Consider the following 57,671-nt stretch of genomic DNA (forward strand, 5'->3'; position numbering starts at 1 on the left):
TCAACTGGATGTTTGATGTGGATGGAGCCCGGCGAAAATTGAACCGGGCGTATGGCAATTTAATCAGTCAGAATTAAGTGGAAAGAGCACTAGTAGTTACTTTTGGTAAAAAAGCCTCCATTTGGTTCGCTAAGCTTTTTGTCGTATGTAAAAGAGGATGATTGCAACCACGGATTGGGTTCTCTGACAAGTTGCATACAAGTTTTTCTAGCCCAGGAATCTTTCTAAACTTGTACTGGATATCTTCTGTGCTATTTGACCAAAATAACTTTTCAAATCGATGGGTTATTCTTTGCTCAAATTCTGGCACAACTCGAGAGAACTGGATTGGTTGAATTTCTGAGAGAAGGTTTTCATTTTGGTAAATTCGAACATTTTCACCATCACAATGAATGTGCGTAGGAACAACTCCTCGGTAATCAAGCTGATCGATTACAAATGCTAAAGCTTCCATTTTTGATTTGGCGGCAAAATAACGATCTTCGTCATACCCTTCCAGATCTGTCACCGCAGCAACATCGACAAGGTACCACTCTGGTTCCTTAGTTGACCCGTTGAGTTTAGATGCCCACAGTTCACCATCATCAAGATAATACTCTAATGCCAAAGAGTAAAATGGTGTGCGCTTAAACGTAGGCTCATCTTCAAAGGCTAATGAGCGAGCGCTAGGTTTTAGCAACTTTGCTGATACAGGATGTCCTAATTCATTTAAAGACTTTGCCAAATTGGCACATTTAACGTGAAATGCCTGAGTCATAGATAATTCTCCAATCTTTCATCGGCCATATTGGATCAAGGTGTGTGCATTGCCTTCCAAAGCCGACTGAAGGTGGAAAATTAAGTTTGAAGAGATCTGATTCGCCAAGTTGCACACAGCAGGTATCAGATGACCTTTATGAAATAGAGTCTGAGAAACCACCCTATTTGTCAAATATTTTTTTAAAGCTTTGACCAAACAGCTAATATACGCGTTCATTAGCTATTCAACGTTAGATATGCCTTGAATTATCGCAACTTTTATGTCAGCTTTGATTAATATTTGCTCTGATAAACATGGATGTGGTAGTGGCAAAAGTGAAATGGACACCAGCATTAGAAGAAAAGCTGTATCTAATTACAGTCGATTATTTCGAAAAGCTTCAAGTACACGATTCATACACTCAGCAAAGCCACTGTATACAAAAGATATGTGAAGAACTGAAAACAGATTGGATAACTCCATCTTCGGTTTTATACCGACTCGCTGAGCACAAATTTCTAAAGACGGAAAAACATAGTCTCCAAGATCAAATATTCTACAAACAAACCAGCGCTTATAGTATCCAGAACTTCAAAATCTGCCCAAAGTTGCCACATGTTGATGCAGAAACTGTTGGTAATATAATATCCGCTTTCCTCGATCTGTTAGCTGAATATTCGTTTAATGCAACCGAGGTATGTAATGTCTTGGGTAAACAGTTTGATAAAACGTCTTTAAATATCCAAAAAATTGTGTTTGATAATGGGCTCATTGAAATTGACTTCCCACCTAGGAAACTGCGAGTCAAACAGGAATATGTAGACAAAGTTTCAAGTGGTAAAGGATGCTGGAAGAGCAAGTCTGCTCCACCTGATTTGAAGATAAAAATAAATAACTCTCGGTCAAAGCTAGGAGAATACTACAACCCAACTACACACAAGCTTCCCGCGGTTATTCGATCATCTGATGGAACGGGATTTGGTAAGAGCTATTCAGTTTTCAACGCGTTCATCAACAACTCAGTGTATGAACCAGGAATCAGCCACAGATGCTTTGTTTTTATCACTCCGCAAAAGTCACAAATAGATATTACCGAAAACCTGATCCGCGATGCAGTAAATACCAACTTGCCTATATTGCCGGTAATGGCGCATCAAGATATGCGCAATTTAGATTTCATAGACTGGGTAGACGGAATATCGAACGAAAAACGTTTCTTAGACTGGATCAGTAAGGGGAAAAAATGCCCTTACATGAAGAATATGCTGTTAAAACTGGAACAAATAATCTATCAAATACGGAAAATTCAGCAGATTATAAAAAACTCCCAGTCCCTGCAAGAGGGCAAATTGTACGAGCAACAATTGCAATATCTCATGTATGATATTGATAAAACTCTAGTTTTATTGGCTCTGTGTGTTTTGAATCAATTTGACCAACCAAGAGCTTTTGAAGACTTATTAGATAAAGCAAAAAACTCTGAGCTAGAGCAGTTGCGTTTAGACATTGTGTCAAGAGTCTTCCCATTTCAAAGAGCATTATTTGAACGCTGTGTGCTGGTACTAACGACTGATAAATTTGAGAAATCAACCTATATTCTAAATTTAGGGAAAGATGGCTTATACAGACAAAAATTATATCAGTTCGACGAACTGATAGGTGGCAGCCGAAGACCTAAGTTAGGTCTTGCAGAGGAAACCACTGTTTCTCGAGATCACAATGAGCAAGTTGACTACTTACGAGAGCATTACTTTTCAGAAGACAAGGGCAACCCATTTGTAAAAAAAGGGGTTGCATTTACCTTAATAATTGATGAGGAACACGAATCTTACGAGCGAATGAGAAAAGGCGGAACTGTTGAGTTAGTCAATTCCGAAACAAATCTACCACATGTTATTTCTGGATTACATCGAGCTTACAAAGCTATTCAGTCCACAACATCCGAATCGGCAGAAAAACCACCATTATACGATGACATCAAAAGTTTCTTTAACAACATTGAACGAGCCTTGGCTTTATGTGAGTTGCCAAAAAATCAATCAATGTTAAGACTTTTTGAATTATTTCAGTCTAATATTGGTCACGTGCAAATAGATCGAACACAGGCAGAACAAATACTGAATATTACTAGAAACTTATTCAATTTTTCTCCAAAACATTTCTTCAATGAGAATACACTTAAAAATATAAAAATAGCGTCCTTACAGAATAACACATTTTGTAAATTGTATTATTCGACTACAGATCAAAATGCAGCTAACTTATATGATTTGTATCTGTTAGTCATGTCTATTCTCGATGCGGCATCCAAAATCTCCAACAGAGACGTTGATGCAATGTTGGGGAACGAGTTTCAATGGAGCCAGAATTCTCCACTGAGCAGATTCATTGACAAGGCAAGAGAGAACAGAGACAGCATACAGTATTTATTTGAACGAGCTAAGGACGAAAATCTATTAGTAAATCATTTCTTCACGTATTTCCAACCCAAAACAATTTTTTCATTGGAGCCAAAGCAAAAAACTGAATTCAGAGACCCAAAGCTGAAAGATTTTATCTATGTTGACTTAACATTATCATTATTAACCGAGCTTCCTGAGACAACATTAATGCGCGTTGTCAGCCGTTCTCACAATGCAGTTTATCTACTAAGTGCAACAACGGGTTTTCATAAAATATACAATGGTAACTTCAACTATGGAATGTTACGCCTATATGGTGAGCAGGGTAGCACCAACCTTGCATATAGTACGAAAGAACGTAGTAAAAGTGATATGCCGTTATTGCAAAGCTTAAGGGATGCTAGGCAGCAATTAAGGACTGTAAATATACATAACTTTGATACTGCATCAAGATGGGTTACGTCTGAACAACCAGAACAAGACTTTGCTCGTGTAGTGAAAGCTTGGGAAGAAAGATTACAGCCTGGCAAATATATAATGATATCTAAGTATCGACGAAGAGAATTTCAGCGGACATTGCATGCTGTTCTTCTTGCCGCTTATGACAAAAAAAGCTCTTTAGTTCTCACTCTCAGCAAACGCTTCTTTGATATCTTACGCAATTACGTTGATCTATCCGATAATTCATCCAAAAGACTAACTTATTATCGAAGTCGTGAACATTCAGTTTATACATTTAAACCTTTTGATAATGGCAACACGCTGCGCTTGATCTGTTTTGATGCGAAGCTGGCAAACACTACTGCTGATGTCAGCGAATATACCTATCTGTCACCAAACGAAACCTTAGTCATGGTTGCGGCCTATAAAAGTGCAGGTACCGGGTTAAACTTCTTCGTAAGGTATGTAGGTACAAAATTTAAGGAAGATTTTACTCGCCTAATCTTAGTCAACTCTCCCTACTACAGTGAGGTTAGAGATCAGAAAGAAGGGCTAAATACCCTAGACAATTGGTTAACACTACTTAAGTTTTACGCAGATGGGGATGCCCGTAAATACTTAGCTGATTTTGATGTTAACTTAGTAAACGGTGAAAACTACCATGTATTAGAGCGAGAGCATCAGATGTCTATTTTCAAGAAAATGATGCAGGCGATTGGTAGGGTCGAGCGAGAAGATACCCTCATCGATACGGAAATCCATATACCATCAGATCTAATGGATTGGGCCATACTTCATTTCTCTCGTCTAAACAATGATAAAGGTAGTGAAATAATTTTAGGGTCTATGTCACTGCTTAATACAGCGCTAATGCACAAATGCTTAACATTAGCTGAGCAACATTCTTTTTCAAGTGATACTGAGAGAAAACAATTTGAGTCCGTTATATTTAGAAACAATAGACTAATTAATAGTTTCTTTGAAAACACCGTTATAGATAACATAAAAGCCTGCCGACACAGTAATGTTGAGCCAAAACTCAATGAAGCTTTACGATCAATAGACTGTGTTTTTCAACCCAGCAAATGGATCAATGATCTAAAGAACCTTGAGGAGATAAAAACCAATGGTTTCCTTTCCAGCATTGTGAATGGATTTTTTATAGATAAAATCCAGAATAATAAACGCATTATATTCTGTAGAAGCGACATGGAAGAAGTCATATTGACAGATTTATCAAATGCATCATTATTGTACTCACCAGCTGATATTGTTCTCCCTCCAGAAATCCAAGAGTTCGATTCAGGAAATGAATTTTTCTGGAAAAAATACCATGAGTTAAGCTCACTACGTGATACAGCTTTTGATAAACAAGTCCCTCACCCCGCGATTATTCCTCTTATAAAAGGAAACATTGGCGAATATCTTCTTGATGCAGCGCTTGAGCAGATTGGTGTGCAAGCTCTTTCTATAAAAGAGGTTATAGATAAACTACCTAATGAAATTTACGAAAGCTTTGATCGATATATTGAACTGCATGGTGAACTTTTTTGCATTGATGCAAAAAATTGGTCGTCCACTTTTGATCAGAAAGGTAAAGCAACTGAGACAGTTATAAACGCAGAAGCCAAGGCAAACCACATAAATAAAGTATTAGGACGGATTTATCATAAAATTCACTTTATATATGTTAACGCTCGATTGGACCAAAACCCACTGAATCTTATGGCCGAATACAACGGAAGCAATACTTATTTTTTCAATTTATTAAAAAGACAGCATTATTATGACGACCCACGTTCAGCGAAAGCAGGAATGTCGAAAATGGAGAAAATAACATTGAACCCTTCACTATGGAGTTTATTTGACGTAGCAGGAGTCGAAGATAATCATGTCAAATAAAATAATTACAAAATTTCCAGCAGCAAAGACTAACTCATTTAAGTTACCATCTGAGCCGGCCGTGATAATCAAAGCATTGCTAAATGATATTGAAAAACCTTTATCAATAGATTTCTTTACCCGATCGTTCCAAAAAGATAAATCCGAGAATCTGGAAAATTTTTATAAAAGAATACATAGAGAAGCCCAAAAATTAATTTCGGATGAAACAGGAGTCGTAGAAGTTAAAAATAGGTATTCTTGGCTTAAACGAGGGAATAGTCACTATTTTTTTTACATAACTGACACTCCAAAACCTAGAGCGGATCTATTTGAAGACATAATATCGCTTCCACTAGAACCTCAGCAAGTGATTCAAAGCCTGCTGACACTTAGGTTTAGCTGCTTTTTATTCTCAAAAATTAGTGAAGAATTTATACTTTCAATGACAGACGCTCAGTCAGAACTCCTGCTATTTGCCGACGTCATGCCTACCAAAAATCAAGGAACGGTTTATATTGAGGCCCTGCAGCTTGATTTATTCTTCTCTAAGTACAACGAGCTTTTCTTCAATCTAAGTGTTAAATCTTTTTTATCTAATGTTGGAAAACAGAAATTAACTAGCACAGATGATGGTGGTTTTCTATTTCTACGCGGTTCAAATAAGTATTTTGGAACTAGAGCATTAGACGCCAGAAAGAGCAGAAATAAAAAGTTTGTTGTATTTCAGAGGAAATATAAAGGCTGCATAAACTATGCCCAACAACATATTCATAAATATCTTGTAGAGCTATTTAATAAACTGAAAATTGTTTATCAAGCAACACACCTGTCAGCATCCGACTCTGTTTGTAACTTTCTTACTTTACAAAGAAACATTAACAAATACGACTTAAACATAATAAACAATTGTCCAGGCCTTACTGATTCCGAGATTTATGAACATTTCGCACTGACGCTTGGTGAGTGTTTTCATTTAAAGGTGCTAACTAGTAATACACCAGCTTCGGTTCGTGATATGGATGAAGATGCAGTATACCTATTTTTGAACAAAGAATTGGGTGATGGTAAAGATGGTGGAAGCATCATTAATGTCGAAACAGGAGAAAAATTCCAGACTTTCTGGCAAGCATATCGCTTTATTCGCTCGAATACTGGATCTAATGGTCTAGATCTGTATACCAAAATAAAAATAGAAAACTTCTCTCTAAACAAAAAAATTGTTTGCCAAGGCCTAAACTTGGTACCACTAGAATCAGGAAATATAAAGTCAATCAGCAAGCATGTAATCAACAGAATTATCACAGAGATAGCTTTAAAGAAAAAAGTTTTTAATGAACGCTTAATTGAATGCAACGAACCTTTACGAAATGGTGACTACGAAGCTATTTACATAAGACGCCCTGAAGGTATGTTTTACGCAAGCATTACAAGCTTCAAAATTAAAGAAACCCAAATAACGATTACTGAGCAGAGAGTCATAGCTGACGAAGACGAGTTAAAATTTAACTGCGGGTATTTGGACGTTGTTGGTTATTTAAGAAATGACTCTTTTTATCTATATGACAAAGTTTCGCAAAGCTTGCTGACAGCATATACCTCTCCTGCAATTCCGCAGATAATTGGAAATGCGCTGTTTGACAATGCTGAAAGATACCGAGAGGCAGATGACAACTTAAGAAAATTGACTGCCGAACAAGAAAACCCGCTGCCTTATTATATCAACCCAAGCAAATCGGGAGTGTACCATCAAACATTTATATTCGATGATGCTCCAAATTACTTTTATTTTGTGGCCCCAAAAGGGAATCCGCAATCATCATTTGATCGACAGCTAAGGGTTTACAACATTCTGGTATGGAATCATGAGGGTCATCTAGTGAGGCAAGCTAACGATCCGATAACTAAGCTTTATTTGGAAAGCTTGACTGACGACATATTGAAAAATAATCAGGTGAGTAAAACATCTCTCTTTTCAAAAATCGCAAGGTTACCTATCGAAAACTAGCTCAAATATTAACCAGAAGGTTGATTTCTTGGTTATCCAAAGCTAATATACATGTATATTAGCTTTGGATTTGTTAATAATGAAAATGTCTTCAAGAGCGGTTGTCTCACATGTACCATATTCAGTGAGTCAGTGCGCTTTAGATATTGTCGCCACTGAAGAAATGGAGCCTCATTCGAAAGGAGCTTTAGTTTCTGCGGCGAAAAAACGATTAAAAGCGCATATAGCGTTAAACTGGCTGATTTATATTGCCTATAAGCAAGACCTAGATATGACTCCAGGATTGGCAAACCATATTGTTAAAGGTTGGATTGGTCGCAGTATATCTAGAAGCTTGCTAAAAAAACTATTCTCTGTGTCTAGCCGCTCAGCAGGGGACAAAAGTATTGATGCTCAAAAGGTTGATGAGGTAGTGGTATCCTATAGAGATAATGTACTTAGAGATATGAATAACTCTCTTATCGAGGTTGAGAGTGAAGCCGCATTACTGTTACATCGATAATACCTTAAATTCAATTAAATTAAGTTCTGTAAAAATCTCAGCGCCCAACTTTCCAGTGATTCCCGGGGAATATTCCCAGCCTCAGCGCCCTGATGTTTTGGGTGATTAATCCCTTTGTGCCCATATTCGCCGTAAAGTGTGTCGAGTAACTCGTTTGGCCAGGACAAGGACTTAGACACAACTCCTTTCCGAATCTGCAGGTACTGTTCATCCCATTTGGCGGGGTCGACACCAAATAGTATTTTGGTTGATAGCATTTTGACGCCATCAGAGGTATCAATCTCCAGTAACACAACTTGCTGACCACCATGTCTAAGCCACACCGACTTAATCACCCGCGGTGTTCCGTTCTCCAACATTTGTTGCTGGCTACGACCAACTTTCGGCAACGCAAAGGTGTCTTGGTGAAAAATAGTACAGCCATGTACGAATTTTAAAATTTTAAGCATATGGTCGAAGCTGATAAAACGGCCTGCATAGTAACGCTCTCTATCTGTGAGATCCTGCTTTCCACCTACATCAGCCGAAGGAAGTTTACCTGCCTGATTTGGCTCATCAGTACTGACCTGTTTTCCGCCTTCCCGCTCAGATTCCTCATCAATAATCAGCTTATGACTTGGCGTAAATCGTTCTTGCTTAACAACAGAACAAGGACTTTTAAAACGAACAAAAGATGCACCACTCTCAATAACTGTGGTTTGATTCTGATCGGATGCTGATTCTTCATCGTCAATTTCATACTCTTCTTCCTGGTCCCGCCAGTCAACAGACCCAGAACCATGACGGACGGAGCCATCTTTATTGTCCTTTTTGACAAAATCAGGATGAATAAAAGCAACCAGTACAGGCATTTCGGCATCGATATCAATACCTATGATTTCCTCAACCAGGTAGCTCGATTTGTCGTCGCTAAAACGTCCACGGACATGGAGGGTCCAATTGTCCATTGGAGGGGGATCAAAGCTGAAGCACCACAACTCCCATATTCCTTTGAATTGTCGATCCCGCATATAGTGCGAATAAATGCTCTGAAAAGAGTTCATGGCATCGATGTTGGTCAGCAGCCAAGCCAGAATCATGGTGGTACCACTTTGATCAAATGCACTGAGGGGAAAGGTACTGGTCTTTAAAACATGAATGTCGACGTGCTTGTGGAAGTAAGGACGTTGAACGTCAAATTCGAGCTGTAATGTTGTGCTGGATAAACAAGCGCGGCATAGATAAGAGTTGATTAAAAAGATGGCTCTGGCCAGTTCAAGCTGCGGCACAACGTACTTAACAGTTCTTCCGTGCTTTTGCTCAGTGTAGGTGAAAGCATTCTGCCGGCTTTCTGCTTTTCTGACTGAATCGAAATTACTTAAGTCAGGAAAATCGGCCAGTTTTGCCGGAAACAATTGATACCCCGAAGGAAGTTGGATCACCCTTTCAGCAGAGTTTTCTCCACGCTTACTACTGTTGATGCGCTTGCTACGACTCAATAAAGCTAGGTTTGATATCCGGGTCGACTTTTTATCCTGTAAAGGGCGACACCAGACATTGATATACCAGTCTCGCTTGCTACGAGCTCTGAACAATTCACCTATATGTACAATTTGAACATCGTCATCAAAACCGGCAATCCTTGGCATCCCATCTCCTTTACAACATCCGCAGTATTGCAGCAGCCTGTGGAGTAATACGTTCTTTACTCAAACCTGACATACGAAGAACGAGCCACTTTTTAGGAGGTATATGTTCATCCTTTAATCGCGTATAGATGCAACAAATACGACGCAGCTGGTACTCCGTGATTGACTCAGCATATCTTTGTAGCACTTTGTTAACCAGAGGTAATTTGCGAATATTCTTTGAAATGGATGCTTTGTTGGGTAACTGCTGAAGTAACCAGTTAGCGGATAACCTGGGCAGATCTAGCCGTAAGTCGGACTGATAAATCAGCTGTAATAGATGACGACTCGCTGTCATATCACGCTTATGCCAGTCGACTTTAAGTCCCGGCAAATCTCTTGGCAGTTTGTGTTGCTTGTTAAATTCCATAAGCCAGGCTTTGTCATTTCGGTATAACCAAGCGTATAGAGCGCCCCCAAGACCTACCTTTCTGGCAGCTTTAGTGCCACGTTCCAGAGCCAATCTCTGCCAGGTTTCGCGTTTTTGCGTATCGACCACTGCTAGAGTCTCAGGAGTACAAGTCAGGTCCAATGCCGGCCAAATCTTGCCACCCGATTTCCGAACCTGGTTAAGAATTTCAGCAGGACTCGTTCCTGGTAGCAGGGCTGCCCATACAATTAAATGCTCCAGATAACTAAAGGACTTACGGTGCTTCCGAAACATAGATCTCAGCCAAAAGCTTTCACTAATAGGTCCCTGCAGATGAAACTCAGATAAGGTGTGAACAGAGAATTGTTGCCGGATACGGTCATAGACTCGGTCGTGCAGAACTTGTTTCCCTCTGGAGAAACCGAAATCAACAGCCAGACCATGATAAAACGCTGTCCACTGTTCAAATGATGACGATATCCCCTGGGATAATTGCATTAACTCGCGAGCTAGACATGCAAGTGCCATCTGCTCAGAATCTACGTCTGCACAGCTTTGTGTTTTACCGATAGCTTGCTGCAAGGGCAAAAATAAATGCCGATGCTCGCTTATGTTTTCTGATAGTAAAGTTACTGGACCATGATCAGGACAAACGCCAAGACCAGGAAAATACCACTCCCGCAACCAGAAGCACTCCCCATGGGCTTTTATTTGCTGTTGCACACAAGCAGCACAATAGCGGAACCCATGTACTGATTTAACTCGGGAAGCAGCAACACCAAGCATTAAGTGAACAGCACCCTGAGAGCTTGCAGCCATCATCTTCAGAGCCCTAAGCCTGTGTTCTTCAGAAACAAAGGGGGCATAAAGCGGGAATAGAGTGTGCTTATAAACCAACTCATCAACAGAATACCGGCCTGTTCTTTTCAGCTGGTTAGAAATAGCCTGCAGATGACAAGGAAGATCCATGGTGGCAATCACCTTGCGATCACCATACACCTCATCCAGTAGCCGCTTGGGGCTGGATATACCCAGATAAGTGCCTGATCGGGCTACTATGCTGTAAATGAGTTCACTTGGATAAGGGACTGGGAAGTTGAGCATGTGCCATTACATTCGCGAAACGCACTTGAGCAGCAAAGTATAGCCTGAATCGCGTCAATGCACGTTAACAGCCACTGCGTTCCGAACCTAATGAAGCGTCGGAAAAAAGCTGAGCTGAGTAAACTTATCCAATCAGATGCAAAACGTCACCCGAATTTACCACTACAATCACAGGCTGCTTACCACCCTTAGCACCTTCAAATAACTATCAGTTTCAGCAATCATCCAGTTACTTTCAGATCAGCAAGGAGCGAATTGCTGAAATAACGCGGTCTTAAGCGGTGAGTAATAGTTGGCTAAAATGTGCAGCAAAGCGGAACAGACTATTACGAATCCGACTTCAAGGCTTTGTTATGTTTGCTTTTGAACTGCTTCAACAGAGATCTGAAAATTTTGAAGACTAAGCTCTTCTTTGAACAAACATCCATCCCGCATTTTCATCTGATAAAGGTCACATTGATAATCACTGTTTTCTAAAATATCAACTATCTTTTGTATGTCTTTTGACATACATCTAACCCCAAAAATTATAGATTTGAGCGACTTCTTCGAAAAATTTACATCAGTAAACAGCTGATCGGACTGTTTGTTGACAATAATATCCTTCGTATTATTTTGCATATCAATTTTTGTCGTAATTTCGCCAAAAGTTTCGCTAAACATGAACCTATATTCTTGTTCATAGCTCCAAAATGTCCGTTTAGAGAAAGCTACATCTCGTATCATCAAGTCTCTTACTTCATCTGTCTCTCCGTATAAAAGCATATCAAGGGGATTAGAGCGCGGTTCCACATTTTCGTGGTATCGAACATAGCCTTTTCTTAGCAGTCTGGGTTCTTTATCATAGAGATCTTCCAATTCAAAAACACAACCGTAATGTTGGTCAGCATAGTGTGCCCACATTAAGCTATTATCATATTTTTCAGTGACACATAAGACTCTAAAACATCTAATAAGTGCAGTGTTCATGAAATCTCGATAATCAGACTCAGGGTTACCCGAAATATTAGCCAAAACATTTGCATAATCCTTTCTGTCATAGGTACCTTTCTCCATAGAAAGCGCTATGACATGAATCAGCCGCATTGTTATCTCGCTGAATTTATTGATGTTGTATACTAAACAACCCCTAGCGCATCCTTCTAATACTTGAATATAAGTTTCATGTGACTTCAAGTGTTGTTCTTTAGTAAATGGAGTAAACTGGCACTCTTCCAAATCATTAAAGAGCAAAGGGCTAGACCATCTTAGAGAACTATTTTGAAGCACCAAGACTGCAGTATTAATATTTGTGTATTTATAAAAACTCATCGCTTCTCATCAAATGTTGATTGAAAAATCAACCTACTAAAAACATAACTTTTTAATAGAATGCAAAACGCCCGTAAGTCGGAAATTTTTATGCTTTCTATCCCCATTTTTATTTATCCCACACTAAGACTTAAATACCTATTTTGCAAACATTTTTTCTGATTGATGAAAGGCATGCCTCACAAAATTCGGGCTTTTTACGCAAGTTGTCCGAAATTTAACTCATGATTACTTATTGGATGTTTCATAAGTAGTTTTTGCAGCTTTATTTAGAAGATTTAAAGCACGACCGTTCGGCATTAGCCTGCTTTTGCACAAACCTGCCCTTAGCTAGAAATGTAAAATGTCTGCAATAAGTGATAAGAACCAGCCGCAATTAGGTGGTAGGTTAAATGCCATTTATCAATAAGATAAACATCAGTAACTACCTATATAAAGTCGAGTAACGTGTATACCCTGATGTGCATGGTTGATGTTGAAGCAGAGAGGCTGAGGATGGTAAAAAAACAACATTGAAATGATCTAATGGTTGCTGATTTTGAGGCATTGATAAACCATGTAGGCTAAGTTGATTTTGCATTGAAGAAATAAAGCCAGAGCTCTGATATTGGTTAAAAACATATGCCGCTTCGGCATCGGTCATCCGTCTACATTGCCTGACCTCAATCACAGACGTTCGACTTAGTCCTGGACCAAGGAGGTAAAGAGTTACATCATCAATAAAATTCGGCATTTGCTTTTTATAGGCTTGAATAAACCCCGCCCGAAATCCGTTTAAGTGCCCACCATTAATTGTTGGAGCACCCAATAACCATTCATCAAATCCAAATCCATGTATACCAGGGAACGAGTTTGGCTTGCCTTTTGAGCCACCAGACGGCTGGCACCAACTTAATGTATTAGGACAGATCCTTGCATATCTCATGATTACCTCCGTAAACAGTTAATATATTTATATGCCCTTCCGTACCTCCTAACAAGCAGAATTACCTGAAAAAAGTCTTATCAAATTACCCATGATCTCAAGTTGAACAACATACCCTTAGCGTCCAATGCCGAGTGCAAGGCGTTTGCTGATTTTTGCTGAGAACTGATGTATCGCAGATCGTCCTTAGCCAGAGTATCCCACTGATCAGGTTTGGTATTCTTAGCACGTATTTTCGGTTGTTCTGGTTCAACTGAATTGTTGGCATCTGACAGCCAATTCAAAATCACAGGTAACAATTGAGGGCGAGTCAGCTTAGGATTCTCATCAAATGCTTTGCGAACCGTTGCCACAAGCAGGCTTGAGTCATAATCGTCTTTGAGCATCAGGTAGATTCTGCGTTCATCGTCGGTTGCCAGCTGTTTTAGCGCTAATTCCTCTGGGGTTTCGACTTTCATGCCAGCAATATCCCTCTGCAGCTGAATAAGTCTCTTGTCCATTTCCGGCAGCATCAAATCAGAATACTGCGCAATTTTTTCCGGAACGCCAGATCGAAGGGCCTCCAGCATAGGATGAACGGGTTTTAGCTCGTCTTTATATACCTGTTTCATTAGGCCTGGAGTGAGTCGCTCCTTACCCAAAGCCAAGGCTCTTAACTGAGATAACACAAAGAGCTTAACAACGATATCCATAACGCCCTGGCTCAGGTCATACCAAAGGTCCCGTAAATCGTCGGTCAACACCAAATCCTTGCTCTGCAACAACTGCAGCTTCCAAAGGTTATCGGTAAAGGCAACCCACTCAGGGTTACGCTTACCGTTGGGTCCTTGTTTCATCGGTTCCCAAAAAATCGCACCTAAACCTGAGCCGCGTCGGGCTGATCTGAGATCAATTTCAAAAATTTCCCTGGCTTTAGGTGTTCCAATCAGCATGACTGGCACACCAATGGTGTTCACCATGGTCACGAAAAAATTCAGCATCGCTTCCGGGCCACCAGATTTCACCCGGCTTAAATGCTGGATCTCATCAATAACGAGCAAACCTACCGCATGGGCGTTGGCTATCTGAGCCATCAGTGCCAGCATAGTCTCAATACCATTACGTTTGAGGCCATATTTTTTCTCATAATTTGAGCCCAACGCTTTATCCAGCGCCCGGAAAAAGTTCAGACAGATTTCTTTAAGCGAACCATTGTGTGAACAGTCAACTTTCAGATAAACCACTTGCTCAAAATTCATAGTCGGGTGATAAATGACTTGAGGATAGGTGTCCAGGATGCGCGCTAAAGACGTTGTTTTTCCGCTACCTGAGCAACCAATCAGCAGCATACTCTGAGCAGTTGATTTCGCCTCTTCAAATCTAAAGCTAGACAAATCTCCACTTTGAACTCTTTCGTAGCCATTTTGTAAGTGGCGCTGCAGGTCGCCTGTTTTAGGATTGCGGCCAACATAGCCACCACGAATCATCAGCGAAACACGCTCACTCAGGAGCAGGTGCGAGCCCAGCGGCTGGAAAAAGTCATTGGTGATACGGCAAATACTGTGGGCGCGAACAACTCTTGGTTTCTGCAGATCTGACGCATCAAAAAGTGACGTCGAACGAAGAGCTGCAGCACTATTTACAGATTCCTGCAGTGGTGGCAAAGCCTCAATAAACGGATTGCCTTTATAAGCTGTGACATCGGCGTCCCGATAGACGGCATCAATTTTTGTTGCGCTCATTCAGGTTCTCCATCTTGGTCGCCAAACAAGTCCGGAACATAGCTTGGAAGACTGTAATCCTCTTCGGCTTCGCGCAGAGGAATGACTGGTGCAAGCACTTTGTCTTTAACTTCATTTGCAGGACTGACTCGCTGTAACTGTTCAGCTTCACGAGCCTCTTTTTTATTACCCCTGATCTGTGTGATACGCTTTTGGCCTGATTCTTTAGTGGCTGGAGTTGCGCGGATAGCACTGGTAGTTTTTTCTTTTATAAAAGCATCCAGTTCCCGCCGTTTCGCATCTTCATCCAGCCTGGCATTTGCCATGTTATGTTTCTGCTGGGCCTGAAGCTCCCAAGCTTGCCAGAATGTCAGTCCTCTAAATTGGCGACTGCGGTCAGTAAGAGTACAAGTCCAGTAGGTCCGGCTACCTGGTTGTGGAAACAGATAAATGGTATCTGCAGAGCCCGGGTTGTAAGCAGCCTCAAGTTTCTGAGAACGCTGAATATCCGGGCTTCGCAGTAGCCATCCTTCTCGCAGAAATTCTGGACAGCTGTAGTAGATACCCCACATATTTGCGCCATATTGAGAAATACTGACCTTTTGCCGTGGCAACAAAGCAATTCTTAACTGCTCAGAATCAACCTGCCTTAAACTACCAACCCTATGCTGCATGCCCCAGTTCCATAAATGAATTGGAATTGAAGGGATATCAGCAGGCAAGTCTGCATCACGATCGTACTTATCCATCACATGGTAGTTGTTTCGGAAAAGAATAGTTTTCAGCATTATTTGGGCAAAATCGGTGATCGTCATCACGGCATCAAGACGATAATCCCGCTCTCCGTGTTTTTTCACTCTGTTACCAGTAACAACACCGGGCACATAGGGTTTAAATTCGGCTTGAAGAGTACGGAAACAACTTTCAACAATACCCTTGGCGTCACCACGTCTCGGAGGTGCGCTTTCAACCCGCAGATTAAACCCCTTAATCAGCGCGTCCACCTGATGGCTCATCATCTCACCGCGATCTGCCAGAATGACATCAGGCAAACCAACACATGGCCATTCGTCCGGAGTGATATCTATACCAAGAGACTTACAGGAGGTTACCTTCTCAGTGCAGGCGATTGCTACAGCCTGCATAGCCACCACATAGGAAGGGTTGTCAAAACCGATGTAAAAGCCTGCTATCATTCGGCTGAACACATCAATCACGATGTAAAGGGTAGGCCTGCCGATAATTTTGCTACGATCGTCATCTGCAACCAGATAAATATCAGCAATAGTTGCATCAATCTCATATCGGCTGCCAGGGCCCAGCACATGGGCAGTTGCAGTGCTGGTTAAAGGGCGAATATCCTTTTTGTAGATGCCAGGATTCGTACTTTCAAGTAATCGCTGTGGTTTTTTGTACTCACGGTTATAGAAATACCGGAACTGCCGTAACGTGGGGAAATCTTCAGGCAAGACTTCAGGGTGATACTGTGCAAACAAATCCCTGAAACGACGATACGCGACCGTTGTTTGAAGTTTTTTCTGAGTTAATAAGTGCTTTTCTATACTGACCCGAAATATTCGTTCAACATCGACGGTGACTTTAATCCCTGAACCATCGCCGTATAAACGGCTACGGCCAACTTTTGTTGTGCCTGATGCCGCTCTGGATTTCCCCGGGGCTCCACTGTTTTTGAAGTCAGGCAATAAAGCATTGGGCTTCTGGCCTCGCTGCCAAAACCTGCGAAGTAGCTTATAAATAGTCGCTTTGGTTGCTACACCAGCCATCTCAACCTCAGTCACCCGTCGCGCTCTGGCTTTAGTTTCAAAACACAGCTCGTCAACAATAATGGGCTGAATAATAGTCAGTGCTTTTTCACGTCGATTAAATGCAACAGACCCAACTTCTGGCTCTTCATCATGCAGAAATGCGTAAGGGTCTGTGCTTCTGAGCAACCGGCCTTCATCCAGGTAGGAAATAAGCTTCAGTTCCAGGATAAATTCAGGGAACCCCTTATCGCTGTCGATTTGGATCCAGACGAGCTCGCCCGGATGCACAGCTAATATACGATAGGGCTGTTCGTCAAATCTCAGAACCTCATTGATTTGCCACATGCAGCAAGGCCTCCATATCTTCAAACTGACAGAACCTGAGCTCTGATGCCTTCACAGAACGAAACGCCTTATTGATATTAAATTTAATAAAGCCATTGGCTACCAAAGTCCGAACATCTCGTAAGCTGTGGCCGAGCTCCAGCTCGTATGCGGTATCCAGATGTTTGCAAATATCAATGACCTTTGAGTCCTGAGCTTTGCTAAATGCCTTAGATAAAAATGGCAGCTGAGATAACAAAGCAGGATCCACTGCAGCATCATTTTTTGTTGGATATAACCATTCGATGTTCTGTTTTATCACCAGATCAATTTCTTCTTCGGTGACAAGAAACCATGGGATTTGCTTTAACTGCCAGTAGCGCCTTTCCAGCTCAAGCTTCTCGATAGTCCCGGGCTTGGCTAACTCACTCACTGGTTTCACCTGAATAGCGAACTGCCTGTCAGGACCCGTCGTAGCGTCGACAAGGAAATCTGACGACATCACCTGGTCAACACCACGGACAGAAGGATGCCTCAGTTGATGCTCTGCTGCGAGAGCCCGGGTTTCATCTCTCTTTAAAGGGAATTGCTCCCTGATATCTGTAATGTCTGACGACCATTCAAGCACAAGAAAAACTGCTAATTCCAGATCGGAAAGCAGATGATGAACCCGCCGCGTTTTATGAGAGTAAATACGGTGAGAACGCCCATCTGAAGGGACATCCTGAACATGAAACCAGGGTTTATAATGCTGTCCATGACCCTGGCCGCGCCCGTTCTTGATGCGACGGGCAATTTCAGTTTCTGAAAGCGATTGCTGCGCTCTAGCCATAAAAAAAGTCCAGTATGCTTTTTAAACAGCATAACCGGACTTTAATGGTTTACAACTATTTTGTTCTGTTTAGTTCTTTGCTGTCACGCTTTAAGACTATTTTGTCTTGTTTAGAACTATTATGTCAGACCACAATACCATTGTCTGATAAAAATAGAATTACTCTACAGTCACCGACTTAGCTAAGTTACGTGGCTGGTCTACGTCTGTGCCTTTAATAATGGCGACGTAGTAGCTTAATAACTGCAGCGGGATGGTGTAGATAATAGGTGCGATTAGCGGGTGCACGTGTGGCACGCTGATCACTCGCTGCGTAGCGTCTGATTTAAAGTGAGCATCCACGTCGGCGAATACATACAGGATACCGCCACGGGCGCGCACTTCTTCCACGTTTGACTGCAGTTTTTCCAGCAGTTCGTTGTTTGGTGCTACCACAATAATTGGCATATCAGCGTCAATCAGCGCTAAGGGGCCGTGTTTCAGCTCGCCTGCGGCATAAGCTTCAGCGTGAATGTAAGAAATCTCTTTTAACTTCAGCGCGCCTTCCATAGCTATTGGATACTGGTCGCCACGGCCTAAGAACAAAGAGTTGTGCTTGTCGGCAAATTCTGTGGCCAAAGCTTCGATTTTTGGCGCCAGAGTTAAAGTTTCTTCCAGTTTGGCTGGCAGAGTTTTTAATGCCTGCACCATGTCCAGTTGCTGCTCTGTAGTTAAACCATTGTATTTACCAATGGCCAGCGTCAGCATAGACAAACCCACTAACTGAGTGGTGAAAGCTTTAGTGGACGCCACACCAATTTCAGCACCAGCACGGGTCATAAAGGCCAGATCAGATTCACGCACCAGCGAAGAACCCGCTACGTTACAAATAGTTAAGCTGCCGATATAACCTGCTTCTTTGGCTAAACGTAAGGCTGCTAAAGTATCTGCAGTTTCACCTGACTGGGAAATACTGACCAGCAAGCTGCCTGGCTGCACAAAAGATTTGCGGTAACGAAATTCAGAGGCAATTTCTACGTTACAGGAAATGCCAGCTAAAGATTCCAGCCAGTAACGGGCCACCATGCCTGAGTGGTACGAGGTACCGCAGGCAACGATTTGCACGTGACGTACTTTTTTGAACAGTTCAGCTGCGCCGTTACCAAAGGTTTCATCCAGCACTGAATCTGAACCTAAACGGCCCTCTAAAGTGTTGGTGATGGCATGTGGCTGTTCGTAGATTTCTTTCAGCATAAAGTGACGGTACTGACCTTTGTCACCTGCATCGTAGCTGGCAGTAGATTCAGTAATAGCACGTTCAACCTGCTCGCCGTTTTTACCATACACAGTCACGCTGGTGCGGGTAATTTCGGCCACGTCGCCTTCTTCTAAGAACATAAAACGACGGGTCACAGGTAACAGAGCTAACTGATCAGAAGCGATAAAGTTTTCGCCAATACCAAAACCTATCACCAGCGGGCTGCCTGAACGGGCCACTACTAAATGACTTGGGTCGTTTTGGTCCATCAGTACAGTGCCGTAAGCGCCGTTAAATTGTTTAACAGCAGTTTGTACTGCAGCTAACAAAGAACCAGAAGTTTTCATTTCTTCAGCCACTAAATGCGCTATTACTTCAGTGTCAGTGTCTGAATTAAACACATAACCTTTGGCTTTTAACATCTCACGCAGTGGGCCGTGGTTTTCGATAATGCCGTTGTGCACCACAGAAATATTGCCTGAAACGTGTGGGTGAGCGTTACGCTCTGAAGGTTCGCCGTGTGTAGCCCAGCGGGTGTGTGCAATACCAGTGCCGCCAGCAACAGGTGTTAATTTCACCGCGTCAGACAGTTCTTTTACTTTACCTAAACGGCGGATACGTTGTACTTCGCCTGCCGGGCTGATGATGGCCACACCGGCTGAGTCATAACCACGGTATTCCAGACGGCGTAAGCCTTCCACCAGAATGTCTACTACGTCACGTTGTGCTACAGCACCTACTATTCCACACATAAAGTCTTACTCCACTGATCCAAGGGGGGCGCAAATCACCTTCACGCCTTGTTGTTCTATTTGTTGTTTTGCGCTGGCGGGTAACTTGTCGTCTGTTACCAGTATTTTGATAGACGACCAGGGCAATTCTAAGTTGTGGATCTTCCGGCCTATTTTGTCGGATTCCACCATCACCACCACTTCACGCGCCACTTCGGCCATCACCCGGCTTAAGCTGGTCAGCTCATTAAAAGTAGTAGTACCACGCTGCAGATCAATGCCATCGGCACCAATAAACAGCTGGTCAAAATCGTATGCACGTAATACCTGTTCCGCCAGCTGGCCCTGAAAAGCCTCAGACTGCGGATCCCAACTGCCACCTGTCATCAACAGCGTAGGTTCGTTTTCCAGTTCACGTAAAGCATTGGCAATAGACAAGGAATTGGTCATCACCACTAAACCTTGTTTATGCGACAGTTCAGGTAACAAAGCTGCTGTGGTGCTGCCGCTATCGAGAATAATGCGGTTGTGATCACGAATAAGCTCTGCCGCTGCTTTAGCCAGAATTTGCTTTCGTTCCGAAACCTTTTCGACTGCAGCTTCCTGAATGAGTTCATGCGGCACCTGTACTGCACCACCATAACGACGCAATAACAGACCGTTGTCTTCCAGCGCAGATAAGTCTTTACGAATAGTCACTTCAGAAGTTTCAAAGTGATGAGCCAACTGGTCCACACTGACTTCGCCCTGCTGATTCAGCAGCTCAAGAATAACGCGGCGACGTTGTTGGGTGTTTCGTTTGTTCATCTGCCAACCACTTAAGTTTCGTTTCGAAAGGCATTTTACAGAAACGAAACTTAAAGGCAAGAGTGAACCTTAAATTCAGCTATTGTGGGTTAGATTGTTGGTGAAGGGGGTATAGGGGCATATTAAATAAAAAATGTAGGGGCGGGTCTTGTACCCGCCCGCCTAATGGGTGACTCAAAAACGAATGCGCGCAGCCCTCAAGTACGACGGCTATAGCCTAAGTAATTGATGTTGCGGCGAGGCGACAAGTGAACGAGACCCCAGGAGCATAGTTTTCCTATGTGACTGGGGCAAGGAGCGACGTCAACAAAGCAGCGGCTTCAAGTACGACGGCTATTTAGTGGTGATGTGAAGCTTCAGGCCCCAGCAGCAATAACATGAACAACACACCCAGGCCCATCATCAGGGCATGTAACCAAAGCGGTTGTTCGACATTTTTACGCAGCAATGGCATTAAGTCGGCGCTGGCCAGATAAATAAAAGCACCAGCAGTAATAGCCAGCAGAATATTCAGGTTAGGGGTTAACCAATGGCTGATGGCTAAAGTGGCCACTGCACCTAAAACACAAGCGCTGGCCGACAACAGGTTATATAGCAAAGCTTTTTTGCGGCTGAACCCCGCATGCAGCAATACGGCGACATCGGCAATTTCCTGCGGAATTTCATGGATCAGAATAGCGACTGTAGTAGTGACGCCCAATAAAGGGTCAACCAGAAAACTGCCCGCTATCAACACACCGTCAATAAAGTTATGAATGCCATCGGCCACCAGATTCACTTTGCCATAACTGGCGGTATTGATGCTTTGATCCGGCAGTTGTGGATGGCCATGCTGCAGCGCACGTTCCAGAAAATAAAAGCCCAATAAACCTGCTAACACCCAGCCAAAAAGTTCGCGCGGCGAGTCCTGATGATGCAAAGCATCCGGCAATAAATGCAAAAAGGCATTTGCCAGTAAAACCCCTACAGCCAAACTTAAAATAAGCGGTAAAAAGCGTTGTAACCTGGCTTGCGGCAGCAAAAATAAAATAGCCCCGGACAGGGACACCAGCATCACCAGAAAGGCAGCCAACAGGATAAACAAAGTTAACATATACAATCCTGTCCTATGGGGAAAACAGCGGATAAAGATGATCAGGTTCAGGCAACAAAAGCCAGGTAAAAAACCTGTGACATTATAACGTTTTTTCTCCTATGTGGCCTTTGTTTTTTAAAGAAAAAATCGTCAGGAACGATTTTTAACAATGCGAAGCATTGGCCCGAAGGGCGAAGCCGGAAGGGCGAAGCCGGAAGGGCGAAGCCGGAAGGGCGAAGCCGGAAATAGCATTGCCAACAGTTTGGCAATGCCCGGATGAGCGCCAGTGGACTGAGCCACTGGCCGGAATGCGCCAGGGATGGTGGCGACATAGTCGCAACAATCATCCGGCCTTCGCCAGAGGCGAAGGCGTGATAACGGCGAAATGCCAAACTGTTGGCATTTCGAAAGACCGTTATCACCCAGACAGTTGCGACATACCGTCCTTCCCTGGACATAAAAAAACCACCTGTCTTCCCAGCAGGTGGTTGAGCATTCTCTCAAAAGACCAGGGTAAAGCAGAAAGCAGGGTAATACAGGGCGCAGTTTATCCGCGCCCGCCTTAGGTTTAATCCAAATAAAAACCTTTAAAAACTATAACTCACACTTAATTTGGCATAACGGCCCGGTTCGCTGTAACGCTGAATACCGTCGGCGCTGATGTTGTTACGGCTGCTGGCGGCATAACGAATACGCTCCCAGCGGTAGTATTCTTTATCCAACAGGTTATACACCCCCAGATTCAGCAACCAGTTGTCACCAAATTCCATATTGCTGACTAAATCCACCACAGTGGCGCTTTTGGGCAGGTAGGTGACTAATTGAGTTTGAGTGCCGTCTTCTTCCGTTTCGTACGCATCTTTAGCTTTAACGTCTGAGCTGTAACTTAAGTTAGCAGCCAGACTCCACCAGTCGGTAGCGCGATAGCTGACACCAGCCACCAGTTTGTCCGGGCTTATGGTGATCAAAGGGTCGCCATTGTCTTTTTCACCTTCATGGTGGCTGTAAGAGAATTGAGCACTCCAGCTTTGGTTAAAGCGCCAGGCCCCTTGCAGCTCGACACCTGTCACATCCACATCACCGACGTTTTCGTTCACAGTGTACGGATTACCCTGTGTGGTATTACAACCAAAGCTGGAGCAGTCTTCGTACACTGTGCCCGGATTTTGTACTTTGGTGACATTGGTGATCATGTCGCGGTAATTGTCTTTAAATACCGCCACTTTGAATCTGCTGTTATCCCCTTGCCATTGATAGGCCAGTTCCAGATTAGTGCTGTATTCAGCGTCCAGATTTGGGTTAGATAAGGAGCTGTATAAACCCCGTACTATCGCACCTGTAGCTTTTTCAGTGCGGCTGGTTAAAGCGGTTTGAAAATACATTTCTTCTGTACTTGGCGCGCGGAAACCACGACCCAGTTGCAGCGCTATACTTTGCTGCTCTGTCAGTTGATAACCCCCCACTAACTGACCTGTCACTGCGCTGAAGCTGCTGTCCTGCACTGTGCCAGTGACGTCGGTAAAACCTTCATTTAACTGGGGTTTGTACGACAGATGATCATAACGCAGGCCACTGGTTAAGCTAAAAGCACTGTTGTTAAACTTTATATTGTCGCGTACGTACAAATGCCATAAATCAGCGTCTGTTGCAGGCACAAAATCCGGGTCTATATCCTGTCTGGCAATTTCCATGGTCTGACTGACATAGCTGGTATCTATGGCGGAGAAATCAACAGATTTTTGCTCCAAAGCACCACCGTACACCAGTTGATGACTGCTGCCCTGAGTTTGGACTTCTTTATCCAAAGCAAAGGCCCATTTCAGCAAGTCCTGCTGGTATTCACGGTCTTCACTGCGGTAACAAGGACCAGTGGTACATAAACGGGCTGCACTTGCAGGAGCTAACATTAAGGTAAAAGCGTCATTTTTGGTTTGCTGATAATCCAGGCTGGTTGAGAAAGCATCAAACCAGTTGTAGCCGGCCAGCCAATCGTATTTCAGGCCAATACGGCTGCGTTCCTGTTGGTCATCACTGCTACGGGTCAGATAACTACGGCTGATCCACGACAGGTTATTGGTTTCAATATCGGCCTTAAATAACTCTGCCGTCAGGCCAATATCCTGAGTATCTGTCAGTTGGTACTTTAATTTGGTCAACAGATTGTGGCTGCTGTTGTCCTGTGGATCAGCAACAGGGCGGCCAGAACCTGTAATAGCCTGGCGTTCTGCTGAGTCTCTGTAGTTTTCCATTTCGTGACCTTCACGTTTGGTCACTACAGCCAGAGCTTCCAGTTTGCCAGTGCGGTTTGCGACTGTCACAGTGCCTTGTGTTTCATCATTAGCCCCACTGTACGCCGCTTTTAACCGGACCAAAGTATCGTTACCTTCGGCCTCTAAATAGTCGGCAGCATCTTTGGTAACAAAAAGTACGGCGCCACCTAAAGAACCGCTGCCTGCGGCTATGGCATCTGCACCTTTGACTATCTCAATTTGTTTCACCGCATCAGGGTCAATACCACCACGACCTGCAGCAAAAAAGTCGTAAAACGCAAAAGTGGGCGGGTTTAAAGTTTCACCTACAGCTAAACCGTCCACCGTAATAGCAACCTGATTGCCTTCTAAGCCACGGATATTAAAACCAGCTGAACCAAAACGGCCCTGGTCCGTTAAGCTGACACCCGGGATATAACGCACCATGTCTTCTAAACGCTGCACCTGTTGTTGTTCCAGCTGTTTGGCTTTGATCACTGTGCTATTGGCTGTGGTGGACTTTTTATCTTCAAGTGCTGTTGCAGTAACAGTCACAGCTTCCAGTTGCGACAGATCTTTTGTGGCCTCTTCGGCTGCAACTTCTGCCAACAGGGAGGTGGAAAATAGGCTGCTAATAGCAACAGCAATTAAGGTTTTAGAACAGGGCATAACGCTCTCCTTGACGAGCTATACAGTTGTGGTGAGTCCACAAGATGGCGTTATGCTAGATCAAATGAGAACCATTCTCAACAATAAAATTCAACTTATTTTTATATATTTCAATAGCTTAAATTTAAAAAACGCAAAAAGCTCCCTATCCAGAGAATAGGGAGAACAACAGGAGTTGGGAGGCAACTCAACAGGAATTTGATACTAAATACTTAGCCGTCTTTGCTCTGCAGCTGCAGGCGCACCAGCCCCAGTTCAGCTTCACCTTGTAGCTCTACCGGCTTCAGATCAGCTTGCCAGTTCAACGGCAGAGTTAAATGTTCATGGCCACCATGTTCACGAGCCACTTCCAGGTGCAACTGATACTGACCCCAGGGCATTACAGCACCCTGCTGATCACGACCATCCCACTTCAACTGATAAGTACCGGGTTTTTGGGTAGCACCGGCAATCTGATCAATTTGTTCAGGATTTTTCCGACCCAGACGCCGCCACCAGTGACTCAGCTCCTGATACCAGCGGCTTTGCTGGCCGACCAGACTCAATTGGCGCACAGGTTTTTTCTGCTGATCGGTCAGCCATACCGAAACATAAGGTCTTTTGTAATTCCCATCGCTGAATTTAGGCAACTGATAACTAATCTGTAGCTGCTGTGAACTTTGGCTTTTATCGGCCAGATAGTTGTACCAGGACTCAGTCGCATACCAGTCGGCCGAATCCGTTTTGAGTAAAGCCGCTGCACCTTGTTGCTCCGTAAGCTGTTGGCCTTGCTTCAGATCCAAAACCGCCAGACTTTGCGCCAGCACATAAGCAGTGACTGCATCTTTAGCAATAACTGTAGCCGTTGGCCCATATTCTACAGGCCAGCCTTCCGATGGCTTTAACAAAGGGCTAAAGGTCCGGTACGACACTTTATAGCCCTGACGAGCATCAGCTGTTTCGGTCTGAGCTAAAGCGACTGAACTCAGTTCCAGCTGCTGCAGTAAAGCTTGTTCCACTCCCAAACTTAACACAGCGCTGCCCCTGTCAGACCAAAACAAGCGACTGACACCGGATTGCAGTTCCAGCCGCTTCAGCCCTGAAAACCAGCTTTTGAGTAGCACAGCTGCCTCGTCTAACAAGCGGGCATTGGCCACACCTTCGAGTTGCCAGACCACAGCCTTGTCATTAGTTTCAGACACAACCAGTTGCTCTATAGCTCTGGTTTGACGACGTAGCTCTACTCTGTCTGGCAACACTTGCTTCTCAACAGCTTGTTGCCATTGCTGCGCTATAGCACCTAAACGGCAGCTATAACTCTGCTGGCTTTGAGCGCGCCATAATTCACACAGCTTAATCAACTCTGGATCTTTAGCTTTAGCCGCAGATAACCAGTGTTGAAATTCAGGGAGTCTGGCCTGCCAGTCCTTTTGGCTGACACCTTCCAGTTGCAGTTTCAGCTGCTGCCCTGCAATAGTCTGCTGATAGCTGACAGTGTCAGCCAGCACCAGCGCAGGACAAAGCGATAACAGCGTCAATGGCCAGACAAAACTTTTCATTACTCAGCCGTACCTTTGTTTTTGTCGGTATGAACAACAGGCAATGCTTCGGCCATAGTCACTTGCTGGTTTTGATCTGTGTCCCAGCGTTTGAACATACGCTCGCCTGAGGCATGAAACTCAGCGGCACTGATGTACTGGTTATTGTCTTTGTCCAAAGCTTTAAAACGCACTGCGGCTTGTTTTAACTGGGCGCTGCGGGTTTTGGCAATCTGACGGTCCAGACGGTCAACAAATTCGTTCAGGTACTCATCGCTACTCAGCTCGCCATTTTTATCCAGATCGGTACGGGCAAAAGCGGCATCACGTTGCTGTTGGTATTCAGCTTTGTCGACCTTGCCGTCGCCGTTCTGATCGTACATATCCAGCATACCTGCCACACTGTGGGTCGTTGGCATCACTAAAGCCGGACGGGCACGCACTGGTTGTTTGGCATCGGGTTTACGCTCGCGCTCTGGCAGCGGATCGGCTTTGCTTATTACTCCATCTTTATTCGTATCGATATAAGCAAAAGCTTTGTCACCAGAGGCCTGGTATTCATCTTTACCTATGCTTTTACTTTTGTTTGTATCCAAAGCTTCGATACGCACCAGGGTTTGTTTAATCTGACCAGTGCGTTCTGCGTCCAGCTTTTTATCTAAACGACCCGCGTACTCATTGACGTATTCGTCCACAGACACCTGGCCATCCTGATTTTCATCCATAGCGCTGTAACGTTGCTGGCGTACCTGCTCAAATTCGGCCTGACTGACAATGCCATCTTTATTCTGATCATAGTCCTGAATAAAACTGGCTTTGCCTTGAGCTGTTGGCTGATGCGCTGGTTTTTTTGGCGCTTTTTCATCCGCAGCTAAATAACAGCTGGAGATGGCTAAAAATAAAGTTAGGGCTGTGCTTCTGCGTTGCATCATAAACTCCTGTTATTCAGTGACTTCAACTACAGCGCTATAGCTGTAACTGTAGGTTGGGGCTTTGGCACCAGCTGGGGCATCAGTACGAAAACGGGTCAGCAGCAAATAAGTGCCGGTTTTATCCAGCTCAAAATTCAGCTGGCCTTGTTGATCCGTAGTGAGTTCTTTTGATGCTTTGGTTTCGGCTTCGGCAGAGTTAGCCGAATACACCTGCACTTTTTGTTCAGCCAAAGCTTTGCCGTTATAAAGCACTGTGGCTTTGATCGGGCTTTGGATATACAAATCGTTGGGATGGCTTTGGAACACCAATTCCAGCCCCTGATTGGTTGGCTTTAATGCGGTTTGGCTTGGCGCGCCTTTACTGACATAAGTTTCAGCCAGAGTAACGGACTGAAAATGCGCCATTAACTTAGCACCAGCAGGAATTTGTTCTTTTGGATCTCTGCTGTTATGGGTTTTACCGTCCTGCTGCCAGCTACGAAATACAGCGCCATAACGCTGACCAGTGCTGAATTTGTAGGTGCCGTCTTGCTCAAGTTGATGAGCCACTGCAGTACGGGTTTTGCCTAAAAACAGCTCTTTGGGCTCAACAGCTTTGCCGTCTGGTTGCAGCACTTTAAATTCGCTTTGATCAAAACGAACTTCAGGCACAAAAAACTTATCCGCAAACGCAGCATCCAGCGTCACCCAGCCTCCTAAAGGTTCAAAACTAGCAGGAGCCAGATAAGGAGTATGAGCAGAAGCAGTAAAAGCCAGTACTAAAGAGGCAGAACAAAGCAGGGGTTTGAGTTTACACATAAAGCGCTCCAATGAATGAGAATAGATCTCATTTAAATAATGGGCGCCACTTTAGATCAAATGAGAATCGTTTGCAACTAGATCATTTCATCTTTACATTAAACAAGCTAAAAGGCCCTTCAATTCGGGGCCTTGCTGGCAAAATAGTAATTACCGGGCTGAATAATTAGGCTTTAACAGCAACTCACCCGGCTGCAACACTAAAGTTAAAGGCATACCGCATAAGACTTTTTCTGTCACTTTGTTACAATCGAGCTTATAGATAGGCTGACGGTTCAGCACTTGCGTCAGGATAGCTTTGGCTTCGTTACTCAAAGGGGCCAGTTTTAGCTGAGAGCTACCGCTGCCGACACTGGAATCCAGAATAGTCAGGTTTTTCAGATAAATTGCATTTCGTTCGTCGTCAAAATAAGGCAAAGCCGACAAGTGTAATTTCAGATCCGTATGCAGAGGTTTAAATAACGCATCCACTTCAGCCCCTAAAGCCAGCTTTAATTCGATCTGTTGTTTATTGTCTGGTGCCAGTTGCAGCTCAAGCTGCTGCACTGTCAGAGTCAAAGGTAAACCTAACATTTTACCTTTGCCTTGCTGTTGCTCTAATTGGCTTAGCAATAAGCGCTGTAATTCCTGCTGTTTCAGGCTAAACATATCCAGATGATTCAGTTGAGTGCAAGAAGCTAACAGCAACAGTGAAAGCGCCAGTATTGGGTGTTTATTCAAGGTAATGTTGTCCGTTTTACGCTGGTGTGGCGCGAACTTTAGCAAGAACGGCTGAACCTTTGCTGATTTATTTCGTATTGCTTCCAACTATTTCACCATTGCATACGACTTAGTATCAGAACTTCAGGAGACGGAGACCCATGATGAATACACCGGAACAAATTCAGTTACCCGGCCTGCGCCAGTTGCTCAGCGCTTTTGTTGTGCTGGTGCTGATCCTGCTGGCTTTTGATTCAGCATTGCAGTGGCTAAGTTTTAGTTTGCAGCAGCAACCTTTTGTAGCTCCGGAGTTATTGCTGCCAATGAGCTGGCTGGCGATATTGTTTTAACTTTTTATTAATGAAGTGGCTTGACCTGCATTTGTGCTGTTTTTATTATCCTTATGACCGGATGAGAGAGACGAGAGCAAAGGATGACATTTAAAGAAATCATGGCCGATAAAAAGGCGAAACACTGGGCCTGTTTAAGTTGGGGTGGAAGCCTACTGCTGTTGGTGTATTTTCTTTACGCTGAGCAAGATCTACTCTTGTTTACACCGCTGATTTATTCACTCTTGCTTGCCGTCCTGCCTTTCACGCAAAAAAACCAAACTTATCAGCTATTCCCGGAATATTTCGACGATCCGTTAAGCCAGTTGCGGTTGGAAGGCGAAATGCTTCACGTGAAACAACATCAGCTGACGCTGGCTAATGTTAATAAGGTGGCCATTGATCAACTGGATGAAACAAAAGCCTTTATTGATTTCCCTTACACTATGTACGGCAAACTAAAATTCAGTTTTCCGGCCAAAGAGCTGCCAACAGTAAAAGCCTTTTTTCAGCAGCATTGCCCTGATATTCAAATCATCCGCTGAGCCCTGAAAGGGAAAGTATTAAAAGCAAAAAACCCGCCAACAAGGACGGGTTTTGTTTGTATTCAGCCAGTCATTATTTCTTAATCTTCACCGGTCTTTTCCAGCCGCTGATATGGCGTTGTTTAGAGCGGGCCACTACCAGTTCATCGGCAGCAACACTGCTTGTTACCACAGAACCAGCACCTACAGTGGAGTTCTGACCTAAAGTCACAGGAGCCACTAAAGAGCTGTTGGATCCAACAAAAACACCGTCTTCTATGGTGGTGACAAACTTATTGGCGCCATCGTAGTTACAAGTGATAGTACCTGCACCTACGTTTACTTTGCTGCCAATCACCGCATCGCCTAAATAAGTTAAATGGTTAGCTTTGGAGCCAACTCCTAAAGTGGTTTTTTTCAGTTCAACAAAGTTACCTACATGGCTGTCATCGGCTAATACTGAATCCGGACGGATACGGGCATAAGGGCCGACAGAGCAGCCAACTCCAACAGTGGATTTTTCAATCATGCTGTTGGCTTTAATTTCGGTGTTATTGCCTATCACTGCATCTTTAATCACACAGTTAGGGCCAATCACTACGCCGTTACCCAGCACCACTTTGCCTTCAAAAATCACGTTGATGTCGATCATCACGTCACAGCCCACTGTGACATCACCACGAATATCAATACGGGCAGGGTCACGCAGGTTAGCGCCGTTTAACATCAGTTCTTCCGCTTTACGCGCCTGATAAGCACGCTCTAACTGAGCCAGTTGCACGCGGTTATTAGCGCCTTCGGTTTCAATAGCTGTCGCAGGATGAGCTGTGGTGATATCCACCCCTTCTTTATGCGCCATAGCGATAATATCGGTCAGGTAAAACTCGCCTTGTGCATTGTTATTTTGCAACTGGCTCAGCCATTTTTTCAGCTGTTTGCCAGGCACAGCCATAATGCCGCTGTTTATTTCGGTAATTTTCAGCTGTTCGGCGTTGGCATCTTTTTGTTCAATAATACCCACCACTTTGCCGTTTTCACGCACCATACGGCCATAACCCATAGGGTTTGCCAGATGCACAGTCAGCACAGCTAAACCATCGGCAGATTTCGCTGCCAGCAGTTGCTCTAAAGTTTCTTTGCGGGTTAAAGGTACATCACCGTACAGCACCAGCACAGTGTCATTATCGGCGATGTGAGGCACAGCCTGCTGTACAGCATGGCCAGTCCCTAATTGTTCGGCTTGTAATACCCAGTGTAAATCCTGTTCACCCAAGGCAGATTTCAGTTGTTCAGCACCATAGCCATACACCAGATTAACAGACTCTGCGCCTAAAGAACGCGCCGTGTCGATCACATGCTGCACCATAGGGCGCTCTGCGACTTTGTGCAATACTTTAGGTAAATCTGATTTCATCCGGGTGCCTTTGCCGGCAGCCAGGATCACAACGTTTAAAGCCATATCAGCCAATCCTTTTATTACAATGCAGCGATTTTAACGGAAAACAGCTGAAATTACAGTGAATGGACGAATAAAAAAAGCCACCCGAAGGTGGCTTTTTGGCATGCAGTAATCCGCTTATTTTTTGCGAAGTTTCTGAATTAAACGTAACTGGGCAATAGCTTCAGCCAATTGAGCTGCAGCTTCTGCGTAGTTGAAGTCAGCGCCTGCGTGTTGCATCGCTTCTTCCGCACGTTTCTGAGAGGCTAATGCAGCCTGCTCGTCCAGATCTTCAGCCCGTACCGCAATGTCGGCAAGCACTGTGATGCTGTGAGGCTGAACTTCCAGCACGCCACCAGCAACATAAATCAGATGCTCTTCGCCAAACTGTTTGACGATACGAACCATACCAGGCTTGATTCCAGTAAGAAGCGGAATGTGGCCAGGTAAAATACCCAGCTCACCTTCACTGCCTGTTACCTGAATGGATTCCACCAGACCAGAAAAAATCCGTTCTTCGGCGCTTACCACATCCAGTTGTACTGTCATTGCCATTTCGCTCTCCTAAAGCTGCAGTTGATTACAGCTTCTTCGCTTTTTCGATGGCTTCGTCGATAGAACCAACCATGTAGAAGGCTTGTTCTGGCATGTGATCGAACTCACCGTCCAGAATACCTTTGAAACCACGGATAGTTTCTTTCAACGGAACGTATTTACCTGGTGAACCAGTGAATACTTCAGCAACGAAGAATGGCTGAGACAGGAAACGCTGGATTTTACGTGCACGGTAAACCACAGTTCTGTCTTCATCAGACAACTCGTCCATACCTAAGATGGCGATGATGTCTTTTAATTCTTTGTAACGTTGCAGCACTGACTGTACGCCACGGGCTGTATCGTAGTGTTCTTTGCCGATCACTAACGGGTCCAGCTGACGTGAAGTAGAGTCCAGTGGATCGATTGCCGGGTAAATACCCAGAGAAGCGATGTTACGAGACAATACCACTGTCGCATCTAAGTGAGAGAACGTAGTAGCTGGTGACGGGTCAGTTAAGTCGTCCGCTGGTACGTAAACCGCTTGTACAGATGTGATAGAACCAGTTTTGGTTGAAGTAATACGCTCTTGCAGTACACCCATCTCTTCGGCCAGCGTTGGCTGGTAACCTACTGCAGATGGCATACGGCCTAACAGAGCTGATACTTCAGTACCGGCCAGTGTGTAACGGTAGATGTTGTCCACGAAGAACAGAACGTCACGGCCTTCGTCACGGAACTTCTCGGCCATAGTCAGACCTGTTAAAGCTACACGTAAACGGTTGCCTGGCGGCTCGTTCATCTGGCCATACACCAGTGATACTTTGTCCAGTACGTTTGAATCGTTCATTTCGTGATAGAAGTCGTTACCTTCACGAGTACGCTCACCTACACCGGCGAATACAGAGTAACCACTGTGCTCGATTGCGATGTTACGGATCAGTTCCATCATGTTTACAGTTTTACCAACACCGGCACCACCGAACAGACCTACTTTACCGCCTTTAGCAAACGGACATACCAGGTCGATAACCTTGATGCCTGTTTCTAACAGAGCGTTTGAAGCGGCTTGATCTTCGTAGCTTGGCGCTGCACGGTGGATAGGCATACGCTCTTCTTCACCGATTGGGCCTGCTTCGTCGATTGGCTCGCCTAACACGTTCATGATACGACCTAAAGTCGCTTTACCTACTGGTACGTGGATGGCTTTGCCAGTGTTAGCCACTTCAGCGCCACGACGTAAACCGTCGGTTGAACCTAACGCGATAGTACGTACAGTACCGCCGCCCAATTGCTGTTGTACTTCAAGTACTAAACCAGCCAGGTCGCCGCTTGTTACGTTTAACGCGTCATAGATACCAGGTACCGATTCTTGTGGAAAGTCGATATCCACAACGGCGCCAATGATTTGGACTACCTTACCTTGACTCATGTTTAATCCTCTAATTTCTGTAACCTTAGCCTTAAACAGCAGCGGCCCCACCAACGATTTCGCTCAGTTCCTGGGTAATAGCTGCTTGACGTGCTTTGTTGTAAACCAACTTCAGGTCATCCATTAAGCTACCAGCATTGTCTGTTGCGGCTTTCATCGCAACCATACGGGCAGCTTGTTCGCTGGCGCCGTTTTCAACTACACCCTGGTACACCTGAGACTCTACGTAACGGTCCAGTAATTTATCTAAAATCACCTTTGGATCCGGTTCGTAAATGTAATCCCAGCTATGGCTTTTCGCTGCTACGTCTGCTTTTGGCAAAGGTAAGAGTTGTTCGATCACTGGCTCTTGTTTCATGGTATTTACAAACTTGTTGTACACCAGGAACAAGCGGTCGATACGGCCTTCCTCGTATGCGTTCAGCATTACGCGGACCGAACCAATCACATCAGCCAAACGTGGGGTGTCACCAGCTCCAGCTTGTTGTGCCAGCACTTTACCGCCAAAACGTTTAAAAAACGCTGTAGCTTTGTTGCCGATCACTGCAATCTGAGCCTGGGCTCCCTGCTCTTTCCAGCTTTTCATGTCCAGAGCAATACGTTTGAACTCATTGGTATTTAAGCCGCCGCAAAGGCCACGGTCTGTCGATATCACAATGTAGCCAACATTTTTTACCGGACGTTCCGTTAAGTACGGATGACGGTATTCAATGCTGCCGTTTGCGATATTGCCGATCACTTTGCGCATACCTTCAGCGTATGGACGGCTATGTGCAACCCGCTCTTGCGCTCTGCGCATTTTGCTGACTGCTACCTTTTCCATTGCGCTGGTGATCTTACGAGTATTATTAATACTCCCGATCTTACTTTTTATCTCTTTTGCGCCGGCCATGACTAATCTCCGAAAGTTTCAACGACCGGGTGCGGTTGCCCACACCCGATATGTTTACCAAGTCTGAGTTGCTTTAAACTTCTCAATAGCGCCTTTTAATGTCGCTTCGATTTGGTCGTTGTAGTTACCGGTTTTGTTCAGATCAGCCATAAAGTCAGCGTGCTCTGAGTGCATGTAAGCAGTTAAAGCGGCTTCAAAATCAAGGATTTTGGCAACTTCAATGTCTTTCATGTAGCCTTTTTCGATAGCGAAAATAGACACACCCATGTCAGCAACGCCCATTGGCGCGTATTGTAACTGTTTCATCAGTTCAGTAACTTTCTGGCCGTGGTCTAACTGCGCACGAGTCGCGTCATCCAGGTCAGATGCGAACTGAGCGAATGCCGCCAGTTCTGAGTACTGAGCTAAGGCTAAACGGATACCGCCACCCAGCTTTTTGATGATTTTTGTTTGAGCAGCACCACCAACACGGGATACCGAGATACCAGCGTTTACAGCTGGACGGATACCGGCGTTGAATAAACCAGATTCTAAGAAGATCTGACCGTCAGTGATCGAAATTACGTTGGTTGGAACGAACGCAGAAACGTCGCCAGCCTGAGTTTCGATAATTGGCAGTGCAGTTAAAGAACCAGTTTTGCCTTTCACTTCACCGTTAGTTAAACGCTCAACATAATGCTCGTTTACACGAGATGCGCGCTCTAACAGACGGCTGTGGAGATAGAATACGTCACCCGGGTAAGCTTCACGGCCTGGTGGACGACGTAACAACAGAGAGATTTGACGGTAAGCAACGGCTTGTTTAGACAAGTCATCGTATACGATCAGTGCATCTTCACCGCGGTCACGGAAGTATTCACCCATAGTACAACCAGAGTATGGCGCCAGGAACTGCAGTGCAGCGGCTTCAGAAGCTGAAGCTACAACAACGATAGTGTGGGCCAGAGCGTTATGCTCTTCCAGTTTACGTACTACGTTAGCGATAGTAGAAGCTTTTTGGCCTATAGCTACATAGATACATTTCACGCCAGAAGTTTTCTGGTTGATGATGGCATCAATAGCTAAAGCCGTTTTACCTGTCTGACGGTCACCGATTAACAATTCACGCTGACCACGACCGATTGGGATCATGGAGTCAACTGACTTGTAACCAGTTTGCAGAGGTTGGTCTACTGAACGACGATCGATAACACCCGGAGCGATTTTTTCTACTGGTGCAAAACCAGCAGCATCGATTGGGCCTTTACCGTCGATTGGCTCACCTAAAGTGTTCACCACACGGCCTAATAAGCCTGGGCCAACTGGTACTTCAAGGATACGGCCAGTAGATTTAACTTTTGTACCTTCACGCAGGTCCGCATAGGGACCCATAACTACAGCACCTACTGAGTCGCGCTCAAGGTTTAATGCGATAGCGTAACGGTTGCCTGGAAGCTCAATCATCTCACCCTGCATACAATCAGCAAGGCCATTGATACGAATAATACCGTCTGTAACAGCGACTATAGTACCTTCGTTGCGAGCTTCACTGACAACCTCAAACTGCTCAATACGTTTTTTGATCAGTTCAGAAATTTCAGTGGAATTCAGTTGCATGCTCTAATCCCCAATTATGACTGCAGTGCAGTAGCTAAACGATGTAATTTGCCACGAACCGAGCCATCAATAACCATATCACCGGATTTGATAACCATACCGCCAACGACGGCCGGATCTACACTGCAGTTCAATTTTACTTTACGTGCTAAACGTTGCGATAAAGCTTCAACCAGTTTGGCTTGCTGAGCTGCGTCTAATTCGGTCGCGGAAACCACTTCTACAGTGGCTTCTTTTTCATATTCAGCTTTTAACTGAATAAAGGCGTCGAAGACTTCAGGCAAAGCTAACAAACGGTGGTTTTCAGCCATGATCCGGATCAGGTTTTGGCCCGAACTATTCAGCTGTTCTGCGCATACTTTGATAAAAAAGTCAGCTTGCTTTTCTGAAGAACCTAAAGCGTGTAAGCGTGAAGCTACTTCAGTGGTTTTTGCAACTTCAGCTGCGAAAAACAACATGGTAGCCCACGAATCCAATGCTTTTTGTTCTACAGCAACGTCAAAGGCTGCTTTAGCATAAGGACGAGCAACGATAGTCAGTTTAGACATGGCTCACCCTCATTAAAGTTCTGCGACCAGTTTTTCCAGGATGTCGCTGTGTGCAGCTGCATCAATAGAACGCTGAAGAATTCGTTCAGCACCAGCTACAGCTAACACTGCAACCTGCTTGCGCAATTCTTCTCTGGCTTTAATACGTTCAGCGTCAATTTCGGCTTTAGCCTGAGCAAGGATTTTCTCGCGCTCAGACTGAGCTTTCACAGAAGCTTCATCAATAATTTGTTGTTCACGCTTTTTAGCTTGATCAATTAACGCAGAAGCCTGTGTTTTGGCTTCAGCTAATTGCTGCTTAACCTTGTCCTGAACCAGACGTAAGTCTTGTTCAGCGCGGTCAGAGGCTGCTAAACCGTCAGCAATTTTTTGCTGACGAGTTTCTATGGCACCAATCAATGGTGGCCATACAAACTTCATGCAGAACAGCACGAACACTGCGAAGGCTATTAATTCCCCGAGTAGAGTGGCATTAAGATCCATGACCCCTCCTCCTATTAAAGTTGTTGTTCATTAAAAAACGTGTGTTTTGAATTACAGAACGAACAACAACACCATCGCAATACCAACACCGATCATCGCTACCGCATCGATCAGACCTGCAAGGATAAACATTTTAACTTGCAGTGAAGGAGCTAACTCTGGCTGACGGGCACAAGCTTCTAAGAACTTACCACCCATGTTACCGAAACCAATTGCAGTGCCGATAGCACCGAAACCGATTAACAGAGCAACAGCGATATATTTTAAACCTAATACTAGTTCCATTTTTTTCTCCAAAGTTTCAATTGTTAAAGTTAAAGCGAAATCTTCTAGTGATTGTCAGCGCTGGCCATGCTCAGATAAACAATGGTCAGCATCATAAATACAAAAGCTTGTAACACGATAACCAGGATGTGGAATACAGCCCAGATAAAGTGCAGTGGTAACTGCATCAGACCCACAGCGCCGATCAGGATAAAGATCAGCTCGCCGGCATACAGGTTACCGAACAGACGCAGTGCCAGCGAGAATGGCTTGGCCACTAATGCAATCAGTTCTAATAACAGGTTGAACGGTACCAATAAGGCTTGCACGAACACATTTGAAGCGTGGAAAGGGTGCAGAGTTAATTCTTTAATAAAACCTGTCACACCTTTAATTCTGATCGAGTAACCAATCATCAGTAAAAATACGCCAATAGCCAGAGCTGCTGTCAGATTGATATCAGTGGTTGGTACTATTTTCATGTACACATCATGTGAGTTGACGCCAAAACCAGCTTCGCCGACATAACCGGCAAATGCAGGAAGGAAATCAACAGGGATTAAGTCCATCAGGTTCATTAAGAACACCCAAACGAAAATCGTCAGGGCCAAAGGAGCAATAAGTTTGCTTTTGCCGTGGTAAGTGTCTTTCACGTTGTTGGCTACAAATTCAACAACCATTTCGATAAAACACTGGAATTTACCTGGTACGCCCACAGTGGCTTTGTTCGCTGCTCTTTTGAATAAAAACAAAAAAAGCAAACCTAAACCAATAGACCATGCCAAGGTATCAATGTGCCATGTCCAGAAGCCAGCCTCACTACATGCTTTGTTAAACGCGACACTGCCATCGACAGTACACATTTTTGCATTAGTAAGGTGGTGCTGAATATGACCGGTGAGAGTAATCTCTTCGCCTGCTGCCATTTTTAGTCCCAATAGTTAATGTTTAAAAAAGAAACCTGTACAAAACTGCAGCATCACTACGATAGAGTAGGTCAACAAAAAAGGTGCGGCTTCAATGGCCGAACCGCTTAAAACAGCTGCAAATAATAAAATACTGATCATCGTTTTCAGAGATACGGCCTTTTGCATCATCTGCCTGGCCAATTCTTGATTTTGTGATGCATCCACTTTAAACGATAAAAAAACAAATACTACATTAGCAATAACAGCAATAAGTCCGCCTTTTAAGGCTGATTTCGCTTCAAGCTCGCCAAAATAAAAGAAACAGGCGGCGATCAAAAACGTCAGAGCCAGCTGAAAAATAACAAATTTATAGGCTTGCTTCTTGTTCTGTTCGTGTGAAGCCACTGTAATTTGTTCAGTCTGAACCATCTGTAAACCACGGTTAAAATGCCGTCGCAAGTATACTTATCTGCCTTTTTTTTGCAAGAAAAAGCGGGCTTACTCTAGTTTTTGTCTGAGATAGTGAAAAATTACAACCTAGGATTCAGAATCCTGAGTCTGCAATTTGCTCAATATGCCTTCCAGCTCATCTAAACTGCTGTATGAAATCACCAGATTGCCTTTGCCTTTTTTGTTGTAATTAATCTCAACAGCGGCAGCAAAACGTTCACTTAAGCGTTGCTCCAGCGAACTAACATCCGGATCTTTTACTTTAGGAGCCGCTTCAGGAGCAGGTTCCAGCAGTCGACGCACCAGATTTTCAGTGTCCCGCACAGTCATTTGTTTTGCAGCCACTATACGGGCAGCATCCGATTGTGCAACACCATCTAAAGCTAATAAAGCACGGGCATGGCCCATTTCGATATCACCATGCTCGAGCAATAACTTCACATCGTCATTCAGCTGGTTCAAACGTAATAAGTTAGTGACACTGGCGCGGGATTTACCCACTGCATCAGCCACCTGCTGATGGGTCAGTTCAAATTCAGACAACAAACGCTGCAAAGCAATAGCTTCTTCCATCGCATTCAGATCTTCACGCTGAATGTTTTCAATCAGGGCAATAGCAACGGCGGCTTCGTCTGGTACATCTTTGATAATGCAAGGAATAACATCCAGCTGCGCCAGTTGGCTTGCACGCCAGCGTCGCTCACCAGCGATGATTTCATATGACTCTTCACCCACCTGACGAACTACTATGGGCTGAATAATGCCTTGAGAACGGATGGAACTGGCTAAGTCTTCCAGCGCATCCTGTGACATATCTTTACGCGGTTGGTATTTACCAGGTTTGAGCCATTCAATCGGCAGTTTTTGTAATTCGCTGCGTTGGGCTGAAGAAAAGTTGGCGTCATTCTGTTGATCAGACACAGGTTTAGTAGTGAGTAAAGCGTCTAAGCCCCGGCCTAAGCCACGTTTTTTTACCGACATCTTCAGTTGTATTCCTTGTCAATTAGGCGGGAGTGGATGTTTTTACCGTTTTTTTATCAGCGCGACGTAAAATTTCGCCCGCTAATGCCAGATAGGCTTTGGCCCCTGTTGAACCTTTGTCGTAATACATCACCGGGGTGCCAAAACTTGGCGCTTCTGCCAGTCGCACGTTACGTGGGATCACAGCACGGTATACTTTATCGCCAAAATGTTGTTTCAGCTGTTCAGACACATCATTGGCCAGGCGATTTCGCGGGTCGTACATAGTACGCAGAATACCTTCAATTTTCAGATCGGCATTCACCACGGACGTCAGCTGGTTGATGGTGTCCATCAGGGCAGTTAAGCCTTCCAGCGCATAGTATTCACATTGCATAGGCACCAGCACAGAATCGGCGGCGGCCATTGCATTGACCGTCAGCATGTTCAGCGCTGGCGGACAATCAATAAAAATAAAATCATAATGCTGGCGGGCATCTTTTAACGCATTACGTAACCGCAGTTCACGGGCAAATACGTTGAGTAAACGTACTTCGGCTGCAGTCACATCAGAATTTGCTGCGATCAGGTGGTAACCACCAGCAGTTTCTTTTACCACGACTTCGGCAAAAGGTTTTTCTTCTACCAGCAATTCATAGGCACTGGCATGCACGGCGTATTTGTCGACGCCACTGCCCATGGTGGCGTTGCCTTGCGGGTCTAAATCTATCAGCAGCACCTTGCGTTTGGTTGCGGCCATAGAGGCAGCCAGATTGACCGCTGTGGTTGTTTTGCCCACACCACCTTTCTGGTTTGCAATAGCTATGACTTTTCCCACAAGGACCCCAATAAGAATTTAATTAAATTAGACTTTCTCCAACACCACCAGATAACGTTCGGCGTTCAGTGTTGGCACCTGTAACGGATGACTGCCGACAACTTTAACAAAATTCGGCAAAGCTGCAATTTCTTCTTGAACCAAAGCGCCTTTCATGGCTAAAAACTGGCCATCAGCAGCTGGTAAATGCTTACACCAGTTCACCATATCTGTCATTGAAGCAAAAGCACGACTTAGCACCGCATCATACCCTGTTTCCGGTTGATGATCTTCAACCCGACTCTGAATAGCTTCAAAGTTCTGTAGTTTCAGCTGCAATTTGACATGATTTAAAAAGCGAATGCGTTTGCCAAGACTGTCCAGCAGGTAAAATTGCTTGTCTGGCAGAGCTATGGCCAGTGGAATACCAGGTAAACCAGGGCCAGTGCCTACGTCAATAATACGTTTTCCGCTGACAAAAGGAGCCACAGCTAAGCTGTCCATAATGTGTTTCACCAGCATTTCTTCCGGATCACGCACTGAGGTCAGGTTGTAAGCGCTATTCCATTTATCCAGCAGCTGAACATAAGCCACCAGTTGCTGCAGTTGGTGTTCAGATAAAACTAAGCTGGTCTGAGCGACCAGCTTTTTTAATTTTTCCAGCATGATGATCCCAATGCTTAAGCAGATTTGCGCAGTAAACCCTGTTTTTTCAGGTAGACCAGCAATAACGAAATAGCGGCAGGCGTGATGCCTGAAATACGCGAAGCCTGACCCATAGTTTCAGGTTGTACCTGATTCAGTTTCAGTATCACTTCGTTGGATAAACCTTTCACCGCTTTGTAATCAAAGCCTGCAGGCAAACGGGTATTTTCGTTACGTTCCTGCCTGGAAATCTCATCCTGCTGGCGATTGATATAACCTTCGTATTTGATTTGAATTTCAACCTGTTCTGCAGCAGCAGGATCGGCTAAGCCCGGGCCTACCAGATCAATTTTCATCAGATCCTGATAATTCACTTCGGGGCGACGGATCAACTCTTCCAGACTGGCTTCTTTGCTCAGTGGAGTTTTCACCAACAGGTTCACTTGTGCCAAAGCTGCGTGTTGTGGGTGGATCCATTGCTGTTTTAAGCGCTGACGTTCCAGTTCAATTTGTTCTATTTTCAGGTTAAACGCAGCCCAGCGATCATCGTCAACCAAACCTAACTCACGGCCTTTGGCAGTTAAACGAATATCGGCATTGTCTTCACGTAACATCAGACGATATTCAGCGCGGCTGGTGAACATGCGGTACGGCTCTTTGGTACCCATAGTGGTCAGATCGTCAATCAGAACACCGACATAGGCCTGATCACGGCTTGGTGTCCAGGAGTCTTTGCCCTGAGCAGAAAGCGCTGCGTTCATGCCTGCCATTAAGCCCTGAGCACCTGCTTCTTCGTAGCCTGTGGTGCCATTAATTTGGCCTGCAAAAAACAAACCTTTGATAAATTTGGTTTCCAGTGACGTTTTTAAGTCCCGTGGATCAAAAAAGTCATATTCAATGGCATAACCAGGCCGGGTGATATGGGCATTTTCCAGACCTTTAATCGAACGCACCAGGTTTAACTGCACGTCAAAAGGCAAGCTGGTAGATATCCCGTTTGGATAGAGCTCGTGTGTGGTTAAACCTTCTGGTTCAATAAAGATCTGATGTTTATCTTTGTCCGCAAAACGAGTGATCTTGTCTTCAATCGAAGGGCAATAACGTGGGCCTATGCCTTCAATCACGCCAGTGTACATGGGGGATCTGTCTAAACCATTACGAATAATATCGTGTGTTTGTTCATTGGTGTAGGTGATATGACAAGGGATCTGAGTCGGTTGATCCTTGTGCGATCCCATAAACGAAAATACCGGAGTAGGGTTATCACCTGGCTGTGCCTGCATCACTGAAAAATCAACAGTTCTGGCATCAATACGAGGTGGAGTACCTGTTTTTAAACGGCCGACACGGAAAGGTAATTCACGTAAACGTCGTGCCAGAGCTATGGATGGCGGATCACCAGCACGACCACCACTGTAATTTTCTAAACCAATATGGATCTGGCCACCAAGGAAAGTTCCTACTGTCAGCACCACTGATTTGGCTTTAAATTTCAAACCCATTTGGGTCACTACACCACAGACCTGATCGTTTTCAACGATCAAATCATCACAGGCTTGCTGAAAGATCTTCAGATTTGGCTGGTTTTCAAGGACTAAACGCACAGCTGCACGATAGAGCTGACGGTCAGCCTGAGCACGGGTTGCACGTACGGCAGGGCCTTTAGAACTGTTTAAAGTTCTGAATTGGATCCCGGCACGATCCGTCGCTTTCGCCATGACACCACCGAGGGCATCAATTTCTTTTACCAGATGGCCTTTACCAATGCCACCAATGGCCGGATTACAGGACATCTGACCCAAAGTCTCAACGTTGTGAGTCAGCAATAAAGTTTGCATTCCCATGCGGGCCGCAGCAAGCGCAGCCTCAGTGCCGGCGTGACCACCACCAACAACGATGACATCAAATGTTTCCTGATAAAGCATATAGGCCTCGAACTCAAAACCAGTTCTGTAAAAAGGGCGCGTATTGTAACTGGATCTGAGGCATAGGGAAACGATTAAAACTCGATCACGATCCTCGAAGGATCACTAATAATATATAAGGATCTTTAAAGAGATCTTTTTATTATGTTTACTACTATAGAGCCACTTTTCTGTGGGTAACCCTTGATCTGTTTTGAAGATCAATCAGTTAAGAAGGATCGGATCCTGTGATCAACACAAGATCCTGGGTCGAACAAGCGGTGTTTAACTAGCTCTTTTATACACAGGGCATAAAACCTGATTTGTTACGCAGAGGATAACTTCAGCTTTTACATAAGTTATAACTACACTTATACACATTCAGTATTAAATTTAACTAAAACTGTGGATAACCATGTTTAACTGGATCATAAGTATGATCCTCTATATATAGCAGTGGATCATGATCGGCTTATAAAGAGCAAAGGCCCTTTCTTGACGGGCCTTTGAGTGAATAACAGTAAAAGATCCTGTCCTGTATAACTAAGACAGCTTTAAGGCAGGCTTTTAATAAATTCAGGCAGCCAGACTAAAGCTTGATCTTCAGGCAGTTCAGCCGTCAAAACATCGATATCCAATCCTGGTAATAATAATCTGCCGCCTAAAGACGCAAATAAGTCGGAGATTTTTTTACCAGCCAGACAAAAAGTATCGTAACTGGAATCACCTAAAGTGATCACTGCGTAGGAAACTGTGGTAAGATCTGTTCGATCTTGTGCTAATTGATCCACAAAAGGTTGGATATTATCGGGCAGATCCCCTGCGCCATACGTCGAAGTGACGACTAACCAGATACTATGTCTGGTTATCAGTGTTAAATCAGGGGTGAGATGAAGTTTTACTTCATAACCCGCTTTTTCCAAAGTTTCAGCTACTTGTTCTGCTGCATATTCCGCAGCGCCCATTTGGCTGCCCACAAGGATCTCAATCATACTGCATCCTATTGTCAGTGAAATGATTGGCTATACTACTGGAATTAAAACGTGCAAAGCGAATGCTTCTTGCACCTTTTTGGGTATTTTTACTGCAAAGCAGGCTCAGTAAATCTACGATAGCACAAACCGTTCGCCTGCGTGTTATTGAGGTTTATACAATATATGTCCGAGTCCATGTCTTTTTCCCAGCTAGCGCTGCCGGAACCTATTCTTCGTGCAGTTTTAGAACTTGGTTATGAACATCCGTCTCCAATTCAGGAAGCGGCTATTCCTAAGTTATTAGCTGGTGAAGACTTGCTAGGCCAAGCCCAAACAGGTACAGGTAAAACAGCTGCATTTGCACTGCCTTTATTAGCCCGTTTAGATCCGGCCCAAAATGATCCACAAATTTTAGTGTTGGCACCAACCCGCGAACTGGCTATCCAGGTTGCTGAAGCGTTCCAGGCTTATGCCCGCTATATGCCGGCTTTCCATGTTCTGCCTTTATATGGCGGTCAAAATTACACTACTCAGTTAAAAGCACTGAAACGTGGTTCTCAGGTTATTGTTGGTACGCCAGGCCGTATCATGGATCACCTGGACCGTGGCACTTTAGTGCTGGATAAACTGCGTGCCATAGTACTGGACGAAGCCGACGAAATGTTGCGTATGGGTTTTATCGATGATGTGCAAACTATCATGGATGCTACTCCGCCAGGCCGTCAGGTCGCTATGTTCTCTGCGACTATGCCAAACCAGATCCGCGCTATTGCTCAGAAGCATTTGAAAAATGCTCATGAAGTGAAAATCGAATCAAAAACTTCGACTGTTGAACGTATTCAACAGCGTTATGTGATGCTGGACAATAATCAGAAGCTGGATGCGTTGACCCGTATTCTGGAAGGCGAAGAATATGATGCAAGCATCATTTTCGTCCGTACCAAAAGTGCGACTGAAGAAATTGCTGAAAAACTGGGTGCCCGTGGTTATGCAGTTGCCTGCTTAAACGGCGATATGAACCAGGCTCACCGCGAACTGACTATCCGTCGTTTAAAATCGGATCAGTTGGACGTGATAGTAGCAACAGACGTTGCTGCCCGTGGTTTGGACGTAGAACGTATCAGTCTGGTTATTAACTATGACATTCCATACGATAGTGAAGCTTATGTACACCGTATAGGTCGTACTGGCCGTGCTGGTCGTGATGGTAAAGCTATCCTGTTTGTATCACCACGTGAGCGTCGTTTACTGCGCACTATCGAACATGCGACCCGTCAGCCGATTGAAAAAATGTCGCTGCCAACAGGTCAGGTGATCGAACAACGTCGTATAGAGTCTTTCCGTGCTCAGTTAGCTCAGACCATTGAAGCGAAAAACTTAAGCTTCTTCCAGGATCTGGTAAACGACTGGCGTGAAAAGTTAGAAACTACTGATACTGATATGGCCGCTGCCTTATTGTATCTGGCGCAGAAAGATTCTCCGTTAAACGTAGCGAACCAGTTCCCGGAAATCCGTGAGCCACATAGCCGTGACCGTGATGATCGTGCTCCGTCTTCAGGCCGTGACAAGTTTGCCCGTGGCGACAGACCAGAACGTTCAGGAGACCGCCCTGAACGTGGCGGCGATCGTCCACCACGTCAACGTCGTGAATTAAAAGGTGATTACACCAATTATCGCATTGAAGTGGGTAAAGAGCATGGCGTACGCGCTGGTGACATAGTTGGTGCTATAGCCAACGAAGCCAACATCGACAGCCAGTTCATCGGTAACATCAAGCTGTTTGATCATTTCAGTACTGTAGAATTACCAGCCAATATCCCGGCTGAAACTATGCAGCACCTGAAAAAGGTTTATGTGCGTAAGCAAAAACTGAACATCAGTGTGGATACTGGCTCAACAGCTGGTAGTTCAACCTCAGGTTCAGCTCCAGGCTCAGCACCACGTCGTGAACGCACTGAATCAGGTTCAGGCCCGCGTCCAGGTGCAGCTCCACGTGCACCACGTAAGCCAAGAGATTAATCTCTGACTTATTAAATTAAGGACCCGACGAAAGTCGGGTTTCTTGTTTTTGCCCCTATAAAAACCTCTCCAGTGCCCATATTTAGCTTCAATAGCCAACTCTGGAGCCAGTTATGATTATTGCCTGTCCTCACTGTTCAACCTTAAACCGGGTGTTGCCGGAAAAGTTTGCCGATCATCCCAAATGTGGTCAGTGCAAAGACTCGCTTTTTGCCGGAAAACCCATAGAGTTAACCCAGCAGAACTTTGTTAATCAGATCCAAAAGTCAGAATTGCCTGTAGTAGTGGATTTTTGGGCCAGTTGGTGTGGACCTTGTCTGAACTTTGCGCCGGTATTTAATCAGGCTGCTGCAGAATTAGAGCTGCAATTTCGGTTTGCCAAAGTAAATACTGAACAGCAACAACAGCTGGCGGCACAGTTTCAAATTCGTTCCATTCCTACTTTAATGCTGTTTAAAGCAGGCAAACTGATTGCCCAGCAATCTGGTGCTATGCCAAAACAAATGTTTTATCAGTGGTTACAGCAACATAGCTAAACATAGTATGGCTGCAGAGTTATAACCTGAGTTGGTCGCAAAAGTCTGGATTTGCCTGGCAGCAAAGTTCAGACTGATGCTCTATTTCCCGCTTTGTATTGAGCCAAATCTAAGGAAACACCATGACATCCAGTGTATTTCAACTGACCAGTCCGGATATCCGTGAAGGCCATTTTATGGCAAAGACTTTTGAATTTAATGGTTTTGGTTGTGACGGCCCTAATTTATCACCAGCGTTAAACTGGCAGAATGCGCCAGATGGTACTCAAAGTTTTGCTATTACCGTCTTTGATCCTGATGCGCCTACAGGTTCAGGCTTCTGGCACTGGCTGGTTCTGGATATCCCGGCCACTGTCACTTCGTTGGCTCAGGGCGCTGGTAATGGTCAGTTACCAGCAGGCAGTCGTTCTTTTAATAATGACTATGGCAGCAAAGAATTTGGTGGCGCTTGCCCGCCTGAAGGCCATGGTATGCATCGTTATCAGTTTACGGTCTGGGCTTTACCGGAAACCACTTTAGCTGTGCCTGATGGTGCCAGCGCTGCTGTGGTCGGTTTTATGCTGAATGCAACTGCTATTGGTAAAGCCACTTTAACTGCTACTTATGCTCGTTAATCAGAGTTTTGATCTAAGCCTGCGAGCGAAAATACTATGGATCTGTGGGTACTGACGTTATTTATTTTTGCAGGTGTGGCAGGCGGATTATTGTTGGGCCTGATCGGTGTAGGCATGGCTTTGGTGACTGTGCCTTTTTTAACTTTTATGCTGCCATCTTTAGGTTTTAGTGCTGAAGTTGCCCCTGTCATAGCCCTTGGCAGTTCGATGCTGATTGCCGCTATAGGTTCTGTTTCTTCACTGCGGGTACATCATCAAAAGGGCACTATCAACTGGGGGTTGATCCGGTTGATGTTACCAGCCAGCCTGTTTGGCGTTGTTGCAGGTTCCTTGCTGGTCACCCGCTTGCCCGCTTTATGGCTGCAATCTATCTTTGCTGCTTTTTTGTTGTATGTGGCTTTTTCAATGCTTCAACCTGCTTCACCAAAAACGGCACAGCTGCAACAGCCACCCTCAAATCAACTATTGCGCTGGTTTCCTGCTTTAGTTGGAGCCACCGGCAGTTTTATCGGTGCTGGTGGTGGTGTATTAATGGTGCCATTTTTAAGTCGTTTTATGGCGATGCCCAAAGCTGTGGCCAGTTCAGTGGCTGTTGGTTTTCCTGTGACAGTATTTGGTGCCATCTCCTATATGCTGCAAACAGCTCCAGTTAATCATCCGGATCTGATAGGCGCTGTCTATTGGCCTGCAGTGCTCGGAATGAGTATAGGTTCTGTGGTGGCTGCTCCGCTTGGAGTGCAGCTAGCGACTAAAGTACCTGCTGCTTTATTGAAAAAATTATTTGCCTGCGTATTACTCTTGATAGCTCTAAAGATGCTGCTGTCTTTTTAAAACATTCTGGCTAAGGAAGCCTGTTTATGTCTGATCCAGTGGCCCGCCGCATCCTGTTGGCTGGTTTTTTTAGTCAGCTATTGTGTCTGGGCATAGCGCGTTTTGCTTACACTCCGCTTATTCCTTTAATGTCCGGTGCTGGTCTTACTGAAGCTTTGGCTGGTTATTTAGCCGCAGTGAACTATTTGGGCTATTTTGCCGGTGCTTTATTGGCAGTGCGCCTGAAAAACTGGCAATGGAAATTTTATGCTTACCGTACAGGTTTAGTTTTTGCTGTGATCAGTACACTAGCCACTGCTTATAGCTCAGATCCGTTGTTTTGGGGCTTGTGGCGCTTTCTGGCGGGTTTAAGTTCGGCTGCTTCGATGTTATTAGCCTCAGGTCTTATTTTGCAGCAGCTGGCTGCGCGTGGTGCTAAAGCTGAACTGGGTTTGCATTTTGCAGGCCTGGGTTTAGGCATCGCCTTGGTGGCTTTATTGGTGGAACTCTTTAGTGTTGTCACTTTAAGCTGGGATCAACAATGGTTGGCTTTAGGCGTGCTAGGACTGGTGCTGATGATTCCAGCCTGGCGCTGGTTGCCTGCACCACAGCTGTCGTTATCCACTAACAATGCAGCTGCAACACCTCTAGCTTTGCCCCGTAGTTTCCTCTGGCCTTTGTTTTTAATGTATTTTTGCGCCGGTTATGGCTATGTGGTCACTATCACTTTTATTGTCGCTATGGCGAGTCAAAATGCCGAACTGACAGGTTTTGGTAACTGGGCATTTTTTGCTTTAGGAATTGGAGCGGCACCAGCAGCGATACTTTGGGATCGTGTCGCGCGATTATCTGGTTATTTAGTGAGTTTACGCTGGGCTTTGCTGCTGAACGCGCTGGCTATTGTATTGCCTGTGCTCTGGAGTCAGAGCCTGGTGTTGTTCTTCAGTGCCTTTTTATTTGGTATCAGTTTTGTTGGCTGTGTCAGCTTAATGCTGACGATGGCAGGGCGCTTATTACCGGAAAAACCAGCTCAGCTGATGGGGAAGATGACGCTTTGTTATGGCACTGCGCAGGTACTAGCTCCTGCTATCAGTGGTTATTTAGCCAAACAAAGCGGCAGTTTTGATTCAGGTTTACTGCTGGCCAGTGTGATTACTTTATGTGGAGCCGCAGTACTGACGCTGCTTATCCGCCGTACCGCCAGCGATCATCTGGCCATGCGGGGTAGCAGAGAATGATGGTTTTGTTATTTGCCGATACAAAAGCTCGAGAAAATCCTGCCCAATAAATCATCCGAACTAAATTCGCCGGTGATTTCATTCAGGTGTTGCTGAGTCAGGCGTAGTTCTTCTGCTAACAGCTCGCCCGCTAAGTGGTTATGCAACTGAGCGTCGCCTATGGCTAAATGCTCTGCAGCACGTTCCAGCGCGTCTAAATGGCGGCGGCGGGCGATAAAACTGCCTTCAGTATTGGCGTCAAAGCCCATGCAGGCTTTTAAGTGATCACGTAACTCTTCTATACCGGAATTGGTTTTGGCGGAAATATGAAAGACAGGATAGTCACCGTCCTGACTGGCGCCTGTAGTTTCGCCTGTTAAATCGGCTTTATTACGAATGACAGTTAAGCCTAAATCTTTAGGTAAACGTGACATAAAGTCTGGCCAGATGTCAGCCGGGCTGGTGGCATTGGTTGTGGTGCCGTCAACCATAAATAGCACACGGTCTGCTTGTTCTATTTCCTGCCAGGCGCGTTCTATGCCTATTTGTTCCACTTTGTCTGTGGCTTCGCGTAAACCTGCAGTGTCGATAATGTGCAAAGGCATACCGTCTATATGAATATGCTCTCGCAGTACATCACGGGTAGTGCCTGCTATTTCTGTCACTATGGCGGCTTCACGGCCTGCCAAAGCGTTTAATAGGCTGGATTTACCGGCATTAGGCCGGCCTGCAATTACCACGCGCATGCCTTCACGTAAAATGCTGCCTTGTGTGGCTTGTTTCTGGATGCCGGTTAAGTCAGAGATAATGGCTGCTAAGTCTCCTGCTACTTTACCGTCAGATAAAAAGTCGATTTCTTCATCCGGAAAGTCGATAGCAGCTTCGACATAAATTCGCAGATAAATCACTTTTTCGACCAGGTCATGAATTTTTCGCGAGAACTCACCCTGCAACGAATGCATAGCTGAACGTGCTGCCTGCTCTGAGCTTGCGTCAATTAAGTCGGCTATGGCTTCGGCCTGAGTTAAATCTAATTTATCGTTTAAAAATGCCCGTTCGGAAAACTCGCCTGGACGGGCTATACGCACATCTTTCATCTCCAGTACACGGCGCAGCAGCATATCCAGAAGCACGGGGCCACCGTGGCCTTGTAATTCCAGTACATCTTCACCGGTAAAGGAATTAGGGCCTGGGAAATACAGCGCTATGCCCTGATCCAGAGTTTGTTGCTCTGCATCTAAAAACGGCAGGTATTCAGCAGTACGAGGTTTAGGTATTTTGCCCAGAATGGCAGAAGCCACTGCAGATACGGCAGGGCCTGATACCCTTATTATTCCTACACCGGCACGACCTGTGGCTGTGGCCTGAGCTGCAATAGTGTCTGTGCTGTACATAAAACCTCGTTTTAAGAAACCAAATGTTCAAATGTAGAAAAACAAAAAGGCCTGAGAACAGGCCTTTAAAGTGTAGCTCAGGAGCATCAGGCCTTAGTGTATAAGCCTTTCTTCTCCATGCCACGGTAGATATACAGCATCTGGGCTAAAGAAATCAGGTTGCTGACTAACCAGTACAGCACCAGACCACTTGGGAACCACAGGAAGAATACTGAGAACACCACAGGCATCCACAGCATAATTTTTTGCTGCATTGGATCTGTCACTGTCATAGGCGTCAGTTTTTGCATCACAAACATACTGATACCAAACAGCACTGGTAATACGTAGTACGGGTCCTGAGTGGACAAATCCTGGATCCATAACATAAATGGAGCCTGACGTAATTCCACACTCTCAACAAATACCCAGTACAGCGCCAGGAAGATTGGCATTTGCACCAGCATAGGTAAGCAGCCACCCATAGGGTTTACTTTTTCTTTGCGGTACAGTTCCATCATGGCCGGGCCCATCTTTGAGCGGTCGTCTTTATAACGGGCCTGCAGTTCGTCAATTTTTGGCTTCAGATTACGCATCTTGGCCATAGATTCGTACTGCACCTTGGTCAGAGGGTACATCAAACCTTTCACAATTAAGGTGATCATAATAATGGCGACACCCCAGTTTCCGACAACAAGTTGGATCTTGGTCAGTAACCAGAATAACGACTGAGAGATAAACCATAAGAAGCCGTAGTCCACTGTCAGATCCAAGCCGTTAGCAATAGCTGCTAAGTTATCCTGATTTTTTGGACCGGCATAAAAAGTTGAAGTGATAGTCAGGCTTTCACCTGCAGCAATAGTTAATTCAGGGCCTCTGACCCCAACTACACCATTGCCACCGCTTACCAGGCTGTACAACTGGTTGTCTGCAGTTTTTTCCGGAACCCAGGCAGCAACAAAGTAGTGCTCCAGCATTGCCACCCAACCACCTTTAGTGGATTTAGCCAGGTTGGTGTCCTGCATATCTTCAAAATCGTATTTTTCATAACGTTTTTCAGAAGTAGAGAACGCCGCACCACGGTAAATAGGCATCATCATATTGCTGCCTTCGCCGTTATCTATGGTTTGCACCAGATGTTGATAAGGCTGAACCAGCTTAGTGCCTGCTGTGGTATTTTTCAGCAGATATTCTACCCGGACATCATATTTGCCAGCGGTAAAAGTGTAGCGTTTTTCAATCTCTAAGCCATTGTGGCTAAAGGTTAAAGGCACTACCACTTGCTGTTCACCTTCTGCCAGCTGATAGCTGTTTTGGGCTACGCTGTATACAGGACGACCGCTGTTGCGTTTGTCATCCGGGCCGTCTGCTAATAAACCCGACTGAGCCACATATTCAAAACCATTTAGCTTACGCATCAACTGATAAGGCTGATCGCTGCCTTTGGTTAAAGTAAAAGCAGGTAAGGTTAAGTCAACAATATCGCCACCTCTGGTGTCGATCTGCACTTTTAATACATCAGTGCTGACAGTAATCACTTGCTGAGTTGCAACAGGGGCTTCAGGCTGAGCGGATGTGCCTGAACTGCTTAATTGCAAGTCCGCTGAACCAGCAGAACTGGTTGTGCTTTGTTCAGTAACAGGAGTTACTGGTTTAGGCGCGTGATCGGTTTGCCATGCCTGCCATAACAATAAGCTAACGAAGGCGAGGGCTATCACTAATAAACTACGTTGAGAATCCATCTGTTAGTTAGTCTCTTTCTGCTTTTGTGGAACCGGGTCTTCACCACCGGGATGTAAGGGGTGACATTTTAATAAACGTTTTGTAGTTAACCAACCACCTTTTACGGCACCAAAGCGTTCTATGGCTTCAATAGCGTAATGAGAACAGGTTGGATAAAACCGACAACTGGGTCCAAATAACGGACTGATCAACTTCTGATAACCACGCACTGTGGAAATTAGCAGTCTTGCACCAGTATTTTGTATTGGCGAGCTATTTTGCCCCATAACTTATCCAGTTGCTTGTGCAATTCTTCATTGGGCGTGTTGCTGATATCACCTTTTACCATCAAAACTAAATCAACAGGCGGAAGTTCATGTTGGTGTAGCCGAAAGCTATCCCGTGAACATCTTTTGATGCGGTTTCGATGCGTGGCTAATTTAACACGTTTTTTGGCAATAGTCAGACCAAGTCTTGGATGAGAAGACTGATTAGGCTTACACAATATGGTAAAGAGAGGAGAAGAAACCCTGAAGGGATTTTGGAAGACATTGTCGAATTCGCGGGGAGTTAACAGACGTAACTCCCTGCTGAATGTATAGCTGACCACGCAGCGCTTACGAATCTGACTAGACTGTTAAGCGCTTGCGGCCTTTAGCACGACGACGTGCAATCACTTGGCGGCCATTTTTAGTAGCCATGCGAGCACGGAAGCCGTGGACGCGAGCACGTTTTAAAACGCTAGGTTGAAATGTTCTTTTCATAACTTCGTCCGTCCGGTCGATATTTACTAAGGGTCTGTGTTTTAGTAAAAACCAAAACGCAGCGATTAAAAAAGAGCGCGAATTCTAAGCGGGTCGGCAGCTGTTGTCAATGCAGATCCTTGTGTTTCTGCTGATCTGATCATTATTTTTTACCGATCTTTAAAAGTTGTCCACAAGGCAGGTGGTTCAGCTGGGATAAAATGTGAGTTGTTTTAAAAAGTTTGTGTTTTTGGACCACTTTGGTCTTATATTTTGCTTGCATATCAGTAAATAGAATAAGATGTTTATTCTTATATAAAACAGGTGGTTACATATTGTTTTTGCCGCTCGACCCATTTTTGCAAAAGTCAATATTGAACTTGTGGATAAGATCATATGATAATGCTGCTCTTTTCACTTACGCCCGCCTAACTAAATAATAATTATTAGGGGCTTTTGGAGATATGGTGTATCAGTCCGTTTGGAAAAATTGCCTCGAAGCGCTCCAGGCCGAGCTACCAGCTCGTGATTTTGGAACCTGGATCCGTCCATTACAAGCTGACAGCTCGCATGACGCACTGACTTTGTATGCGCCTAACCGCTTTGTGTTGGATTGGGTGCGTGACAAATACCTGAACCGGATCAATGAACTGATCCAGGGCTACTGTGGCGATCATGCGCCACGTTTGCGCTTTGATGTAGGTTCAACCCAAAAGCCTTTGGCCGCCCCTGTGAATCAATTGCCACGCATTGCACCAACTGCAGCTCCGGTGGCCGCTATGCCTGAGCCTGCGCCAAAAACTATAGTGAATAGCAACGTCAATGCGAAACACAACTTCGATAACTTTGTAGAAGGTAAATCGAACCAGTTAGCACGCGCTGCTGCCAAGCAAGTGGCCGATAATCCGGGCACTGCTTATAACCCGCTGTTTTTATATGGCGGTACAGGTTTAGGTAAAACTCACTTGTTGCATGCGGTAGGTAACGGCATTCTGGCGAAAAACCCAAATGCCAAAGTCATCTACATGCACTCAGAACGTTTTGTACAGGATATGGTAAAAGCCTTACAAAACAATGCGATAGAAGAATTTAAGCGCTATTATCGTTCTGTTGATGCGCTGCTTATTGATGATATTCAATTCTTCGCGAAAAAAGATCGTTCCCAGGAAGAGTTCTTCCATACCTTTAACGCCTTGCTTGAAGGTAACCAGCAGATCATTTTAACCAGCGATCGTTATCCAAAAGAAATAGACGGCGTGGAAGAGCGCTTAAAAAGTCGTTTCGGTTGGGGTTTAACTATCGCCATAGAACCGCCAGAGCTGGAAACCCGGGTTGCGATCCTGATGCGTAAAGCACAGGAGATCAATATTCGTCTGCCGGAAGAAGTGGCCTTTTTTGTCGCTAAACGTTTGCGCTCTAATGTGCGTGAATTAGAAGGGGCGTTAAACCGTATTTCTGCTAACGCTAACTTTACTGGCCGTCCTATTACCATCGACTTTGTGCGCGAAGCATTACGCGATATGCTGGCGCTACAAGACAAGTTGGTGACGATTGAAAATATTCAGAAAACTGTGGCCGAGTATTACAAAATACGGGTGGCGGATTTATTGTCGAAACGTCGCAGTCGTTCAGTTGCCCGTCCTCGTCAAATGGCGATGGCTCTGGCGAAAGAACTGACCAACCACAGCTTGCCGGAAATTGGTGATGCTTTTGGTGGCCGTGACCACACCACAGTCTTGCATGCGTGTCGTAAAATCGAATCGTTAAAAGAAGAGACGCATGAAATTAAAGAAGATTTCCAAAACTTAATTCGAACATTGTCTTCATAATAGGGAATGGTGATGCAATTTACTATTGAACGCGACGCTCTGCTCAAACCCTTACAAATGGTGTCAGGTGCTATTGAACGGCGCCATACTTTACCTATTTTGTCGAATGTGTTGATTGAAGCGCGCGAAGACGGTCAATTAATTCTGACCGGTACAGACCTTGAAATTGAACTGGTGGCCATGTCACCTATCCAGCAACTGATCAGCCCTGGCCGTATTACTGTGCCGGCGAAAAAGATCCTGGATATTTGCCGCAGCTTGCCCGACACCTCTTTATTAAGTGTCACAGTGCAAGGTGATAACTGTGTCGTCAGCACAGGCAAAAGTAAATTTACTTTGTCGACCTTAAGCGCCAACGATTATCCAAATTTAGAAAGCTGGCAAGGTGAGGTCGACTTACAGTTGCCACGTAATCAGTTGCGTCATTTGTTAGACGACACTGCATTTTCTATGGCAAACCAGGATGTGCGTTATTACCTGAATGGTTTGTTATTTGAAGTAGATAACGGCACTTTACGTTCTGTCGCAACAGACGGTCACCGTCTGGCCATGAGTTCTATCGAACTGGCAGCTACGGCCGGTCATCAAAAACAAATCATTATTCCGCGCAAAGGTGTGCTGGAAGTAATGCGTTTATTAATAGCCGATGATCAGCTGGTGACTTTAAGTTTAGGCCAAAACCATATTCGTTTAACCGACACTCAGTTCAGCTTCAGCTGTAAATTGATTGACGGCCGTTTCCCTGATTATCGCCGTGTATTGCCACGCAACAGCACTAAGCTGGTAACAGCCCATCGTGATGTATTAAAAGATTCCTGTGTTCGAGCTTCTATTTTGTCGAACGAAAAATACCGTGGTGTACGTTTTACTTTGAGTTCAGGCGAGCTGCAAATTGTGGCGAATAACCCTGAGCACGAACAAGCGGAAGAAAGCATTGAAGTGGAATACCAGGGCGATACGCTGGAAATTGGTTTTAACGTAGGCTACTTGCTCGACGTACTGAATACCTTATCAACCGACCTGGTCGTACTGCATTTAAGTGACGGTAATTCCAGTGCGCTGATTGAAGGTGTAGCTGGTAAGTCTGGCGCCATGTATGTTGTGATGCCAATGCGTTTATAGTGAATGGCATTAAATACGCTTAGAATTCAGCAGTTTCGCAACATTGCCGAAGCTCAATTAGAGTTTCGTTCCGGGATAAACCTGATTTATGGCGAAAATGGCAGCGGCAAAACCAGTTTGCTCGAGGCCATTTATTATTTGGCGCATGGCCGTTCTTTTCGCAGCAGCAGACCAGAAAAACTGATCCGCTATGAACAACCGGCATTTTTACTCAATGCCAAAGTTGAAATGGCGCAGCAGATATTAACTCTGGGTTTGCAGCGCGAACGCGAAGGCGAACTACGGATGCGGTTAAACGGGGAAGACCTGAACCGCGTCTCTGAACTGGCGCAGTTGCTGCCGGTTCAATTGATTACCCCAGAGAGCTTTAAGCTTTTATTGGGTGGCCCAAAAGAAAGGCGGCAGTTTTTCGATATGGGATTGTTTCACGTGGAACACAGTTTCTATTCCTCGTGGAGCAAATTGCAGCGTGTACTGAAACATCGCAATGCGTTGTTAAAAACACAAAAGCGTTATAACGATGAATATGCTTACTGGGACCAAAACCTGGCCAGTTTGGCATTTGAATTACAGGCGTTGCGCCAGCGTTATATTTCGGCTTTAGATGCGGCGGTGCATCCTTTGTTGACAGACGCACCCTGGGCTTCGGGTTTAACCATGCAGTTGTATTCAGGCTGGCCCGAACGTATCGAAACCCCGGAGCAATTGCAGCAATTATTGCAGCAAAATTTTCTGCAGGATTTGCGTTTAGGACATTGTCAGTTTGGCCCACAAAAGGCGGATTTAAAGCTGAAAGTAGCGGGCCAGGCTGTAGAAGAAGTGTTGTCGCGTGGACAACTTAAAGTATTACTCTTTGCGCTGAAAGTTGCGCAAAGTAACGTGATTTATAACTACGGTCATAAAAAGCCAGTGTTATTAATTGATGATTTGGCCTCGGAATTAGACGATAATTCCAAGCGTCATATATTTAGTTTTTTAAACACCATTAACTCGCAGGTTTTTATTTCAGCGATTAATACTGATCAGGTTCTGCCAGCAATACCGGATGTGAATCCAGCATTGTTTCACGTGGAACACGGACAGATAACAATACGGACAGAATGAAGATGGCCGAAGAACATATTTACGACTCGTCGAGTATCAAAGTATTAAAAGGCCTGGATGCCGTACGTAAAAGACCCGGTATGTATATCGGTGATACGGACGACGGTTCAGGCTTACACCACATGGTATTCGAAGTCGTCGACAACTCCATCGATGAAGCCTTAGCAGGCCACTGTACTGATGTATGGGTAACTATCCATACCGATAACTCAGTATCAGTACGCGACAACGGTCGTGGTATTCCTACAGATATGCACGAAGAGGGCGTATCTGCAGCTGAAGTCATCATGACGGTATTACACGCCGGTGGTAAATTTGATGATAACTCCTACAAAGTATCAGGTGGTTTGCACGGTGTAGGTGTATCTGTAGTAAACGCTTTATCTGACAAGTTAGAGCTGACCATTCGCCGTAAGCAAAAAGTGCATTCGCAAATCTACCGTTTAGGTGTGCCAGACGCGCCTTTAGCTGTAGTAGGTGAAACTGAAGGCACTGGTACTTCTATTCGTTTTTGGCCAAGCCCAACTATTTTCAGCGATATCAATTACCACTACGATATTCTGGCCAAACGTTTACGCGAATTATCCTTCCTGAACTCTGGTGTCAGCATTATTCTGACCGACGAACGTGACGACAAAACCGACCATTTCAAATACGAAGGTGGTATCGAAGCTTTTGTGCAGTACTTAAACCGCACTAAAACTCCGGTTCACCAGAAAGCCTTTTACTTCACCTCACACCGTGAAGAAGATGGTATTTCTGTAGAAGTAGCAATGCAGTGGAACGATTCCTTCCAGGAAGGTATTTACTGTTTCACGAACAACATTCCACAACGGGATGGTGGTGCTCACTTAGCAGGTTTCCGCTCGGCGTTAACCCGGGTGTTAAACACTTATATTGAGCACGAAGGCTACGCTAAAAAAATGAAAGTTTCGGCCACAGGCGACGACGCCCGTGAAGGTTTAACTGCTGTTATCAGCGTTAAAGTACCGGATCCTAAGTTCAGTTCTCAGACCAAAGACAAGCTGGTTTCCAGTGAAGTGAAATCTGCGGTTGAAAGTGCTATGCACGAAAAACTGAACGAATACCTGTTAGAAAACCCGGGTGAAGCCCGTATCATTGTTGGCAAAATTGTCGACGCAGCCCGTGCCCGTGAAGCTGCCCGTAAAGCCCGTGAAATGACTCGTCGTAAAGGTGC

The 57,671-nt window shown here is 44.8% G+C and carries 51 protein-coding genes (1 of these 51 running past the window's edge); 14 read left to right on the forward strand and 37 right to left on the reverse strand.

Translation table 11 applies throughout. From position 1 onward, the window contains the following. Positions 1-73: 73 nt before the first annotated feature. Complete coding sequence (locus J2W69_RS15780) at positions 74-757, reverse strand: hypothetical protein (RefSeq protein ID WP_310280266.1); 684 nt, start codon at positions 755-757, stop codon at positions 74-76. A gap of 308 nt (positions 758-1,065) precedes the next feature. Here J2W69_RS15780 and J2W69_RS15785 point away from each other — a divergent pair, with 308 nt between their 5' ends. The 3 genes from J2W69_RS15785 to J2W69_RS15795 all read left to right on the forward strand — a co-directional run bounded on the left by J2W69_RS15785 (position 1,066) and on the right by J2W69_RS15795 (position 7,973). Next, complete coding sequence (locus J2W69_RS15785) at positions 1,066-5,484, forward strand: hypothetical protein (RefSeq protein WP_310280268.1); 4,419 nt, start codon at positions 1,066-1,068, stop codon at positions 5,482-5,484. Beyond that, positions 5,474-7,471: a hypothetical protein gene (locus tag J2W69_RS15790; RefSeq protein ID WP_310280269.1), complete on the forward strand. Its 1,998-nt coding sequence runs from the start codon at positions 5,474-5,476 to the stop codon at positions 7,469-7,471. Before J2W69_RS15785 ends, J2W69_RS15790 begins: the two co-directional genes overlap by 11 nt. A 79-nt stretch (positions 7,472-7,550) precedes the next feature. Beyond that, positions 7,551-7,973, forward strand: coding sequence for a hypothetical protein (locus tag J2W69_RS15795; protein WP_310280271.1), 423 nt, complete (start codon positions 7,551-7,553; stop codon positions 7,971-7,973). A gap of 14 nt (positions 7,974-7,987) precedes the next feature. Here J2W69_RS15795 and J2W69_RS15800 read toward each other — a convergent pair whose 3' ends face one another. The 16 genes from J2W69_RS15800 to J2W69_RS15875 all read right to left on the reverse strand — a co-directional run bounded on the left by J2W69_RS15800 (position 7,988) and on the right by J2W69_RS15875 (position 28,707). Then, positions 7,988-9,601: a Tn7-like element transposition protein TnsE gene (locus tag J2W69_RS15800; RefSeq protein WP_310280273.1), complete on the reverse strand. Its 1,614-nt coding sequence runs from the start codon at positions 9,599-9,601 to the stop codon at positions 7,988-7,990. A gap of 10 nt (positions 9,602-9,611) precedes the next feature. Beyond that, entirely contained in the window at positions 9,612-11,114 is a 1,503-nt protein-coding gene (locus J2W69_RS15805) for a TnsD family Tn7-like transposition protein (protein ID WP_310280275.1), read from the reverse strand. Between the two features lie 351 nt (positions 11,115-11,465). Beyond that, on the reverse strand, positions 11,466-12,425 hold the full coding sequence (locus J2W69_RS15810; RefSeq protein ID WP_310280276.1) for a DUF2971 domain-containing protein: 960 nt from the start codon (positions 12,423-12,425) through the stop codon (positions 11,466-11,468). A 424-nt stretch (positions 12,426-12,849) separates the two neighbouring features. Continuing rightward, positions 12,850-13,350, reverse strand: coding sequence for a hypothetical protein (locus tag J2W69_RS15815; protein WP_310280279.1), 501 nt, complete (start codon positions 13,348-13,350; stop codon positions 12,850-12,852). Between the two features lie 80 nt (positions 13,351-13,430). Further along, positions 13,431-15,071 (reverse strand): AAA family ATPase, encoded by a 1,641-nt coding sequence (locus J2W69_RS15820; protein ID WP_310280281.1) that lies wholly within the window; start codon positions 15,069-15,071, stop codon positions 13,431-13,433. Further along, positions 15,068-16,834 carry a DDE-type integrase/transposase/recombinase gene (locus tag J2W69_RS15825; RefSeq protein WP_310280283.1) on the reverse strand — a complete coding sequence of 589 codons (1,767 nt, stop codon included), beginning with the start codon at positions 16,832-16,834 and terminating at the stop codon, positions 15,068-15,070. The genes J2W69_RS15820 and J2W69_RS15825 overlap by 4 nt, the downstream gene beginning before the upstream one ends. 310 nt (positions 16,835-17,144) lie before the next feature. Continuing rightward, the gene (locus J2W69_RS15830) at positions 17,145-17,972 is read right to left on the reverse strand and encodes a TnsA endonuclease N-terminal domain-containing protein (RefSeq protein WP_310280285.1); all 828 of its coding nucleotides are present in this window, start codon (positions 17,970-17,972) and stop codon (positions 17,145-17,147) included. Positions 17,973-18,131: 159 nt separating this feature from the next. Continuing rightward, positions 18,132-19,961, reverse strand: a complete 1,830-nt coding sequence (gene glmS, locus J2W69_RS15835) for a glutamine--fructose-6-phosphate transaminase (isomerizing) (protein ID WP_310280287.1) — start codon at positions 19,959-19,961, stop codon at positions 18,132-18,134. A 6-nt stretch (positions 19,962-19,967) separates the two neighbouring features. Next, the gene (locus J2W69_RS15840; protein WP_310280289.1) at positions 19,968-20,747 is read right to left on the reverse strand and encodes a DeoR/GlpR family DNA-binding transcription regulator; all 780 of its coding nucleotides are present in this window, start codon (positions 20,745-20,747) and stop codon (positions 19,968-19,970) included. 337 nt (positions 20,748-21,084) lie between these two features. Continuing rightward, positions 21,085-21,840: a ZIP family metal transporter gene (locus tag J2W69_RS15845; protein WP_310280291.1), complete on the reverse strand. Its 756-nt coding sequence runs from the start codon at positions 21,838-21,840 to the stop codon at positions 21,085-21,087. Positions 21,841-21,887: 47 nt separating this feature from the next. Beyond that, positions 21,888-22,280, reverse strand: a complete 393-nt coding sequence (locus J2W69_RS15850) for a hypothetical protein (protein WP_310280293.1) — start codon at positions 22,278-22,280, stop codon at positions 21,888-21,890. 129 nt (positions 22,281-22,409) lie between these two features. Next, positions 22,410-24,740 (reverse strand): TonB-dependent hemoglobin/transferrin/lactoferrin family receptor, encoded by a 2,331-nt coding sequence (locus J2W69_RS15855; RefSeq protein WP_310280295.1) that lies wholly within the window; start codon positions 24,738-24,740, stop codon positions 22,410-22,412. A gap of 212 nt (positions 24,741-24,952) precedes the next feature. After that, positions 24,953-26,278 (reverse strand): DUF2271 domain-containing protein, encoded by a 1,326-nt coding sequence (locus tag J2W69_RS15860; RefSeq protein WP_310280297.1) that lies wholly within the window; start codon positions 26,276-26,278, stop codon positions 24,953-24,955. Continuing rightward, complete coding sequence (locus J2W69_RS15865; protein WP_310280299.1) at positions 26,278-27,189, reverse strand: EF-hand domain-containing protein; 912 nt, start codon at positions 27,187-27,189, stop codon at positions 26,278-26,280. The genes J2W69_RS15860 and J2W69_RS15865 overlap by 1 nt, the downstream gene beginning before the upstream one ends. Positions 27,190-27,198: 9 nt before the next feature. Beyond that, on the reverse strand, positions 27,199-27,987 hold the full coding sequence (locus J2W69_RS15870) for a DUF4198 domain-containing protein (RefSeq protein ID WP_310280301.1): 789 nt from the start codon (positions 27,985-27,987) through the stop codon (positions 27,199-27,201). Positions 27,988-28,137: 150 nt separating this feature from the next. After that, a complete protein-coding gene (locus J2W69_RS15875; RefSeq protein WP_310280303.1) occupies positions 28,138-28,707 on the reverse strand; it encodes a DUF1439 domain-containing protein in 570 nt (189 codons plus the stop codon). Between the two features lie 140 nt (positions 28,708-28,847). Here J2W69_RS15875 and J2W69_RS15880 point away from each other — a divergent pair, with 140 nt between their 5' ends. Both J2W69_RS15880 and J2W69_RS15885 read left to right on the forward strand, forming a co-directional pair. Further along, the gene (locus J2W69_RS15880) at positions 28,848-29,036 is read left to right on the forward strand and encodes a hypothetical protein (protein ID WP_310280305.1); all 189 of its coding nucleotides are present in this window, start codon (positions 28,848-28,850) and stop codon (positions 29,034-29,036) included. Positions 29,037-29,119: 83 nt separating this feature from the next. Further along, complete coding sequence (locus J2W69_RS15885) at positions 29,120-29,560, forward strand: hypothetical protein (RefSeq protein WP_310280307.1); 441 nt, start codon at positions 29,120-29,122, stop codon at positions 29,558-29,560. Between the two features lie 73 nt (positions 29,561-29,633). Here J2W69_RS15885 and glmU read toward each other — a convergent pair whose 3' ends face one another. The 15 genes from glmU to mioC all read right to left on the reverse strand — a co-directional run bounded on the left by glmU (position 29,634) and on the right by mioC (position 43,402). After that, on the reverse strand, positions 29,634-30,998 hold the full coding sequence (gene glmU / locus J2W69_RS15890; RefSeq protein ID WP_310280309.1) for a bifunctional UDP-N-acetylglucosamine diphosphorylase/glucosamine-1-phosphate N-acetyltransferase GlmU: 1,365 nt from the start codon (positions 30,996-30,998) through the stop codon (positions 29,634-29,636). A 117-nt stretch (positions 30,999-31,115) separates the two neighbouring features. Next, complete coding sequence (locus J2W69_RS15895) at positions 31,116-31,532, reverse strand: F0F1 ATP synthase subunit epsilon (protein ID WP_233080348.1); 417 nt, start codon at positions 31,530-31,532, stop codon at positions 31,116-31,118. Positions 31,533-31,557: 25 nt separating this feature from the next. Then, complete coding sequence (gene atpD, locus J2W69_RS15900) at positions 31,558-32,943, reverse strand: F0F1 ATP synthase subunit beta (protein ID WP_310280313.1); 1,386 nt, start codon at positions 32,941-32,943, stop codon at positions 31,558-31,560. Between the two features lie 31 nt (positions 32,944-32,974). After that, positions 32,975-33,835 carry a F0F1 ATP synthase subunit gamma gene (gene atpG / locus J2W69_RS15905; RefSeq protein WP_008897147.1) on the reverse strand — a complete coding sequence of 287 codons (861 nt, stop codon included), beginning with the start codon at positions 33,833-33,835 and terminating at the stop codon, positions 32,975-32,977. Between the two features lie 54 nt (positions 33,836-33,889). Beyond that, entirely contained in the window at positions 33,890-35,431 is a 1,542-nt protein-coding gene (atpA, locus tag J2W69_RS15910; RefSeq protein ID WP_310280317.1) for a F0F1 ATP synthase subunit alpha, read from the reverse strand. 14 nt (positions 35,432-35,445) lie between these two features. Continuing rightward, positions 35,446-35,979, reverse strand: a complete 534-nt coding sequence (gene atpH, locus J2W69_RS15915; RefSeq protein WP_310280319.1) for a F0F1 ATP synthase subunit delta — start codon at positions 35,977-35,979, stop codon at positions 35,446-35,448. Between the two features lie 12 nt (positions 35,980-35,991). After that, a complete protein-coding gene (atpF, locus tag J2W69_RS15920; protein WP_008897150.1) occupies positions 35,992-36,462 on the reverse strand; it encodes a F0F1 ATP synthase subunit B in 471 nt (156 codons plus the stop codon). A gap of 51 nt (positions 36,463-36,513) precedes the next feature. After that, positions 36,514-36,747, reverse strand: coding sequence for a F0F1 ATP synthase subunit C (gene atpE, locus J2W69_RS15925; RefSeq protein WP_004335261.1), 234 nt, complete (start codon positions 36,745-36,747; stop codon positions 36,514-36,516). A gap of 44 nt (positions 36,748-36,791) precedes the next feature. Further along, entirely contained in the window at positions 36,792-37,652 is an 861-nt protein-coding gene (atpB, locus tag J2W69_RS15930) for a F0F1 ATP synthase subunit A (protein ID WP_310280384.1), read from the reverse strand. Between the two features lie 15 nt (positions 37,653-37,667). Further along, a complete protein-coding gene (locus J2W69_RS15935; protein ID WP_139056377.1) occupies positions 37,668-38,063 on the reverse strand; it encodes an ATP synthase subunit I in 396 nt (131 codons plus the stop codon). 108 nt (positions 38,064-38,171) lie between these two features. After that, positions 38,172-39,065, reverse strand: coding sequence for a ParB/RepB/Spo0J family partition protein (locus J2W69_RS15940; RefSeq protein ID WP_310280386.1), 894 nt, complete (start codon positions 39,063-39,065; stop codon positions 38,172-38,174). Positions 39,066-39,087: 22 nt separating this feature from the next. Further along, complete coding sequence (locus J2W69_RS15945) at positions 39,088-39,882, reverse strand: ParA family protein (protein ID WP_008897154.1); 795 nt, start codon at positions 39,880-39,882, stop codon at positions 39,088-39,090. A 27-nt stretch (positions 39,883-39,909) separates the two neighbouring features. After that, positions 39,910-40,527 (reverse strand): 16S rRNA (guanine(527)-N(7))-methyltransferase RsmG, encoded by a 618-nt coding sequence (gene rsmG / locus J2W69_RS15950; RefSeq protein WP_310280388.1) that lies wholly within the window; start codon positions 40,525-40,527, stop codon positions 39,910-39,912. 14 nt (positions 40,528-40,541) lie between these two features. Continuing rightward, the gene (gene mnmG / locus J2W69_RS15955; protein ID WP_310280390.1) at positions 40,542-42,431 is read right to left on the reverse strand and encodes a tRNA uridine-5-carboxymethylaminomethyl(34) synthesis enzyme MnmG; all 1,890 of its coding nucleotides are present in this window, start codon (positions 42,429-42,431) and stop codon (positions 40,542-40,544) included. A gap of 533 nt (positions 42,432-42,964) precedes the next feature. Beyond that, a complete protein-coding gene (gene mioC, locus J2W69_RS15960) occupies positions 42,965-43,402 on the reverse strand; it encodes an FMN-binding protein MioC (RefSeq protein ID WP_310280392.1) in 438 nt (145 codons plus the stop codon). A gap of 165 nt (positions 43,403-43,567) precedes the next feature. Here mioC and J2W69_RS15965 point away from each other — a divergent pair, with 165 nt between their 5' ends. The 5 genes from J2W69_RS15965 to J2W69_RS15985 all read left to right on the forward strand — a co-directional run bounded on the left by J2W69_RS15965 (position 43,568) and on the right by J2W69_RS15985 (position 48,601). Continuing rightward, complete coding sequence (locus J2W69_RS15965; RefSeq protein WP_310280393.1) at positions 43,568-45,403, forward strand: DEAD/DEAH box helicase; 1,836 nt, start codon at positions 43,568-43,570, stop codon at positions 45,401-45,403. A gap of 113 nt (positions 45,404-45,516) precedes the next feature. Next, the gene (trxC, locus tag J2W69_RS15970) at positions 45,517-45,939 is read left to right on the forward strand and encodes a thioredoxin TrxC (protein ID WP_405047894.1); all 423 of its coding nucleotides are present in this window, start codon (positions 45,517-45,519) and stop codon (positions 45,937-45,939) included. A gap of 122 nt (positions 45,940-46,061) precedes the next feature. Further along, on the forward strand, positions 46,062-46,553 hold the full coding sequence (locus J2W69_RS15975; protein WP_310280395.1) for a YbhB/YbcL family Raf kinase inhibitor-like protein: 492 nt from the start codon (positions 46,062-46,064) through the stop codon (positions 46,551-46,553). A gap of 36 nt (positions 46,554-46,589) precedes the next feature. Further along, on the forward strand, positions 46,590-47,384 hold the full coding sequence (locus tag J2W69_RS15980; protein WP_310280397.1) for a sulfite exporter TauE/SafE family protein: 795 nt from the start codon (positions 46,590-46,592) through the stop codon (positions 47,382-47,384). Between the two features lie 26 nt (positions 47,385-47,410). Further along, entirely contained in the window at positions 47,411-48,601 is a 1,191-nt protein-coding gene (locus J2W69_RS15985) for a YbfB/YjiJ family MFS transporter (RefSeq protein ID WP_310280399.1), read from the forward strand. Between the two features lie 8 nt (positions 48,602-48,609). Here J2W69_RS15985 and mnmE read toward each other — a convergent pair whose 3' ends face one another. From mnmE to rpmH, 5 genes are all read right to left on the reverse strand, one after another. Continuing rightward, positions 48,610-49,974 carry a tRNA uridine-5-carboxymethylaminomethyl(34) synthesis GTPase MnmE gene (gene mnmE / locus J2W69_RS15990; RefSeq protein WP_310280401.1) on the reverse strand — a complete coding sequence of 455 codons (1,365 nt, stop codon included), beginning with the start codon at positions 49,972-49,974 and terminating at the stop codon, positions 48,610-48,612. An 86-nt stretch (positions 49,975-50,060) separates the two neighbouring features. Continuing rightward, positions 50,061-51,695, reverse strand: a complete 1,635-nt coding sequence (gene yidC, locus J2W69_RS15995; RefSeq protein ID WP_310280403.1) for a membrane protein insertase YidC — start codon at positions 51,693-51,695, stop codon at positions 50,061-50,063. Positions 51,696-51,698: 3 nt separating this feature from the next. Next, positions 51,699-51,962: a membrane protein insertion efficiency factor YidD gene (yidD, locus tag J2W69_RS16000; protein ID WP_008897166.1), complete on the reverse strand. Its 264-nt coding sequence runs from the start codon at positions 51,960-51,962 to the stop codon at positions 51,699-51,701. After that, the gene (rnpA, locus tag J2W69_RS16005) at positions 51,914-52,285 is read right to left on the reverse strand and encodes a ribonuclease P protein component (RefSeq protein WP_083826255.1); all 372 of its coding nucleotides are present in this window, start codon (positions 52,283-52,285) and stop codon (positions 51,914-51,916) included. Before rnpA ends, yidD begins: the two co-directional genes overlap by 49 nt. A gap of 19 nt (positions 52,286-52,304) precedes the next feature. Next, positions 52,305-52,439: a 50S ribosomal protein L34 gene (gene rpmH, locus J2W69_RS16010; RefSeq protein WP_008897167.1), complete on the reverse strand. Its 135-nt coding sequence runs from the start codon at positions 52,437-52,439 to the stop codon at positions 52,305-52,307. 446 nt (positions 52,440-52,885) lie between these two features. On the opposite strand from rpmH, the gene dnaA reads away from it, so the two are divergent. The 4 genes in view from dnaA to gyrB are tightly spaced (at most 12 nt apart) and all read left to right on the forward strand, a layout consistent with a single transcriptional unit that may run on beyond the window. Further along, positions 52,886-54,247: a chromosomal replication initiator protein DnaA gene (dnaA, locus tag J2W69_RS16015; protein ID WP_310280488.1), complete on the forward strand. Its 1,362-nt coding sequence runs from the start codon at positions 52,886-52,888 to the stop codon at positions 54,245-54,247. A 12-nt stretch (positions 54,248-54,259) separates the two neighbouring features. Then, positions 54,260-55,369, forward strand: a complete 1,110-nt coding sequence (dnaN, locus tag J2W69_RS16020; RefSeq protein WP_008897169.1) for a DNA polymerase III subunit beta — start codon at positions 54,260-54,262, stop codon at positions 55,367-55,369. A 3-nt stretch (positions 55,370-55,372) separates the two neighbouring features. After that, a complete protein-coding gene (gene recF, locus J2W69_RS16025; protein ID WP_310280407.1) occupies positions 55,373-56,473 on the forward strand; it encodes a DNA replication/repair protein RecF in 1,101 nt (366 codons plus the stop codon). A 2-nt stretch (positions 56,474-56,475) separates the two neighbouring features. Next, a protein-coding gene (gyrB, locus tag J2W69_RS16030) for a DNA topoisomerase (ATP-hydrolyzing) subunit B (RefSeq protein ID WP_310280410.1) crosses the window boundary here: on the forward strand, positions 56,476-57,671 show its 5' end (the start). The gene runs 1,225 nt beyond the window's last position; only the first 1,196 of its 2,421 coding nucleotides appear in the window; the start codon lies at positions 56,476-56,478; the stop codon falls past the right edge of the window.

Source organism: Rheinheimera soli, assembly GCF_031457405.1.
Classification (GTDB): Bacteria; Pseudomonadota; Gammaproteobacteria; order Enterobacterales; family Alteromonadaceae; genus Pararheinheimera; species Pararheinheimera soli_A.

Excerpts from the sequence above, each read along its gene's own strand:
- mioC (WP_310280392.1), bottom strand. The coding sequence starts at position 43,402 with ATGATTGAGATCCTTGTGGGCAGCCAAATGGGCGCTGCGGAATATGCA.
- J2W69_RS15795 (WP_310280271.1), top strand. The coding sequence starts at position 7,551 with ATGAAAATGTCTTCAAGAGCGGTTGTCTCACATGTACCATATTCAGTG.
- J2W69_RS15880 (WP_310280305.1), top strand. The coding sequence starts at position 28,848 with ATGATGAATACACCGGAACAAATTCAGTTACCCGGCCTGCGCCAGTTG.
- J2W69_RS15940 (WP_310280386.1), bottom strand. The coding sequence starts at position 39,065 with ATGTCGGTAAAAAAACGTGGCTTAGGCCGGGGCTTAGACGCTTTACTC.
- trxC (WP_405047894.1), top strand. The coding sequence starts at position 45,517 with ATGATTATTGCCTGTCCTCACTGTTCAACCTTAAACCGGGTGTTGCCG.
- dnaN (WP_008897169.1), top strand. The coding sequence starts at position 54,260 with ATGCAATTTACTATTGAACGCGACGCTCTGCTCAAACCCTTACAAATG.
- J2W69_RS15830 (WP_310280285.1), bottom strand. The coding sequence starts at position 17,972 with ATGGCTAGAGCGCAGCAATCGCTTTCAGAAACTGAAATTGCCCGTCGC.
- J2W69_RS15820 (WP_310280281.1), bottom strand. The coding sequence starts at position 15,071 with ATGAGCGCAACAAAAATTGATGCCGTCTATCGGGACGCCGATGTCACA.
- atpF (WP_008897150.1), bottom strand. The coding sequence starts at position 36,462 with ATGGATCTTAATGCCACTCTACTCGGGGAATTAATAGCCTTCGCAGTG.
- J2W69_RS15935 (WP_139056377.1), bottom strand. The coding sequence starts at position 38,063 with ATGGTTCAGACTGAACAAATTACAGTGGCTTCACACGAACAGAACAAG.
- J2W69_RS15780 (WP_310280266.1), bottom strand. The coding sequence starts at position 757 with ATGACTCAGGCATTTCACGTTAAATGTGCCAATTTGGCAAAGTCTTTA.
- J2W69_RS15895 (WP_233080348.1), bottom strand. The coding sequence starts at position 31,532 with ATGGCAATGACAGTACAACTGGATGTGGTAAGCGCCGAAGAACGGATT.
- mnmG (WP_310280390.1), bottom strand. The coding sequence starts at position 42,431 with ATGCTTTATCAGGAAACATTTGATGTCATCGTTGTTGGTGGTGGTCAC.
- glmU (WP_310280309.1), bottom strand. The coding sequence starts at position 30,998 with ATGGCTTTAAACGTTGTGATCCTGGCTGCCGGCAAAGGCACCCGGATG.
- atpE (WP_004335261.1), bottom strand. The coding sequence starts at position 36,747 with ATGGAACTAGTATTAGGTTTAAAATATATCGCTGTTGCTCTGTTAATC.
- J2W69_RS15845 (WP_310280291.1), bottom strand. The coding sequence starts at position 21,840 with ATGTTAACTTTGTTTATCCTGTTGGCTGCCTTTCTGGTGATGCTGGTG.
- yidD (WP_008897166.1), bottom strand. The coding sequence starts at position 51,962 with ATGGGGCAAAATAGCTCGCCAATACAAAATACTGGTGCAAGACTGCTA.
- atpG (WP_008897147.1), bottom strand. The coding sequence starts at position 33,835 with ATGGCCGGCGCAAAAGAGATAAAAAGTAAGATCGGGAGTATTAATAAT.
- atpH (WP_310280319.1), bottom strand. The coding sequence starts at position 35,979 with ATGTCTAAACTGACTATCGTTGCTCGTCCTTATGCTAAAGCAGCCTTT.
- J2W69_RS15965 (WP_310280393.1), top strand. The coding sequence starts at position 43,568 with ATGTCCGAGTCCATGTCTTTTTCCCAGCTAGCGCTGCCGGAACCTATT.
- J2W69_RS15855 (WP_310280295.1), bottom strand. The coding sequence starts at position 24,740 with ATGCCCTGTTCTAAAACCTTAATTGCTGTTGCTATTAGCAGCCTATTT.
- J2W69_RS15790 (WP_310280269.1), top strand. The coding sequence starts at position 5,474 with ATGTCAAATAAAATAATTACAAAATTTCCAGCAGCAAAGACTAACTCA.
- J2W69_RS15825 (WP_310280283.1), bottom strand. The coding sequence starts at position 16,834 with ATGGCTGGTGTAGCAACCAAAGCGACTATTTATAAGCTACTTCGCAGG.
- J2W69_RS15870 (WP_310280301.1), bottom strand. The coding sequence starts at position 27,987 with ATGTGTAAACTCAAACCCCTGCTTTGTTCTGCCTCTTTAGTACTGGCT.
- J2W69_RS15850 (WP_310280293.1), bottom strand. The coding sequence starts at position 22,280 with ATGTCCAGGGAAGGACGGTATGTCGCAACTGTCTGGGTGATAACGGTC.
- J2W69_RS15815 (WP_310280279.1), bottom strand. The coding sequence starts at position 13,350 with ATGAGATATGCAAGGATCTGTCCTAATACATTAAGTTGGTGCCAGCCG.
- rsmG (WP_310280388.1), bottom strand. The coding sequence starts at position 40,527 with ATGCTGGAAAAATTAAAAAAGCTGGTCGCTCAGACCAGCTTAGTTTTA.
- rpmH (WP_008897167.1), bottom strand. The coding sequence starts at position 52,439 with ATGAAAAGAACATTTCAACCTAGCGTTTTAAAACGTGCTCGCGTCCAC.
- yidC (WP_310280403.1), bottom strand. The coding sequence starts at position 51,695 with ATGGATTCTCAACGTAGTTTATTAGTGATAGCCCTCGCCTTCGTTAGC.
- J2W69_RS15885 (WP_310280307.1), top strand. The coding sequence starts at position 29,120 with ATGACATTTAAAGAAATCATGGCCGATAAAAAGGCGAAACACTGGGCC.
- J2W69_RS15860 (WP_310280297.1), bottom strand. The coding sequence starts at position 26,278 with ATGAAAAGTTTTGTCTGGCCATTGACGCTGTTATCGCTTTGTCCTGCG.
- J2W69_RS15840 (WP_310280289.1), bottom strand. The coding sequence starts at position 20,747 with ATGAACAAACGAAACACCCAACAACGTCGCCGCGTTATTCTTGAGCTG.
- J2W69_RS15985 (WP_310280399.1), top strand. The coding sequence starts at position 47,411 with ATGTCTGATCCAGTGGCCCGCCGCATCCTGTTGGCTGGTTTTTTTAGT.
- atpB (WP_310280384.1), bottom strand. The coding sequence starts at position 37,652 with ATGGCAGCAGGCGAAGAGATTACTCTCACCGGTCATATTCAGCACCAC.
- J2W69_RS15810 (WP_310280276.1), bottom strand. The coding sequence starts at position 12,425 with ATGAGTTTTTATAAATACACAAATATTAATACTGCAGTCTTGGTGCTT.
- recF (WP_310280407.1), top strand. The coding sequence starts at position 55,373 with ATGGCATTAAATACGCTTAGAATTCAGCAGTTTCGCAACATTGCCGAA.
- J2W69_RS15800 (WP_310280273.1), bottom strand. The coding sequence starts at position 9,601 with ATGCCAAGGATTGCCGGTTTTGATGACGATGTTCAAATTGTACATATA.
- atpA (WP_310280317.1), bottom strand. The coding sequence starts at position 35,431 with ATGCAACTGAATTCCACTGAAATTTCTGAACTGATCAAAAAACGTATT.
- J2W69_RS15805 (WP_310280275.1), bottom strand. The coding sequence starts at position 11,114 with ATGCTCAACTTCCCAGTCCCTTATCCAAGTGAACTCATTTACAGCATA.
- glmS (WP_310280287.1), bottom strand. The coding sequence starts at position 19,961 with ATGTGTGGAATAGTAGGTGCTGTAGCACAACGTGACGTAGTAGACATT.
- atpD (WP_310280313.1), bottom strand. The coding sequence starts at position 32,943 with ATGAGTCAAGGTAAGGTAGTCCAAATCATTGGCGCCGTTGTGGATATC.
- J2W69_RS15865 (WP_310280299.1), bottom strand. The coding sequence starts at position 27,189 with ATGATGCAACGCAGAAGCACAGCCCTAACTTTATTTTTAGCCATCTCC.
- J2W69_RS15980 (WP_310280397.1), top strand. The coding sequence starts at position 46,590 with ATGGATCTGTGGGTACTGACGTTATTTATTTTTGCAGGTGTGGCAGGC.
- mnmE (WP_310280401.1), bottom strand. The coding sequence starts at position 49,974 with ATGTACAGCACAGACACTATTGCAGCTCAGGCCACAGCCACAGGTCGT.
- J2W69_RS15975 (WP_310280395.1), top strand. The coding sequence starts at position 46,062 with ATGACATCCAGTGTATTTCAACTGACCAGTCCGGATATCCGTGAAGGC.